Origin of the sequence: Ensifer sp. Root278 (genome assembly GCF_001429285.1) — a bacterium.
In the GTDB taxonomy this organism is placed as follows: Bacteria; Pseudomonadota; Alphaproteobacteria; order Rhizobiales; family Rhizobiaceae; genus Ensifer.
In genome coordinates, this window is the sequence record NZ_LMJJ01000012.1 from 1 (window position 1) to 55,600 (window position 55,600).

Consider the following 55,600-nt stretch of genomic DNA (forward strand, 5'->3'; position numbering starts at 1 on the left):
CTTCAGGCCGATGCCGAATTTCTGGACGTCGCGATCCCTGGAGAGATCGAATTTCGCAATCAGCTGCTTGGCGAGCGAACCGCGCACGCCCTCGCCGATCAGCGTATATTTGCCCAAGAGCGCCATGCCACGGGCGAAGTTCGGTCCCGGTTCGCCGTTGCGCTCGACGCCCATGTCGCCGGTGGCAACGCCGATGACGGCACCTTCGTCGTTATAGAGCACTTCGGTCGCGGCAAAGCCCGGATAGATCTCGACACCCAGGGCTTCCGCATGGCTTGCCAGCCAGCGACAGACRWKSCCRAGCGAGACGATATAGTTGCCGTGATTGTTCATCAGCGGCGGCATCATGAAATTCGGCAAGCGGATTGAGCCGGCCGGGCCCAAGAACAGGAAGTGGTCGTCCGTGACCTCGGTCTTGAACGGATGATCCGCCTCGTCGCGCCAGCCCGGCAGCAACCGGTCGATGCCGATCGGATCGACGACGGCGCCCGAGAGGATATGCGCGCCGACTTCGGCGCCCTTYTCMARSACGACGACCGAAAGCTCCGGATTGACCTGCTTCAGCCGGATCGCCGCCGCAAGACCGGCAGGCCCCGCCCCGACGATGACAACGTCGAACTCCATGCTCTCGCGTTCGGGCAGATCGACGACGACCGAAAGCTCCGGATTGACCTGCTTCAGCCGGATCGCCGCCGCAAGACCGGCAGGCCCCGCCCCGACGATGACAACGTCGAACTCCATGCTCTCGCGTTCGGGCAGATCTTGCTCGGTCATACCGTCTCTCCAGTCTCACCGGTCTTCTGCCGGTTCAGTTCCCAGGACATATCATTCCGTCATGGCAAATGCAGTTTGGCTTGTCGAGCCGGGATGCGACAGACGATGCCCGCTTTTGCGCATGAGGTCATGAGTTTAGGGCAAATGTTATATGACGTGTACGTAAACGTAAATACATCATTTTGTCGCGTGCCGACGCTATGAGCCATTCGGCCTTGCTTTTGCCGAAGAGCCATGCCACGAGGCCGCCGCACTCTTCCGGCGGTCCGCGCCGGCATATCCCATTCGCAAACGGCACTCGACTCGGCGCCCCTCTGGCGCCCGGACGACGTGTCTTTTGCCGACTTCGGGGCCGGCCGCCCGAACATGCGGAGACGGCCCGACAAAATTACATGTTGCGTTGCGCGCCGCCGGCTTGCTCCGGGCGGCGGAGCGACGCCAGACGCAAGGAGACCACCATATGGCCAAGGCACTGGGCTTCGACTTCGGCACCACCAATTCCGTGCTTGCCGTTGCCGCCGGCGATACCACCCACTCGATGCAGTTCGACAGTCTCGCCGGCACGACCGACGCCATGCGCACCGCGCTTTCCTTCATGAAGGACGCCAACCTTGGCGCCCAGGCACTGAAGGTCGAAGCCGGCCAGGCGGCGATCCGCGCCTTCATCGACAATCCGGGCGACTGTCGTTTCCTGCAATCGATCAAAACCTTTGCCGCAAGCCCCCTCTTCCAGGGCACGCAGGTCTTTGCCAAGCGCCACAGCTTCGAGGATCTGATGCGGGTGTTCCTGAACAAGCTGCGCGACTATGCAGGCGACAGCTGGACGGATCAGTATAGCCGCATCGTCGTCGGCCGACCGGTGCATTTCGCCGGCTCCAGCCCTGATCCGGCGCTCGCGCTTGAACGCTATGGCGCAGCCCTCTCGGAATTCGGCTTCCCGGAGGTGCACTACGTCTACGAGCCGGTGGCGGCGGCCTTCTACTTCGCGCAGAACCTGAAGCAGGATGCAACGGTCCTGGTCGCCGATTTCGGCGGCGGCACCACCGACTATTCGCTGATCCGCTTTGAGACCAAGGCAGGGCGGCTGACCGCAACCCCGATCGGTCATTCGGGTGTGGGCATTGCCGGCGACCATTTCGACTTCCGCATCATCGACAACGTCGTCTCGCCGCTGATTGGAAAGGGGAGTCTCTTCAAGAGCTTCGACAAGCTGCTTGAAGTGCCGTCGAATTACTATGCGAATTTCGGCCGCTGGAATCAGCTGTCCATCTTCAAGACGTTGAAAGATTTCACGGATCTGAAAAAGCTCGTGCGCCAGAGCCTCGAGCCGGAAAAGCTCGAAGCCTTCGTCGACCTGATCGAACATGACGAGGGCTATCCGCTCTACAACGCGATTTCGGCGACGAAGATGCGGCTGTCGCAGGAAGACGAGACCGAATTCTATTTCGCCCCGCTCGGCGAAATGTCGCGCCGCACCGTTCGCCGCAGCGACTTCGAAGGCTGGATCGCGCCGGAACTGGCCCGCATCGAGGGCGCACTCGACGACGTGCTGCAGTCGACCGCAACGGCGCCCGGGTCGATCGACAAGGTGTTCTTGACCGGCGGCACGTCTTTCGTTCCAGCGGTGCGCGGCATCTTCGAGCGGCGCTTCGAGGCCGACCGTATCGAAAGCGGCGGCGAACTGCTGTCGATCGCCCACGGCCTGGCGTTGATCGGCGAGCACGAGGACATTGCCCATTGGACGGCCAATGCGGCGTAAGCCGGACGTCATCGATGACCTTGGATAGGCATGCCGTGGGCCGGAAAAGCGGTTCCGGTCCGACGGCTTATGGGTTAGGTTGGCGGCCATGATTTCCGCCCACGATCTCTCTCCGGCGCAGCTTGCCGCCCTCCTCGCCTTCCATGCGGATGCGGGCGTCGAATGGCTGCTGGAAGAGGAGCCGGTCGACCGCTTCGCCGAGTTCGAGGCAATGAAGGCGGCGCGCGGCAACGCGCGCGCGCCGGCGGCCAACAGCCGTGCGGAGACGGCCGCTTCGCAAGCGCCGGCGCGCCAGACAGCGGCAGCGGCGGCCCCCGCCTCCGCTCCATCCCGCGAAAGCCGTGCACCGGCTCCAGCCGCGAGCGCCCCTGCTGTTGCCATTCCCGATGCGCAGGCGATCGAAGAGGCGCGCTTTGCCGCCGAATCAGCCCGATCGCTCGTCGAGCTCAGGGTTGCGATGGAGGGTTTTGCCGGCTGCAATCTCCGGAACAGCGCCCGCAACCTCGTCTTTGCCGAGGGCGACCCGGCAAGCGGCATCATGATCGTCGGCCCGATGCCCTATGCCGACTGCGATCGCGACGGCCAGCCGTTCGCAGGCCGGCTCGGCGAGATGCTGACCCGCATGCTCGCCGGCATCGGCTTGGCGCGCGAAAGCGTACTGCTCAGCAACGTCGTGCCCTGGCGCCCGCCGGGCAACCGCGTGCCGACGGCGCGCGAAGCCGACATCTGCCGTCCCTTCATCGAACGGCAAATCGCCCTTGCCGAGCCCAAACATCTGCTTTTGCTCGGCAATTTCACCGCCCGCTTCTTCTTCGGCGGCAACGACACGATCCACCAGCTTCGTGGCGAATGGCGGGAGCTTTCGATCGGCGGCATCACGGTGCCGACGCTCGCAACGTTGCACCCGCAGGATCTGATGACGGCGCCCGTCAACAAGCGCTTCGCCTGGCAGGACCTGCTTGCCTTCAAGGCCCGGGTCCAAGGCTGATTCTCGCCGAATTACGGTGCGCCCATGCGGCGCCAACCTGCCTGCCCGCTTTATGAACAAAGAATGAAGAAAGCCATGCGGTTTGCGCATATCAGCGGCGCATTATGACGCATTGCAAAATGAGATGTTGCAGCGCAATATACTGGCACGGGAGGAATGGAATAAGGAATTGAGCCATGACTGCCCGCTTTCGTCCGATCCACAGCAGCTTTGAGACGCTCCGCCACACCGGCGCTGCTTACCGGACGCCGTTCAACCGCTTCGGCACGGCAGCCAACGAGCAGATGACCGCGATCGGCCTTGCCCGGACCACCCGTCCAGCGCAGATTTTCGCCGATTTCATTCAGCGCTGATCCCCACGCGATACGCTTGAGCGCGTATCGCGTGCACAAGTCGCCATGATTGGCCGACGACGAAGAAAGGAACGCAACCATGACCAAGCCCATCGTTAGCCTCAAGGTCCTGTTCGATTCGATCTCCGACATCGGTACTGCCGTGCGTGCCTCGCGCGAATACACCATTCTCAGCACCAAGAAGGATGCACGCCGCGCCCATCGCGTGGCCGTGAGCCCGCTGCTGCCGAACTGATCGCTGCCGGCAAAGAGGCCTAACGCCTTTTTGCCATCGCCTGTCGCAATCGACAGCGCCTGAAAAACTGGATAGAGCCACACTCGCTTTGACCTTGGAGTGTCGGGCTCGTCCGGTATCCGCCAGACCGTCCTCGCTCCACCTGCGCTTGCCTGCCGTCGCCGTCGATGGAGGGGCGCCTTGTTTTCAGGAGCGCCGATGCTGGCCAGCCTCGCTTCCGTCCTCAGCCTGATGGTGTCGACCCTGCTCATGATGGTCGCCTTCGGCCTTCAGAGCTATGTCATCCCGGTGCGCTCGGTCGCCGAGGACTGGTCGACGCTGACGGTTTCGATCATCGCCACCGGCTACACGGTCGGCTTCACGCTCTCCTGCGTCGTCACGCCCAAATTCGTGTTGCGCGTCGGCCATGTGCGCGTCTTCACGGCACTGATCACGCTGCTGTCGATCGCAATTCTGCTCTGCGGCCTCATTGTCGACTGGCGCGCCTGGATCGCGTTTCGCGCCATATCGGGCTTTGCGATTTCCGGAAGCTACCTCGTCATCGAAAGCTGGCTCAACGAGCGCGTCACCAACGAAAACCGCGGGCTGCTGTTTTCGCTCTACCTGATCACGACGATGGTCGGCACGATCGGCGGACAATATATGGTGCCGCTCGGCGACCCGACGAACACATCCCTGTTCATGCTCTGCGCCGTGCTGTTTTCCCTCGCCCTCCTGCCGACGGCCCTCTCCTCCTCGCCGATGCCCGCACCGCCCGCGCAGGCCAAGTTCGACATCCCGACGCTCTTCCGCCGCTCGCCGGTCGCCGTCGTCGGTGGCTTTCTGGCCGGTGCGCTCTCCGGCGCCTGGCTCAATCTCGGCGGCGTCTTCACCCAGAAGATCGGTCTTTCCACGGCCGAAGGTGCAACCCTGCTCGCCTCGCTTTTGACCGGCAGCGCGATCTCGCAGATCCCCATCGGCCGCCTCTCCGACAAGATCGACCGGCGTATCGTCATGATCGGCTGCGGCGTCGTCGGCGTCGTCTCCTGCCTGGCGATGTCGGCAGCAATCGGCAGTTCACCGGCTGTGCTCTACCTGGTCGCCGCTCTCGTCGGGTCGGTTCTGTTTCCGATCTATGCGCTCAACGTCGCGCATGCGAACGACCTCGCCAAACCCAAAGAATATGTCGAGACATCGTCCGGCCTAATGATCACCTATGGGCTCGGCACGATCTCCGGTCCTCTGATGGTCGGTCCGGTCATGGATCGCTTCGGCCCGGCGGCGCTGTTCCTCGTTCTCGCTGTCTATTTCGCCCTCTATGGCGGCTACGCCGCCTGGCGCATCCTGCAGCGCGAGCAGCACAAGGGCCTGGTCGCCAAGACCGATTTCCAGGCAACGAGCGTCATGCCGACACCCGGACCTGACGTGACGAGCCCCATCGCCCAGCAGATGGCGCAGGAACCGCTGATCGATGACGACACGGTTCCTGCCTGGGATAAGCCGCGCTCATAAAGGCCACCGACAGAAGCGAACTCGCGCTTCGTCCTCAGCCCTGTGGCGTCACGTGCTTGCGGGCGCCCCTGCGCTCCAGCCCGAGCCGATGTTCGCGGAAGATGATGAAGATGCCGGCCCCGACGACGATGGCGGTGCCGATCAGCATGGTGGCCGTCGGAACATCGTCGAACAGAAAATAACCGATGATCAAGCCGAGCACGATCGACGTGTATTCGAACGGCGCGATCGTCGACATGTCGGCATGACGATAGCTCTCAGTCAAAAGGATCTGCGCGACGCCGCCGCAGAAGCCGGCGACCATAAGCAGCAGGAAGGCTTCGCGCGAGATCGACGGCCAGCCGAAGGGCAGCGTCGCCAGCGAGAAGACCGAGGCCGACAGCGAGAAGTAGAGCACGATCGTATGGGTCCGCTCGTTCTTGACGAGCTTTCGCACCAGCACCATTGCCACCGCGCCGAGAGCCGCCGAAACCAGCACCGCTGCGGCGCCCAGCGCCTCCAGCGAACCGAAGCCGCCTTCGCGGAAAAGGGTCAGCCGCGGCCACGTGATGATCATCACGCCGACCAGCCCGATGACCACCGCCGACCAGCGATAAAGCCGCACCGTCTCGCCAAGGAAAAGTGCCGCGAAGGCGACGGCGATCAGCGGCATGGCGTAGCCGATGGCGATCGCTTCGGGCAGCGGCAGATGCACGAGGCCGTAGAAGCCGAAGCTCATTGCGAGAATGCCGACGAAGCCGCGGGCGATATGGCCGGTGAAATCCTCTGTCTTGAAAGCATCGCGCAACTGTCCGCGGAAGGCGAGATAGCCGAGAATGGGCACCATGGCGAAGGCCGAGCGGTAGAAGGTGATCTGGCCGGTGGCCATCTCGTTTCCGGCGGCCTTGATCAACGTCGACATGCAAACGAAAATGACGACGGAAAGGACCTTGAGCAGGATCCCCTTCATCGGGCTTTCGACTTCCGCATCCATTGAGGGCACTTTTCGAACAGCCTCCGCCGGCGATCAGCAGACACGAGGGCTGGTTTGGAGATTTTTAGGCGGAGAAACCGCCATAGGACTTCGTCACCTTAGCGACGCTCGGCAAGAAAGTCGGATCAAACTTCGTGATGAATGACGTTTTTTCTTGATCGATTGCCGTTCGGCAAAACGACGTCGAGCTTTTCTTTAGCTGCCGCGAAAAAAACCTTTCCAATTCATGTCTTGTTAGTCCCACTTCGGTACACGTCAATCCGATAAGGGAGCGGGAAGACCTTCGGGAAGCCATGCCTTTTCTGTCGAAAGTGCGGTCGCCGGCATCACAATCGTGTGGCATTATCCGACTTTTCGCCCCTTGGCCTTTTCACCATCACAGGCGCCCACTACAAATTCTCCAGTAGAACGGCGCAAGCGGGACTGACCATGCGGACAAATACTGGCCAGATTATTCATCTGGAAGACTATCGGCCGACCGACTTCGTTCTGGAGAGAGTGGATCTGACCTTCGAGCTAGACCCGAAGGAAACCAAGGTCGAAGCCCGATTGATCTTCCATCGTCGCGAAGGCGTCGACGCATCGGCGCCTCTGTTGCTCGACGGTGACGAGTTGAAGATGACCGGCCTGCTGCTGGACCAGGAAGAGCTCGCAACCGCCCTCTACGACGTTGCCGACGATACGCTGACCATCCGCGGCCTACCGGAAACCGCACCCTTCGAAATCACCATCACCACGCTGCTTTCGCCTGATACGAACACGCAACTGATGGGGCTTTACCGCACCAACGGCATCTACAGCACCCAGTGCGAGGCCGAAGGCTTCCGCCGCATCACCTATGTCCCCGATCGTCCGGATGTGCTTGCCGTCTACACGGTCAACATCATCGCCGACAAGGCGTCCGCTCCCCTCCTGCTGTCCAACGGCAACTATCTCGGCGGCGCCGACATGGGCGACGGCCGCCATTTCGCCGCCTGGTTCGACCCGCATCCGAAGCCGAGCTACCTCTTCGCGCTCGTCGCCGGCGATCTCGGCGTCGTCGAGGATACGTTCACGACGATGTCCGGCCGCGAAGTCGCGCTGAAGATCTATGTCGAGCACGGCAAGGAGCCACGCGCCTCCTACGCCATGGACGCGCTCAAGCGCTCGATGAAGTGGGACGAAGATGCCTTCGGCCGTGAATACGACCTCGACATCTTCATGATCGTCGCCGTCTCCGACTTCAACATGGGGGCGATGGAGAACAAGGGTCTCAACGTCTTCAACGACAAATACGTGCTCGCCGATCCGGAAACGGCGACCGATGCGGACTACGCCAATATCGAGGCGATCATCGCGCACGAATACTTCCACAACTGGACCGGCAACCGCATCACCTGCCGCGACTGGTTCCAGCTGTGCCTCAAGGAAGGCCTGACGGTTTACCGCGACCACGAATTTTCCGCCGACATGCGCTCGCGTGCGGTCAAGCGCATTGCCGAGGTGCGGCACCTGAAGTCGGAGCAGTTTCCCGAGGACGCCGGCCCGCTGGCCCATCCGGTGCGGCCGACGAAGTATCGCGAAATCAACAACTTCTATACGACGACCGTCTACGAAAAGGGCTCGGAAGTCACCCGCATGATCGCGACGATCCTCGGCCGCGATCTGTTCAAGAAGGGCATGGACCTCTATTTCGACCGGCACGACGGCCAGGCCGTCACGATCGAAGATTTCGTCGCCTGCTTCGAAGAGGCAAGCGGCCGAGATCTCCGCCAATTCGCGCTCTGGTACCACCAGGCCGGAACGCCGCTGGTCACCGCTTCTGGCGCCTATGACGCGGCCAAGCAGACCTTCACCTTGTCGCTCGAGCAGACCGTGCCAGCGACGCCAGGACAGGGCGCCAAGGAGGCGATGCATATTCCGCTGCGCATGGGTCTGCTGCTTGAAGGCGGCAGCGAAGTCGACCTCTCCTCGGTCTCCGGCGCCGACTTGACCGGCGACGTCCTGCACCTCACGGAGCGCAAGCAGACGGTGGTTTTCTCCGGCATCCCGTCGCGCCCGGTGCCGTCGTTCAACCGCGGCTTCTCCGCGCCGATCAATCTGCATATCGAGCAGAGCGCCGAGGACCTCGCACTAATCGCGCATCACGAAAGCGACCTCTTCGCCCGCTGGCAGGCGCTCAACGCCATTGCGCTCAGCAACCTGGTCGAGGCCACGGCGAATGTCCGCGCCGGAAAGCCGGTCGTTTGCGACACGGCGCTCATCGACGGCCTGGTCCGTGCGGCCGCGGATGACACGCTGGAGCCCGCCTTCCGCTCGCAGGCGCTGGCGCTGCCGAGCGAATCCGATATCGCCCGCGAGATCGGCACGAACAACGATCCCGACGCGATCCACGCCGCACGTCAGCAGATCCTGGTGGCCGTTGCCGCTGCCGGACGCAACACCTTCCTCAAGTTGGCCGAAGACCTCGTTTCGTCAGGCGCGTTCAGCCCGGATGCTGCGAGTGCAGGCCGGCGGGCGCTGCGCAACAGCGCCCTCACCTACCTCGTCCAGGGCGATGAAGGGCCGGAGCGCGCCGCCAAGGCCTTTGCCGCCGCCAACAACATGACCGATCTCAGCCATGCGCTGGCGCTGCTCGCGCACCGCTTTCCGGATGCCGCCGAGACCTCGGAAGCGCTTGCGACGTTCCGCAAGCGTTTTGCCGACAACGCACTCGTCATCGACAAGTGGTTCGCCGTCCAGGCGACGATCCCCGGCGCCGCAACGCTCGATCGCGTCAAGGCGCTGATGGCCGAGCCCCTGTTCAATGGCAACAATCCCAACCGCGTGCGCTCGCTGGTGGGCACCTATGCCTTCGCCAACCCGACCGGCTTCAATCGCGCCGATGGTGAGGGCTACCGCTTCCTCGCGCGCCAGATCCTCGACATCGACCCGCGCAACCCGCAGCTTGCGGCCCGTATCCTCACCTCGATGCGTTCCTGGCGCTCGCTGGAGGACAAGCGCGCCGGTCATGCCCGCAAGGCCTTGAAGGAGATTGCCGGAGCGTCGAAACTTTCGGCCGACGTCGGCGACATCGTCGAGCGGATGCTCAAGGCCTGAGTCCTAGAGCATCCGGCTTCAAGTGGAATCACTGCTCTAGAATCAAAGTGCTGGAGCGTCCTTTGTGCGTTCATCTGAACGCACTGCGCTCTGGAACTCATTGATTTTGTTTAGGGCCGGGCCGCTCACGCGACCCGGCCTACTATTTCCCAACGATAAGAAATGGTTAACAAATCTTTACCAACGCCTCTGGACAAGGCGAATCGCCCTGTGATTCATTGAGTCAGATTCGGGCGAGCGGCGCGCCGAATCATCAGAGGGTTTTCAGATTGGGAAAGATGGCGGACGCGCGACAGGCGAGCGCAGCCGACGGGCGGTTGCGACTCAAGTTTCCGGGGCTTGCCGGCCGCCTGGAGCAGGAGTTTATCTCGCAGGCGAAGATCTTTGCCGGACCGACCTCGCGGCGTCTGGCGAGCGCGGAGCCCGTTCTCAAGCGTTCCATCCCGATCCTCATCATCGCATTCCTGATCATCGTCGCGGTCTCGCGCATGTCCAGCATCATGGACGAGCACGCCCGCATGGAAGAGAGTTCGCGCCAGACGGTCGGGCTCGCGGCCGCCATCGCGGTTGCGGCTTTCCAGACGGACGGTGCAGCCCTTTTTGACGAGGGCCGCCGCGCGGACGCGGAACAACGTTTCAGCCAGTATCTGCCAACCGGCATGCTCGATCCCGGCACATTTATCCTTGCGGTCCGGAAGGATGGCCGGATCTTCGCAAGCACCCAGGAAGGCGGACCGCTCATCGGCCGGACGCTGGCGGCGGTCGCGCCGGATATCGCGACGCTGCAGTATTTCGGCGAGCATTCCAGCGTCATGAAGACACCGATCGTCGGTGTCGACCATATCGTGGCACTGGCGCAATTGCCCGATGCGGCCGGGGTGGTGCTGGCCGCGACGCCGATCACCCAGCTAGAAACGACCTGGCGCGACGAGGTGTCACTCAACGTTACGCTCTTTGCGGGCATTTCGGCGATTCTGCTGATGGTGCTTTACGCCTACTACATTCAGGCCAAGCGGGCCCGCGACGCGGATTCGGTCTTTGTCGAATCCAACCTGCGTGTCGAGACGGCGCTGTCACGTGGCCGTTGCGGCCTCTGGGATTTCGACCTTGCCAACCGTCGGCTGTTCTGGTCGCGGTCGATGTACGAGATGCTCGGCATGCCCGGCGAGAGCAGCGTGCTCTCCTTCGGCGACGCCGCGCGGCTGATGCATCCCGATGATCGCGGCATCTACGGCGTGGCACGCACCATCGCGCGCGGCGACGCGCGCCAGATCGACCAGGTTTTCCGCATGCGACATGCGGATGGCCACTATGTGTGGCTACGCGCCCGCGCGGAAATCATCCGTACCGTTTCCGGGCGGGCGCATCTGATCGGCATCGCCATGGACGTCACCGAGCAGCACCGGCTTGCCCAGCGCTATGCCGAAGCGGACCAGAGGCTCGCCGACGCGATCGAATGTACGTCTGAGGCCTTCGTCCTTTGGGACAAGCATGACCGCCTGGTCATGTGCAACACCCACTTCCAGGAAGCCTACAAGCTGCCGGATCACGTGCTTGTTCCGGGCACCGAACGCATTGCCGTGCAAACCGCGGCAGCACGCCCCGTGGTCGAACGGCGCATCGCCGATCCTGACCGTAGCAACCAGTCGCAGACGAGCGAGGTTCAACTTGCCGACGAACGCTGGCTGCAGATCAACGAGCGGCGCACGCGCGACGGCGGCCTCGTTTCCGTCGGCACCGACATCACGCTTCTGAAACGCCACCAGGTGCGCCTGCGCGAATCCGAGCGGCGTCTGATGGCGACGATCGGCGACCTTTCGGCGTCACGCATGACGCTGGAGCGGCAGAAGACCGAGCTTTCGGTCGCCAACTCCAATTACCAGGCGGAAAAGGAACGCGCCGAAGCGGCGAACCGCGCCAAGTCGGAATTCCTGGCGAACATGTCGCATGAACTGCGCACGCCGCTCAACGCCATCCTCGGCTTCTCGGAGATCCTGCAGAACCAGATGTTCGGGCCGCTCGGCTCGGAGAAATACAACGAATACTCGCGTGACATCCACGAGAGCGGCAAGCACCTCTTGAACGTCATCAACGACATCCTGGACATGTCGAAGATCGAGGCCGGGCACATGCGCATCAGCCGCGAGAGGATCGATCTGGCGCCGTTGATTGAAGAGACGCTGCGCTTCACGACAATCCCGGCGGAGCAGAAGAACATCCGTGTGGTGCAACAGATCTCGTCGGGCCTCACCATGGTCGCCGATCGACGCGCCATGAAGCAGGTGCTGCTCAACCTGCTTTCGAACGCCGTCAAGTTCACCAACAATGGCGGGCGCATTTCGCTTCGAGCGCGCAAGGTGACCGGCGCCGTGACACTGACGATCGCCGATTCCGGCATCGGCATTCCGCGCGACGCCCTTCAGAAGATCGGCCAGCCTTTCGAACAGGTGCAGAGCCAATACGCCAAGAGCAAGGGCGGATCGGGCCTCGGGCTCGCGATCTCGCGCTCACTCACCCGCCTGCACGGCGGCAGCATGAAAATACACTCGACGGAAAACGTCGGCACCATCATCTCGGTTAGAATCCCCGACCGCGCCTGAAGCGGGATCAGGAGAAGTGCGAACGGTTTCCGCTCGCATCCCGCTCAGCATATTGATCGCGATGATTTAACGCGTCAGTGAACGACGCTCAGCCTGAAACCACCGATTGGAAAACGCGCCGCACCGCCTTCGACAGGCGGCGGATGTCTGCCTCCAAGGTTTTCAGGTCCGGATAGTCCCCTGCCCGGCAGACGAGATCGATCAGCCCGGCCGGCGCCTCCTTCGGCTCGAACTCTCCCTCAATGCACAGCCGCACGATCTGCGACAACTCGGTAAAGAGATGCAGCGCCTCCAGGGCGACATCGAGATCGTTTGGGTTCATCAAGGCGTCGCCGAGCAGCTTCAGCGCATCGCCGGTATTGGTGCCGGCAGTCAGCGGCTGAACGCCATTCGCCGGCGCGACGAGCGCCAGGTACTGGCTGATAAATTCGATATCGACGAGACCGCCCGGGATCAGCTTGAAATCCCAAATGTCGCTCGGCGGCTTCTCACTATCGATCATCTCGCGCATGGAGATCACGTCGGCACTCACCTTGGCAACATCGCGCTTGCGGCCGAGGATTTCGGCGAAGATCGCATTGGCCTCGGCAATCAGCTTGTCGTCGCCACAGATGCAGCGCGCCCGGGTCAGAGCCAGATGCTCCCAAGTCCAGGCCTCTTCGCGCTGGTATTTGGCGAAGGCGTTGATCCTGGTCGCGACCGGCCCCTTGTTGCCGGACGGACGAAGCCGCATGTCGACCTCGTAGAGAATGCCTTCGGCGGTCGGCGCGGAAAGTGCCGCGATCAGGCGCTGCGTCACCCTCGTGAAATAGCGCGTCGGGTCGAGCGGCTTGGTGCCGTCGGACTCGGTTGCCGCCTCATCGTAGTCATAGAGCAGGATCAGGTCGACGTCCGAGCCCGCGGTCAGCTCGTGGCTGCCGAGCTTTCCCATACCGACAACGGCGATGCGGCCGCCGGGGAAATCGCCGTGCACGGAGCGGACTTCGTCCTGCACCGCCTTCACCGCCGCGGCGATGATCAGGTCGGCGAGATCGGTAAAGGCGCGGCCCGCCTGGGCACCCGATATGGCGCCGGTCAAAAGCCGGATGCCGATCAGGAAGCGCTGCTCGGCAGCGATGATGCGCAGGCGGTCGAGCACCTCCTCATAGTGCCGCGCGCCGCCGACGAAATTGGCGATGCGCGGCGCGAGGTAGTCCCGGGTCGGCAGTTCGGCGAGCAGGCCCGGATCGAGCATGCCGTCGAAAACATGGGGACGCGCGGCGATGATTTCGGCAAGCCGCGGCGCCGACGACATGACGTTGACGATCAGTGACAGTAGGCCCGGATTGTTGCCGAGCAGCGAAAAGAGCTGGATGCCCGCCGGCAGGCCGGAAATGAAATTATCGAACCGCAGCAACGCTTCGTCGGCCCGGCGGCTTTCGCCGAAGACGCGCAGAAGCTCCGGCGTCAGCTCGGTCAGCCGTTCGCGCGCTTCCACCGATTGCGTCGCACGGTAGCGGCCGTAATGCCAGGTGCGGATCGTATGGGAGATGTCCGACGGCCGCTGGAAGCCGAGCTTTCGCAATGTCTCCAGCGTATCGGGGTCGTCGCGCTGGCCAGTGAAGACGAGGTTGCCGGTCTCGGTCGAGAGCTTGGCCTCCTGCTCGAAAAGCTGGGCATAGCGGCGCTCGACGGTTTTCAGCACGCGCGACAGCGCCTTGGAGAAAGCGGCCGTGTCCTCGAAGCCGAGCATATAGGCGATACGCTTCAGCTCTGCCTCGGTCTCGGGCAGGACATGGGTCTGCTCGTCGCGCACCATCTGGATCCGGTGCTCCACATCACGCAGGAACCAATAGGCCTCGACAAGTTCGTCGGCTGTCTCCTCGTCGATCCAGCCGGCCTTGACGAGGACCCGCAGCATCGGCTCGGTCGCCCGCTGGCGCAGCTCCGGCATGCGGCCGCCGGCGATCAACTGCTGCGTCTGCACGAAGAACTCGATCTCGCGGATGCCGCCACGGCCAAGCTTGATGTTGTGCCCCTTGACCGCGATCTCGCCATGCCCCTTGTGCGCATGGATCTGCCGCTTGATCGAATGAATGTCGGCGATCGCCGCATAGTCGAGATACTTGCGGAAGACGAAGGGGACCAGCTCGCGCAGGAAGCGCTCGCCGCCCTCGATATCACCGGCCACCGGCCGCGCCTTGATGAAGGCGGCCCGTTCCCAGTTCTGCCCCCTGCTCTCGTAATAGAGCATCGCCGCTTCGACCGGGATCGCGAGCGGCGTCGAGCCCGGGTCCGGCCGCAGGCGCAGGTCGGTTCGGAAAACATAGCCGTCGCCGCTGCGCTCCTGCAGGATGCGGATCAGGCGGCGCAGCAGGCGGCCGAAGGTTTCCGAGGCATCATCGCGATCGACGATGATGCCGGATTGCGGATCGTAGAAGACGACGAGGTCGATGTCGGAGGAGTAGTTGAGCTCGAAGGCGCCGAGCTTGCCCATGCCGAGCACGACGACGCCGGAACCGACACTCGGGTAGGCGACGTCCTTGACGATCAGCTTGCCGCTCTCGTGCGCGCTCAGCAGCAGGTGATCTATCGTCGCCGACACGGCAGCACCGGCAAATTCGCTTAGCCAGCGCGTGGTTTCGCGGCCGTCGAAATGCCGGGAGAGGTCAGCAAGCGCCACGGCGAAGGCAAGCTCGCGTTTGGCTCTCCGCAGCCGCGCCATGATCTCCGTGTCGGGCAAAGCAGCGCCACCCTCGTTCGGCTTCCAGGCGTCGCGGGCGCGCCGCACCCGTTCTGTCAGGAAGGTCGTAAGATCAGTGGACAGAAGTTCTTCGAGAATGGCCGGGCGGCTGGCACCGGTGTCGCGCAGGAAGTGCGACAGCGCAAAGGCCGAGACGACGAATGTCTTGAACGGGCTCTCCGAAGCGAGCAGGCTTGCGATCTGGTCATGACCCTTGGCCATGTCCTTCAGCACCGAGAGCGCCGCCTTGGCGTCGGCCTGGGTTGCAGGACGGATCGGCGCCGTCTCGATCTCCCAGCACTGCTGCACCTGTTCCTGCATGCCCTCTCCCTTCCGCTGCAGCCGGTGTGGCGGAACAACCGCGCACACATTCCTCATACCGCCTCTTCTCCGGGAACCGGTCTATCAGGTTGCAGCCATCGGGAAAACCATTTGCACGGTCAGACCCTTGCCACCGTCGCCGGCCGCGGGCTCGGTATCGGCAAGACGCAGCGAGCCGTGATGCGTCTCCATGACCGCCTCCACCAGCGACAGGCCGAGGCCCGTGCCCGGCTTGGACCGGCTCTCATCCAGGCGAACGAAGCGCTTCACCACCTCGTCATGCATTGCTGCAGGTATGCCAGGGCCATGATCGGCGACAGACAGCAGCACATACCCATCGCGCTTTTCCAGAGAGACCTTGATCAGCGGATTGTCCGCACCGTCAGCATATTTGATGGCGTTGTCGATGAGGTTGCCGAGGGCCTGTCCGATCAGTTCGCGGTTGCCCGATATCCCGACGTTCTTGATAACCTCGGCTTCGAGTTTCAAGCCGACATCCTCTGCAACGGGCTCGTACAATTCGACGCAATCGGAAACGATCTCAGAAAGGTCGACCTCGCTCATCTCGGCCGCGGACGAGCCGGCCTCGACCCGCGAAATCATCAAGAGCGCATTAAAGGTCCGGATCAGTTGATCGGACTCGCCAATGATCTCCTCGAGCGCGCCGCGCTGGCTGGTTCCCTTGCGGGCAAGTGCGGCTTCCGCCTTGTTGCGCAGGCGCGTCAGCGGTGTCTTCAAGTCATGGGCGATGTTATCGGAGACCTGGCGCAGACCTTCGTTCAACTTCTCGATGCGGCCGAGCATGGCATTCAGCGATTCCGACAGCCGGTCGAATTCGTCGCCGGAGCCGCTCATCGGCAGGCGCTGCGAGAGATCGCCGGCCATGATCTTGGTGCTCGCCTCCGACATGCGGTCGATCCGCTTCAGGGCATTGCGACCGATGCCGAACCAGATGACGAGCGCGCCGAGCCCCATGACGCCGAGCGCCACCATCAGCGCCTGACGCACCAGCGCGCGAAACTTCTGCGGCTCCTGCAGATCGCGACCGACGAGAATGCGCAGACCATTGTCGAGCACCAGCACGTGGGCGAGCGCCACATGGCTGTCCTTCTTCGTCTCGTCCGTATAGCGCTGATAGGCGAAGGGACGTTCGGTCCAGCCTTCGCTATCAAGCAGTCCCGGTTCGAGGCTTGCGACGTTGCCGGCAAGAATCTCGCCGCTCGGCCCGGCAATGACATAGAGATTTGCGCCCGGCTGACGCGCGCGGCGTTCAAGCGAGCGCAGAAGACCGTTCATGCCGGCGCGATTGTAGACCTGCTCGATCTGCGCCACTTCCGCGGTCACGGCATCGCGGGTCTGCTGCTGCAGCAACCGCTCCGACATGCCGGTGACATAGAAGACGAGGAAGGCCGCACAGAGCGAAAAGAGGATGAGGTAGAGGGCGGAAAGCCGAACCGCGGTCGTTCTGAAGAGAACGCGAAGCTTGCTCATGCGGGGGCCCGGTCATCCTTGATCATGTAGCCGGCGCCGCGCACGGTGCGCAGCAGAGGTACATCGAAGTCCTTCTCGATCTTCGAGCGCAGCCGCGACACATGCACGTCGATGACGTTGGTCTGCGGGTCGAAATGATAGTCCCAGACGTTTTCCAGCAGCATGGTGCGGGTGACGACCTGGCCGGCGTTCTTCATGAGATATTCGAGCAAGCGAAACTCGCGCGGCTGCAGCGGGATCTCCTTGCCCTGGCGGCGCACGGAATGCGACAGGCGGTCGAGTTCGAGATCGCCGACGCGGTAGACCATGTCCTGCTCGGGCGTACCCTTGCGGCGGCCGAGCACCTCGACACGCGCCAGCAGCTCGTTGAAGGCATAGGGCTTTGGGAGATAATCGTCGCCGCCGGCGCGCAGGCCCGTGACACGGTCGTCGACCTGCCCGAGCGCCGAGAGGATCAGCACCGGCGTGTGGATATCCTTGCGCCTGAGTTCGGTGATCACAGACAGGCCATCGCGGCGCGGCAGCATGCGATCGACCACGAGAACATCGTAGCTGTTCTCGCTGGCCATGAAGAGGCCGCTCTCGCCGTCGCTGGCGTGATCGGAAACGATGCCTGCTTCACGGAAGGCTTTCGCCAGATAGGCTGCCGCCTCGAGATCGTCTTCAATGATGAGAATCTTCATACGCGCGACCATAGTCCCGGACCCCTATCTGTCTCAACCGGTTTCGGCTTTCCGACAACCGGCCAGACAACCGGATTGGCGAATGCCCTCGATCGCGGAAGCATCGGTCGGATGGACCCAAAATCATCGTGATCGATTTTCGTAAGTGAGAGCGAGATGCGGGTGGAAAACCGCACACACCTTCTTCATCCCGCTCCAAACGACGAGCGCCGCGAAATCACTTGGAAATCGCGGCGCTCCGGTCAATCATTTGACTGCCGCGATCAGCCCTGATCGATCGGAAGGGCCACGAAGCGGCTACCGTTCTCGGCCTCTATCTGGAAGAGCGCCTTGCTGCGGCCGTCCTTCTTGGCAGCGTTGATGACCTTGAGGATATCGTCGGCAGACTTCACCTCCTGATTGTTCACGGAGACGATCTTCTCGCCCGTCTTCAGGCCACGGTCGCTGGCATCAGAGTCCTCATCGACCGAGGCGATGGTGACGCCCTTGCCGTCGTCGGACGGCACGACGGTGACACCGAGGTCAGCCAGCGCCTGTTCGCTCGAAGGCTGTGTTTCTTCGGACTGGTCGTCCTGGCTCTTGGCTGCTTCCTTGTCATCCTTCGGCAAGGTACCGATTTCCAGCTTCACGCTTTCGGACTTGCCGTTGCGCCACAGCGCGAGGTCGACGGTCGTGCCCGGGCGGATTGCGGCCACCTTGCGGGCAAGATCACGCGGATCCTTGACCGTGTCGCCATTCAGAGCGGTGACAACATCGCCCTTCTTGATGCCAGCCTTTTCACCGGGAGAGCCGGCCTGCGGCTCGACGACGAGCGCGCCGCTTGCCTCAGCCAGGCCGAGCGATTCGGCGATGTCCTTGGTCACCGGCTGGATCTGCACGCCCAGCCAGCCGCGGGAAACCGAACCATCCTTGATCAGGTCGGCGACGACGTCCTTGGCGGTAGCTGCGGGGATAGCAAAGGCGATACCGACGTTGCCGCCCGACGGCGAGAAGATTGCGGTGTTGATGCCGACCACTTCACCGGAGAGATTGAAGGTCGGGCCGCCCGAGTTGCCGCGGTTCACGGCCGCGTCGACCTGCAGGTAGTCGTCATAGGGGCCGGAGCCGATGTCGCGGCCACGGGCCGAGATGATGCCCGAGGTCACGGTGCCGCCGAGGCCGAACGGATTGCCGACAGCGACGACCCAATCGCCGACGCGGACCTTGCTGTCGTCAGCCCAGCTGACATAGGTGAACTTGCGCTTGTCGTCGACCTTGAGCACGGCGAGGTCGGTACGGCTGTCCTTGCCGATCAGCTTGGCATCAAGTTCGGTGCCGTCATTGAGGATGACGGTGAAGGCCGCGCCGTCGGAAACGACGTGGTTGTTGGTGACCAGGTAGCCGTCTTCGGAGATGAAGAAGCCCGAACCCTGGGACGTCGGACGCAGGCGACCTTCGCCATGCGGGCCACGGCGACCCGGGCCACCGCGCTCGGCACGGTCATCGCCGCGCGGGCCGAATTCCTTGAAGAAGCGCTTCAGCGGGTGATCATCCGGCAGGTCGTCGAAGCCGCGACCGTTGAAATCGAAGGTGAAGTTGTTGCCCTCTTCGGAAACCGGATTGACGCGCGACTGGACGCGGACCGAAACGACGGCCGGCGAAACCGCCTCGACGACATTGGCAAAGCTCGGCACCGACGGTGCTTCCACCTTCACCGCTTCCGCAAAGGACTGGGAGACGCGCGCCGGCAGGCCGGAGGTCAGCATGACGGCGGCAAGGCCGGCAACCGTCGAGGCCTTCAGAACGGTCTTGAGGGAGGGACGCAGGGATTTGGTCGTAATCATCCGTTTTGCCTTTTCTCTTCCTGATGCGGCCTCAGCGGCTGCATCGAAACCTGGTTGCGATGTCCGCCTTCAGGGAGAGGCGGGCTCGTTTGGCTGACTGGAAGTCTAGCCGATGACGAAAGATGTAACGGATGGGACCTTACTGAGTTCTGTCCGGAAAATGAATTTTTGGTAATGTTCGGCGACAGCGAAGAGGGACACTGCTCAAGCCCGTTCCAAAGCGTGGGCCATCACAAATGGCTCCGCTCTCCAACCGGAGAGATCCCCAACGGTTTCAACATGTTGGCCTGGAGACGAGGAGCGCGAAGCGGCAAATTGCGCCACGTCGCTTTTGACAGACGTCAGGGCTGAAGCAGCTTCTTCAGCTTTTCCTTTTCATCCTCGGAAAGCGGCGTTCCCTTTGCCTGGGCGCCGCGCCGGCGGGCCGCAATGACAAGGGTGATCGCCCCGACGAGCAGCAGGGTCGCGGGCATGCCCCACAGGATCAGCGTCTTTGTCTCGAAGCGCGGCTTCAGCAGCACGAATTCGCCGTAACGGGACACGACATAATCGATCACCGCTTCATCGCTGTCGCCATTGGCCAGGCGCTCGCGCACAAGCACCCGCAGGTCCTTGGCAAGCTCCGCATTGGAATCGTCGATCGACTGGTTCTGGCAGACCATGCAGCGGAGCTCGGCCGAGATCGCCCGCGCCCGCGCTTCCAGCGCGGGATCGGCGAGCACTTCGTCCGGATTGACCGCGAGGGCCGAGCCAACAGGCGAGAGGAGCAGCAGAAGCGCCAGCAGCAGACGGGTCATTCGGCAGCTCCCACTGGTACTGTCTTCGGCCGCTTCGCCCGGGCCGGCGCGCCGACGCGCAGGCGACGGTCGCTCAAGGACACGAAACCACCGGCTATCATGAACAGGGTCCCGCCCCAGATGCAGAGGATCATCGGCTTCCACCAGATGCGCACGACGATACCGCCTTCGCTGATCTGGTCACCGAGCGAAACATAGAGCTGGCTGAGGCCGAAGGTGCGGATGCCGGCCTCCGTCGTCGGCATGCGGCGCGCCTGATAAAGACGCTTCGACGACCAGACTTCGGACACGGCAGCGCCGCCGCGGCTGATGGTAAAGTGACCGGATTCTTCGGTGTAGTTCGGGCCGCTGCCGTTGCGCATGCCATCGAAGCGCATGGTGTAGTCACCGGCATCGACCGTCATGCCGGGCTTCATCTCGACCACGGTCTCGGTTTCGAACGCCGTGACGGCGACGATGCCGATCAGGGTGACGCCGAGACCGATATGGGCAAGCGCCGTGCCGAAGGCGGAGCGCGGCAGGCCGGTGAAGCGCCGCCAGGCAACGTTGCCCGCGACCTTGCCGAGACCGGAGCGCAACGCGAGATCCGTCAGGGAACCGGCGATCAGATAGACGCCAAGAGCGATGCCGAAGACCGCCAGGACCGGGCCGCCATTCATTGCGTAATAGTAGCCAGTACCGAAGACGAGACCGATCGCAACCGCAGCGAAGAGCCGCTGGGCGACGCCGACGAGGTCACCGCGCTTCCAGGCGAGCAATGGTCCGAACGGCACGGCGAAGAGCAGCGGCAGCATCAAGAGACCGAAGGTCATGTTGAAGAACGGCGGACCGACGGAGATCTTGTCGCCGGTGAGCGCCTCCAGCACCAGCGGATAAAGCGTGCCGGTCAAAACCGTTGCGGTCGCCGTCGTCAGGATCAGGTTGTTGAAGACCAGCGCGCCCTCGCGCGAAATCGGCGCGAAGATGCCGCCGGCTTTCAGGTGCGAGGCGCGCAAGGCGAAGAGTGTGAAGGCGCCGCCGATGAAGAAGACGAGGATGGCGAGAATGAAGATGCCGCGGGTCGGATCCGTGGCGAAGGCATGAACCGAGGTCAGCACGCCTGAACGCACGAGGAAGGTGCCGAGCAGCGACAGCGAGAAGGTCATGATCGCGAGCAGCACGGTCCAGATCTTCAGCGCTTCGCGCTTCTCCATGACCAGGGCCGAATGCAGCAGCGCCGTGCCCGCGAGCCAGGGCATGAAGGACGCGTTTTCCACCGGGTCCCAGAACCACCAGCCGCCCCAGCCAAGCTCGTAGTAGGCCCAGTAGGAGCCCATGGAAATGCCGGCAGTAAGGAACGTCCAAGCGGCAAGCGTCCACGGGCGCACCCAGCGCGCCCAGGCGGCATCGATGCGGCCCTCGATCAATGCCGCGATCGCGAAGGAGAAGCAGACGGAGAAGCCGACATAACCGAGGTAGAGCAGCGGCGGATGAATGGCGAGGCCGACATCCTGGAGGATCGGGTTCAGGTCCTTGCCTTCACCCGGCGCCGGGATCAACCGCGCAAACGGATTGGACGTCAGCAAAATGAAGAGCGCAAAGGCCATCGCGATCCAGGCCTGGACCGCAAGCACATTCGCCTTCAGCGTTTCCGGCAGGTTGCGCCCGAAGGCTGCGACCAGTGCCGAGAAGAACGTCAGGATCAGCAGCCACAGCAGCATCGATCCCTCGTGGTTCCCCCACACACCCGAGATCTTGTAGATCAGCGGCTTCAGGGAATGGGAGTTTTCCCAGACGTTGCGAACCGAGAAGTCCGAGGTCACATAGGCGAAGGTGAGCACAACGAAAGCGAAAGCGACCAGCAGAAAACAGGCGACCGCTGCGCTTGACGCCAGTTCCATCAAGCCGCGATCGTTCAGCCGTGCTCCGAGGATCGGCAAAGCGGCCTGGATGACCGCGGTCGCCAATGCCAGGACCAGCGCGTAGTGTCCGAGCTCGATGATCATTTAATGGTTTCCTTCCCGCTGAGCTCAACGCCCTGGGCCTTCAAGCGGTCGGCGACGTCCTTCGGCATATAGGTCTCGTCATGCTTGGCGAGAACCGTATCCGCCACGAAGACGGAACTCCCTTGAACGAAGGCTCCCTCCGTCACCACGCCCTGCCCTTCGCGGAACAGGTCGGGCAGGATGCCCGTGTAGGTTACCGGCACGCCGGCAAGCGTATCGGTGACGGTAAAGGTGACCGTCTTGCTGTCGCCGCGTTTCACCGACCCCCCTTCAACCACACCGCCGAGGCGGATGCGCGTACCCGGAGAGACGTTCGCCTTGGCGAGATCGCTCGGCACGTAGAAATAGGCGATCGCCTGGCTGAAGGCGAACATGACAAGAAAGGCTGCGAGAACCAGGAAGCCGACGCCGCCGCCGATGATCGCCAGTCTTTTTTGTTTGCGCGTCATTGCGTCACTCCATCGGTCGCAATCCCGAGTTCACGAGCAAGCGTCAGGAGCTGTTTGCCCCCGTCGCCATCGGCCGGGAAGGTCTTCAGGCCCTCCTTTAGCGCTGCCGCGGCCTTGTCTCGTTGATCAAGGACAACATGGGAGCGGATCAGTCGCGCCCAGCCTTCGAGGTTATCTGGATTTTCCTTGAGGCGGCTTTCGAGGCTTTCGACCATGCCGCGGATCATTTCCTGACGATCGCCGGAGCTCATGCTCTCGGCGGCAGCGACATCCTCGGCGTTCGGATTGCCAGGTGCGGCAGCGCTGCTGGTGCCGGCGCCCGTCAGCTCTGCCACATGCTGCTTGACCAGCGGCAGCCATGGCGCGTCCGCAGGCGACGTCGCGACCAGCCTGTTGAAGGCAGTCAGCGCCTCCTCCTTCTTGCCTTCCTGCTTGAGACCGAGGGCAAGGTAGAATTCCGAGCGCGGATCATTGGGGTCGAGCGTCAGTGCCTGCCGGAGCGCCTCCTGCGCCTTCGTCGTCACGAGGCCGTCGGATTGCACAACGAGCGCCTCCGCGTATCCGCCGAGACGCGCCGGCGTCGGCCCCAGCAAGCGGATCGCCCGGTCATAGGCGTCAACCGCTTCCTCAATGCGGCCGTTGCGCATGTAGATCGGTGCGAGCAGATCCCAACCGGCGCCGTCGTTCGGGTTCACCGCAAGGTGGTTTTCTGCCTTGGCGATCAGGACATTGATGTCGCCGTTGGGATCGGCAAGACGAGCGGCAAGCGGCTGCGCCGGCACGCCCGGGCTGCCGGTCAGCAAATAAAGACAGAGCCCAACCGCGGGAAGACAGAGGAGCACGAATACCTGGGCCAGACGATTGGCCCCGCGCCGCGGCGAAACGGCCGTCGCCACAGCGCGATCGCTGTCGCCGGCTGCCAGCAGTCGGCGCGCCACTTCGGCGCGCGCAAGCTCGGCATCGTCGCTGCCGATCAGACCGCTGTCCTGATCGCGCTTCAGTTCGTCGAGCTGGTCGCGATAGACCTCGATGTCATGGCTGTGGGGAGACGATGGGGCTTCCCCTGCCCGCATCAGCGGGAGGATCAGCACGGCGGCGACGGCCGCCGTCAAAGTGGCGACGAGGATCCAGAACAACATGGACGCTCAATACTATGAGGCCCATGCCATTCCAACTCGAAAACCCGTCATGACGGAGATTTGAGGCGTTTCGCCGCAACGGCCGGCCAAGCCCGTCCCTGACAACGCTCGGACGCCTCAGAGAAGCTGCGCTCAGGTCAGCGGCGTCCAGCTGCCGTCGGGATTGCGGCACGCGGCACCCCGGGCCGTCTTCGCCTGGGTCTTGACCGTGACGGTATGGCTGTACTGGCGGCAATTCTGCGATCCGACCTGATAGGGAGCGGCCGCAACGACGGAGCCGCTGACGCCGCGTCCGTTCCAGGTCACAGGCTGGCCACCCGGTGCCGCCTCGAGTGCGCGATACTCCGCCTCAAGCGCCCGCTGGCGGTCGGACGTACCGATATCGAGATCGGCAAGGCGACCGATCACGCCGCCCTGAAGCGCAGCGATGTAGGTTGTCGAGGAGACAGCGCGGGTCGCGGTCGAACCGAGGCCAGCGACAGCACCCTTGCCGCCCGAGGTGGAGCCGCAACCGGCAAGAGCCACGGCCGACGCGATCACCACGATCCTACCGCCAACGACAAAAGTCCGTGTCATTTCTGCCTGGTTCCTCATGATCCGCGACACTCAATCATCCCTATCCGAAGCCGCATTCAAGAACCCCACGCATTCGGGTCAAATGACGACTTGTCCTTGATTTTCTTTTGGCATTCCCCGCCTGCCGAGGCAACGGCGCGCCCTGCCGATGTGACATTTTCGAGCACGGGTGTGACACCTAGATCACGAAACCGCGCACGCCCTTCCTCATCTTGCACTAGGCCGCGGCCGGCAACAGGAGCTGCGCGCGCAAGCCCCCTTCGTCCCGTCGCGACAGCGTAATGGTGCCTTGATACTCCCGCACGATCTCGCTGACGATCGAAAGCCCGAGCCCGGTTCCAGGCTTGCTTTCGTCAAGCCGCTTGCCGCGCTTCATCGCCAGCGCAATCTGGTCGGGATTGAGCCCCGGGCCGTCATCATCGATGTCGAGCACGATCCACTGCCTCCCGGGTTCCTTCGCATGCAGCTCGACCGGCGCCGGCCGGACGTTCAGCCACACCTCGCCACGGGCGTGGCGGGCGGCATTTTCAAGCAGGTTGCCAACGGTTTCCTCGACGTCCTGCAACTCCATCGCGAGCACCAATCCCGGCGGGTTGATTGACAGATGGACCTGCTTTTCCGGGTTGAGCTTGCGCATCACCCGAACCAGGCGTTCGAGCGCCGGCTGCGCCTCGGTCCTCGCCAGGACGGATTCCCGCTGCGCCGCGATCCGCGCGCGGCTGAGATAGGACTGAACCTGCATCTGCATCGCATCGACTTGGCTGCGCACCAGTTCGCCGTGCGACGCATCCAGCACGCGGGCCTCGTTGAGGAGCACGGCGATCGGGGTCTTCAAGGAATGCGCGAGGTTGCCGACTTGCATGCGCGCACGCTCGACGATGCGGCGGTTGCTGTCGATCAAGGCGTTGACTTCGTTGGCAAGCGGCTGGATTTCGCGCGGGAAGGCTCCATCGAGCCTCTCGCTTTCGCCGGTGCGGATCTTCTCCAGCGAGCGACGGACTTGATCGAGCGGACGCAGGCCGAAGAGGATGGTCAGCGCGTTCACCCCGAGACCGCCGAGACCGAAGATGGAGAGCGCGATGGTCAGGTTGCGGGTGAAGCGATTGATGTCGGCTTCAAGCACGTCGCGGTTTCCGGCCACGCGAAAACGCGCGGTGTGGCCTTGAATGTCGAGCACGACCTCTGTCTCGGAAACCTCGACCTCGTTGCCGAACGGATCCTTGGTGGTGTAGAACCGGACGTAGCCGGTGTCGAACGGAACCTCATCGACGCTGGCGATCGGCAGCTTGCCGTTGCCGAGTGACGTCGAGATCAAGGGCGGTGTGTCGAATTCGCCGATCGGATCGACGATCCAGTACCAGCCGGTCTGCGGCTGCGAAAAGCGGAGATCGCCGAGCTGCGGGCTTCCAGAGAGGACCGTCTTCTCGTTGACCGAAATCGAATTGACGACATTGAAAAGCTGCGCGCGCAAGAGGTCCTTGAAGCCGCGCTCGGAGCCCTGCCGATAGAGTTCGGAAATGACCACGCCGATCACGACCAGGGCGACGACCGCCCAGACGGTGGAAACCGCCAATACGCGGGCTGTGAGCGATCTAATTGCCATTGCCCGGCGCTTGCATTCGGTATCCGAGACCGCGCACCGTTTCGATCAGGTCGTTACCGATCTTCTTGCGCAGCCGGCCGATGAACACTTCGATCGTATTGGAATCGCGGTCAAAATCCTGGTCGTACATATGCTCGACCAGTTCCGTGCGCGAAACGACCTGGCCCATGTGGTGCATGAGATAGGAAAGCAGCCGGAACTCGTGCGACGTCAGCTTGAGGGCCACGCCATCGACGGTTGCCTTGGAACCCTTGGTATCGAGGCGCACCGGGCCGCAGACGATCTCCGAGCTTGCATGGCCGGCAGCACGACGGATCAGGGCGCGGATGCGAGCGAGAACCTCTTCGACATGAAAGGGCTTGGCAACATAGTCGTCGGCGCCGGCATCGATGCCCGCGACCTTGTCGCTCCAGCGATCGCGCGCCGTCAGGATCAGCACCGGCATGGTCTTGCCATCGCCGCGCCACTTCTCCAGAACCGTGATGCCATCCATCTCCGGCAGGCCGATATCGAGGATCACGGCATCGTAGGGCTCGGCGTCGCCGAGATAGTGCCCCTCCTCGCCGTCATAGGCCTGATCGACGACATAGCCGGCCTCCTTCAGCACTTCGGCGAGCTGCCGGTTCAGGTTGGCGTCGTCCTCGACAATCAGAATGCGCATTCGCCTCTACTTCCTCTCGCGGCCATCCCCGCTGCTTGTTTCGCTAAATCCTAGCCGATTTAAGGACAGAAACATGCAGGCATTCAAAGCACTGCAGCGACCTTTTCGCATCGGACAAGACGCACGGTACTGCAGGGATCGCTTACATCGGCACCTTGACGGTCACCTTTTTCGGTCGCCCACCGTTACCGGGAACGAGCACCGTGATCACGCACTGGCCATCGGACGTCGGTTGTGCCGACAACAACTCGCCGCCGGTGTCGGCGACCACCTGTGCAGCGGCCGCGCTGCAATCGCCGGCCACACGGACGACATTATCCGACGGCACGTTGATCGCAGGCGGGCTGAAGCCCGCGAGGCCTGCAGCAAGCGCGGCTATGATCACTGGTGAAGACATGAACGCACTTTCGACTTGGGAAGCATCATGGCAGAAGCAATAACCGAATGAGGCTGAATGGCAAATGAATGTCGGCCTTCCGAGCCACCAGGAACCCATTGGAAAACCCACAGACTCAGCTGGAATTCCGACCCTAGATTGCAGCGATTCCATCCCTGACGGAACCCGGGCCAAGGCCCTCGTTCGGCAAGCGATAGCCACTTCATGCGACAGTTTCATCTGCGCGGCTGCTGGGAGAACAGAGCTTGAAGCTCACCGGCCTTGGTCGTGGCAGCCTTTTGTTAAGTATGTTTCGCTAGACTTCAGACGTCGTCATAGGCTCGCGCGTCGCGATGGCCAGGGCATCCGCCATAGCCCGAACACTGAGACAGCACATCAAGCAGGAAGCGATTCCCGATTCCTTTGAATCCCTTGGCGGCGATCGTTCGAAAACTGAGTCAACACCCTGCGAGGTTGAGTCAAGTCGATCGCAGCCCGATTCCGGCAGCCAGGCTAAGCCACTGACACCCTTCGATTTCATAGCGATGGTTTTCGCCCCCTAGCGCGCAAGCGTGCCGACGTTCGGCACATCCTATTCGTGCCTGAATACGTGAAGCTTGGCGTTCGCGTACAAAGAATAGACGTTCGCAAAATTACTTCAAAAGAACAGCCAATTTAGTCGCATCTGAACTACCACATCTGTGAATTGACGGACGGCTGTGGATCAACGAAAAATTAATCGATTTAAATATTTTTCAATCGTTTAAATGATTTAAGCCACTGATTTACAAAGTCTTTACGATATGAAATTGTCCGCCGCATCAAACGTCATGAAACCGTCATAGGCCCGGGAGGATCGGATGCAGACGCTCGCCAACAACCAGCCCGCATCTCAGCAGTCCAAAGTACCGCAATCGCTGCTCGACCGTTTCGAAAACGAATGGCGCGCCATGCGCGCTGCCGGCGAAAGCACCCCGAAGCCGATCCAACCGGCTGAGTAACGCCTGTCAACGGCGCATCGATTGTCGCGCGCCATGACCCTCCCAACATAGAGAAGACGCAACACGGAGTTGAACCTTCGGGTCGGGATGAAACACGTCCTGCAATGCCGCGTGTTCCGTCGCCGCGCGAACGGATAGGCGCCGTGGCAAATGCTGCGGCCCTTCGATTTTTGTGGCGATTTTCAGCCTTTTGGCCATTCGGAAAAACCATGTTACTCTTCCCGAATGCTAACCGAAGAGATCGAAAAACTCGCGCTAAGCTTGCCGGGAACGGAAGAAAACGCGCATTTCGGCACACGGGACTTCCGGGTGGGAAAGCGCATTTTTATGAGCTTGCCGGAAGCGGGTCGCGCGGTCTTCAAATTCACGCCTGACCAGCAGCGCATGCTTCTGGAAATGGAGCCCGGGGTCTGCGCTGCCGTGCCCGGCGGCTGGGGAGACCGCGGCTGGACCTCATTCTACTTCGTCGAAGCGGACGAAGGTCTCGTCCGCCAGTCGATGGAAACCGCCTGGCGTAACGTCGCGCCGAAAAACCTCGTCAAGAAGAACGGTGGCAGCCATTAAAGCCTGTCACGCAAAAGTGGGCAGCGGTTTTGCGATAACGACATGCGAAATATCAAAAACTTAAAGCGCAAGGCGCGAATCTGAAAGATCGCGACGCGCATTACGCTGGCTCGAAAAGCGGATAGCCGCCTCGCCGGAATGCAAAGCGCTCCGCTCTCAGGGCGATTGCGAAGCGCCGGCCGGTCCCCTCTCAATCCACGCTTTCCTGTCCCACTTCCAGCGGCCAGGTGACGAGATAATCTTCATAGTCTTCGATATCGATGCCATCCTCGGCGACGGTGCGGCCACGCACCGAAATGCCTGCAGCATGAACCGTGTCCGGGTCGCCTGAAACCAGCGGGTGCCACCAATAGAGATCGCGCCCCTCGGCAACGAGGCGGTAACCGCACGTCGGCGGCAGCCAGGTAATCTCGCGCACGGCCTTGGGTGTCAGTTGGATGCAATCGGGCACCGTCGCCTGCCGGTTTTCATAGTCCTTGCAACGACAGCTCTCGCCATCGAGCAAGGTGCAACGGATCGAGGTCCAGGCGATCTCGCCGGTATCCCAATCCTCCAGCTTGTTCAGACAACAGAGCCCGCAGCCGTCGCAAAGGCTTTCCCACTCCGTATTGGTCATGTCCTCAAGGCTTTTCGCCTTCCAGAAAGGCATTTCGCCCATCGTCATCACACTTTCGTCAAATAGCCCGCGATACAGAAATTTCGCAGAAAATTGCCGGTTTTTTAAGGCCGGCGGCGCGATATGCAAGTAGATTGGAATTTGACGTCGTGCAAATATTGCCCGGCGCCGGCGTGATGCCACAAAGCCTTCAGGACGTTGAGACGTGCGGGAACCGAGGAAAGACGATAACCGGCCGAAAAAACGGCACATCTTTCTCAGGGTCGACTCCTGGATCGATTCCACGGTCTGGAATGCCGGCTTCAAGCTGTCGCAATGGTGGGAAGATACCACCATCTTCTTCCGCCGTTTCCGCGTCACAGGCTGGAAAAAGGTCGTCTTCGAGGTGCTCGGCGAAGGCATGAACTGGGGCACCGTCGGCTCCGTGCTGATGCTGGCGCTCGCGCTTCCCGCCTTCGAGGAAACCAAGGGAAACTGGCGCGCCCAGAGCGATTTCGCCGTCACCTTCCTCGACCGCTACGGCAATGAAATCGGCCACCGCGGCATCATTCACGAAGATTCCGTGCCGATCGACGAACTGCCTGACCATCTGATCAAGGCGGTGCTGGCGACCGAAGATCGCCGCTTCTTCGACCATTGGGGCATCGACTTCCTCGGCCTTGCCCGGGCGATGACCGAGAATGCCCGCGCCGGCGGTGTCGTCCAGGGCGGCTCGACACTGACCCAGCAGCTCGCCAAGAACCTGTTCCTCACCAACGAACGCACGATCGAGCGCAAGATCAAGGAAGCCTTCCTTGCCGTCTGGCTCGAATGCAACCTTTCGAAGAAGGAAATCCTAAGGCTCTATCTCGACCGCGCCTATATGGGCGGCGGCACCTTCGGCGCGGCAGCGGCAGCGCAGTTCTATTTCGGCAAGTCGATCACCGATGTCAGCCTGGCGGAATCGGCCATGCTGGCCGGCCTCTTCAAGGCGCCGGCCCGTTACGCGCCGCACGTCAACCTGCCGGCCGCGCGCGGACGCGCCAACGAGGTTCTGAGCAACCTCGTCCAGGGCGGGCTGATGACGGAAGGCCAGGTGATTGCGGCGCGGCTCACTCCCGCAACCGTGATCGATCGCGCCCAGGTGAAGGCACCCGACTTCTTCCTCGATTGGGCCTTTGACGAAGTCCAGCGCATCGCCCGTCCCTTCGCGCAGCACTCGCTGATCGTGCGCACCACGATCGACATGGGCCTGCAGAACGCTGCCGAGGACTCGGTCGAATCGAGCCTGCGCCAATATGGAGAGAGCTTCCATGTGAAGCAGGGCGCGCTCGTGATGATCGAAAATGGCGGCGCGTTGCGGGCCATGGTCGGCGGCCGCGACTATGGCGAGAGCCAGTTCAACCGGGCGACCCGCGCGTTGCGCCAGCCAGGCTCTTCCTTCAAGGTCTACACCTACGCAGCGGCGATGGAAAAAGGCATGACGCCGGAAACGGTCGTCGTCGACGCACCGATCACTTGGCGCGGCTGGTCACCACAGAACTACGGCCGCAGCTATGCCGGGCGTATCACCATCCTGACGGCGATCGCCAAGTCGATCAACACCATCCCCGTGCGCCTCGCCAAGGACAAGCTCGGCACCGATCTGATCGCTCAGACCGCCAAGGCAATGGGCATCGAAACACCGCTGCGCACCGACAAGACGATGCCGCTCGGTACCTCCGAAGTGACAGTGCTCGATCAGGCGACCGCCTATGCCGTGTTTCCGGCCGGCGGCATGCAGTCGCGCCGCCACGGGATCAGCCAGATTCTCAACTATGACGGCGACATTCTTTACGACTTCGGGCGTGACGAACCGCCGGCGCGGCGCGTGCTTTCGGAAACCGCAAATACATCGATGAATTCGATGCTGACGCAGATTCCGATCATCGGCACGGCGCGCAAGGCTGCGCTCGACAACGGCATTGTCGTCGGCGGCAAGACAGGCACGACGCAGGCCTATCGCGACGCCTGGTTCGCCGGCTTCACCGGCGACTATACGACCGCCGTCTGGTTCGGCAACGACGACTACACGTCCACCAACAACATGACCGGCGGCTCCCTGCCGGCGATGACCTTCAAGCGGCTAATGGACTATGCCGAGCAAGGCATCGAGCACCGCGCTATCCCCGGCGTCACCGCCCCGACGGCGCCGGCGAAGCAGCCAGAGGTCGCGACGGCCAAGCCGGACGAGAACGCCCTGCCGCCACTCGTCCGCCCGCGCTCGTTGTCGGCCGAGGTCACCCGCCTGCTGCGCACGATCGGCGAGACCTTCGAAAAGGCCCCAGCACTGAAAGCGCCAGAAAAGGCCGGCGGCAGGCTCGCCGCCCTCGGCGCTGCCGAAGAAAAACGCTCCGGACAGACGGACCCCAATGCCGCCAGCAACTAAAGTCTCCCGGCCAGGCCCGCGGCATCCATCTCATCGTGAGGCCGCGCGCGCCCCGTCAGTCGCCGTTGCGCCGGGCGCCAATTTCGGCGAGATATGGAGGCAACCCCATGTTGCCCCGCCGCCGAACGATTTCCGATAGAGCCGCCCTTGTTTCGAATCCCCTTCCTCGTCGCCCTCGCTCTTGCCATCGCCTTCGGCGGCGGCATTGCCTCGGCCGTATGGGCGCTGAAGGCGACCGTCGGTTTCGGCTCGATCGCGATCGGCCCGTGGGTTGCTTTTCCGGAAGCGCAGACGATCAATGCCGATCCCTATGCCAAGGCGCACCGGGCGCGCGCGGGCGAACTTCTGTACGGTGGCGCCGAAGGATTGATGTTCAGCGCCCAGACCGACGACAAGGGCCAGAAGCTCCAGGCGACCTGCTCCTATGACGTCACGGGGCTGACGCCGCAGGCTCGCTTCTGGACGCTTTATGCCGCGAATGCCGACGGCCTGCCGTTGCGTCCCGGCTCCGACCTGCCCTCGGCCCTCAATTCCTGGATGGTGCTGCGTAGCGAAAACAGCAATTTCACTATCCATGTGTCGCCGAACGCCCAGCCGGACAATTGGCTGGCCGTGCGCCATGCGGGGACCTTCCGGCTGGTCCTGACGCTGCTCGACACGCCGACTGCAGGTTCCTCGGGCCTGATCGACCTCGCCATGCCTGTTATCACCAAGACCGGGTGCGGCGATGCGTAAGGTTCTCTTCGCCACGGTCCTCGGCCTCGTAGGCGCCGCCCTGCTGCACATCATCATCATCCTGTCGCTGCCGCAATTTACCGGCCGCGACGCCTATACCCGCGTGCTGGGGCTGCTCGAGATGGACAGTTTCTTCGCGCTGACGAGCACGCCGGGGTCGACCGGCCTTGCCAATGACGATCCCTATCTCAGGGCGGCCGTTTGCAGCTTCTCGATCTCGGACGGGCCGGCGCGCTTCCTCGCCAGCGGCAGCGTGCCGTTCTGGTCGCTCGCGGTCTTCGACAGCAATTCGAACGAAGTCTTCAGCATGAACGACCACACGGCGGTCAACGGCAAGCTCGATCTTGTCGTCGCGACGCCGATTCAGCTGGTAGAACTGCGCAAGTCTCCGCCGGAGGCACTGGCACAATCGATCATGGTGGAGATGAAGGAACAGGACGGCTACGCCGTTTTGAGAGCGATGGCGCCAGTCGACAGTTTCGAGGAGCAGGTCCGCAATTTCCTTGCGGAATCAAGCTGCGAGCCATTTCGGCGCTAGAGTATCCCGCTTTCAAGTGGAATCACTTGAAGCGGAAAGATGCTCTAGAAACAAAGTGCTAGAGCGACCTTAGTGCGTTCATTTGAACGCACGGCGCTTTAGATGCTTCGGACGTGAAGGCATCTGACCGCGCTGTCGCGGTTGCGCGCGGCAGACAGCCAACGCAAAGACTACGTTCAGTGCAGGAATTATGGTGAAGGACCCTGAGGTTTCGGGCCAAGGACGCGCGCCCGGTCGTAACCGGCCGCCGATGCGGGAAATCGAACGTTACTGCTTCTTGATCCGGCGTCCATCGGGTGCCGTCGGCTGCGGGTCGCGGTCGAGGCGTTCGTAGCGGATACCGGTAAACAGAAGCACTTTGGCCCCGCCCGATATGGCCGGCGGTCTACGCGGCGGTACGCGAACCTTTCGGTCCTGAATTCTGATCACGTCTGCCATGCTCGTCTCCACAAAGTCTTGAGACGGATGAACTACCGTACAGATTTCACCCTGCCCTCTCGGGCCAGCGCATTTTTCCAGGCCTTGCCTGGACAGGCGCGCTTTTCTCGTTTGCTCCTTCTTCCGGTCGCCCGGATGTTGCTCTTCTGGTTCACACGACGCAGCCCGATGATAACGGGTCCGCCCCGATTGAGCCATAGGCTGGTTAACAGATTGCTAATACACCGCTGCAACACCAACCTAGATTCATTATCTCGCCAGACGAGCCCCCGAGATGTATCCGAGGTAACAACCCGGAGCGGCGGTTCGCAAACCGCGGCTTTTCGCTAGCGTCGCGAGATCAGGCCAAACAGAAACGACACCCCGGCAACCGCCACCAGCGTCGACAGCGGCTCCTCGCGCACGCGCTCGCGAACGCGTTCCACCATCAACTCCGCCTCGCCCTGCACGACTGCCCTCGTGCCGCTGCCAATCGCAGAGACTGCTTCGGTCAGCCGGGCGATTTCCGCCCGCAGTTCGGCAATCTGCACATCAACCTCAGCACGCGCTTGCGCCTGCGAAACGTTTTCGCTGACTGTCTGCACGGCCTCCAGTTTCTTTTCCACCATTACAATGCTCCCTTGTCTGCGCCGTCTCAACGCTCCGGATGGCGTTTGGTTCCGCCAGAAGCTGCAGAAAACCGGAGCGCCGAAAAGCAAACGGGCGGCCAGAGCCGCCCGTTTTCCAGTCCAACGCAAGAACGCCGTTTCAGGCGCTCCACGTCAGTTTTCGCAGTTCGGATCGTCGAACTGGCACCGAACAAACGGTGCCGGGCGGGCGCCTTCGTAGATGCCGTCATCGTTCTGGCGAACGCGCACGCCGTCGCTGCGACGTTCCCATTCGCGGCGCTCTTCACGCACGGTCTGCTCGCGGTTCCATTCGCTCTCGCGGCGCCGCCACTCGTCTTCACGTTCACCGGTTTCCCAGTCCCGGCGCTCGCGGCGGCGGTCACTTTCCCAGTCGCGGCGGTCGCGCTCGCGCTGGCGCTCCCAGTCGCGACGATTCCGGCGGTCGTCGACCCAATCCGGTCCGTGGCGCCAACGATCGCGCTCGCGATAGAAGTCACGACCGCGGTAGTTGCGGTCCCAATAGTTGTCGAACTGGAAGACGACCGTTGGAATTCCGAGCGGGCGATAATAGCGGGGCTCGACGTAAACGCGATTGCGGCGATAGTCGGCCTGGACATAACGCCCGGCGACCCAGCCGCGCCCACCGTAGAACGAGACATCGCACCACGGCAGATCTGCAAGGCATCCGTGGATTTCCACCGATTCGCCGACCGGGATCATCGATACCGCCGGATAGCGGGTGCTCGGACCGGAGCGCATGTTCACATTGGCAGTGGCAAAGCCTTCGGCAGCCTCGGCGACAACCGGGGCCGCGAGGAGCGCACAGACCGCCGCTGCGCGCAGGATAAATTTCTTCACAGTTCCATATCTCCCATGGAGAGGCCCCTCTTCATTTGGCCTCCAAACGTCGGCGGGCGTCCGGAGCCCTTGACCGTCGCCGCGATAACTCCTGACCGCATGTGGATTTTTTATGGCTGATGCCGCGGATGTCCCCGAGAAATGCGGGGCCAGCGGGGCGAATGGGCGGCCCTGTCGCGCGCCACGCATGTGCCGTAAGCCTGAATAAAGCTCCAACATCCATAGTTAACAGTGCGCTAACGCTTTTCTTCTAATTTTTGCGACGTGTGCCTTTCCGGATCACCGGAAACGGCGATCATGTTTTGCGTGCAGGGAATTACCGTGACGGATCGCTTTCGTGAGTTGGAAAGGCCACAGACCGGCCGCTTGAAGGACGTTGTCCTGATGGCGACGGTTACCGGTTTCGAAAGCCTGCGCATCCCCCGCAAATCCGATATGAAGCAGTTTGCCGAACTGTTCGAACCGCTCTTCCTCGGCTCCAGCAACGAAGCGCGCCGTCAGGCGGCGGCAGCCCTTTCCCAGTGCTCGCAGATCCCCGAAACAGTCGCCGCATTGATCGGCGGCATGCCGATTTCGATTGCCGCGATTTTCCTGACGCGTTCGAAGGCGATAGCCGACCGCACTCTCATTGCGGTCATCCGCGAGCGCGGGCCGGAACATGCCGCAGCAATCGCGCGGCGTCCCAACCTCTCCCCTCTTGTCGTCGATGCCCTGGTCGAGCACCACAATCCACTCGGGCTTGCCGCGCGCAGCAGCGCGGCAAAGCAGGCGGTGGCGGAACAGACACACCCGGAGGCTGCAGCCGCTTCCTTGCGCACCGCCCGCGAAGAAGCGCTCAGGCACGAGATCAAGACCCTGGCGCGAGCGGGGTCACGCAACCCCACGCCGGCCGCCTCATCCGAGGCAATCAATGACGTGCATGCTGCATTGCTTGTTCGCTTTGCCCGCAGCGGCGAGATCATCCTGTTCTCGCGCGTCCTCGGCCAGGCGCTCGGCACCAAGGACGCCCACGTCGAGCGCATCCTGCTCGATATTTCCGGACAGCGGCTTGCGACGAGCCTCGTCGCGCTCGATGTCCAGGCGACCGATGCCGGTTTCGTGCTTCAGGCCCTGTATCCGCATCTTCGTGAGCCCTTCGGCGAGACGAGCCATGCGGAAGCGTTGATCGGCGCCATGAACCGTACCGCCTGCCGCGAACAGCTCGATGGCTGGTTCGAGGCAGAGGCCGAAGAAAGCGCTCCAGCGGCAAGGCACGAAGCCTACTTTGCCGAAAATCCCGCCAACGATGCGCGGCAGATCGGCGCCCGCAAGATTGCAGCGGCCGCCGGCAATGTGCAGCCCCAGCGGCTTTTCGGCCGGCGACGCGGCTAGGCGCAGAAAATACTCATCCTGCTCCTCGCCTTGACGCGGTCTGCTTCCCGTTTCGGGAACATGCCTGGGCGTACCGGTGAGTCCTCGCCCGCCCTAGAAAAGCTGCTTCATCGCTTCGATGGTCCAACTCCACTCGCGACCCGTCGGAGCCTGCGGTCCTGCGATGCGGCCATTGCGATCGGCAAGACGGTGTCAGGGCCGGCTTGCCCCTTCCTCCGGAACCACCTCGAACAGATCGCCATGGTCGTCCAGCTCGATCTCCACGATCCAGCAATCCGGATCGAAGCGGATTTCGCCTGCGAGCGCCGCATCGACCCGCTCAGTATCGCTGTCGCGCAGCCTCACTTCGAACTTGCGGCCGAGCGCGACTTCGTCGTCGAAGAAATTCTGCGGCGCCGGGGCAAAGAGCGTCTCCGTGCCGAGCCGCGTCCGCTGGCGGATGAAGATCGCACCGGCCTCCTCCGCTCCCTTGCGCAGCACGGCCGCATAGCCGCCGAGCGAAAACGCGCGGCGCAAGAGGGACGAGACGAAGATGTGAGACTTCAGGCGCATGAAAGGCTGATACACGCGCTGGACGGCGCAGGCAAATCGGCGGCGCGGTCAAACCCCACTGGCAATCAGAGTGCGCCGATTTCCTTGAGCTTTTTCAAGACCTGGGCACTCGGTTCACCGGTCTGCGGCAGGCGGTAATGTTTCTCGAAATGGCGGATCGCCGCCCGCGTCTGCGCTCCGGCGACGCCATCGACCGTCACATCCGCATAGGCGAGGTTGCTCAGCCCCTTCTGGATGTTCAGCACCAAGGCGCTCGAAACCGGGATTTCGGCACGCGGAACGAAATTGCTCTCCTTCTCGGAGGAACGAATGGCGGCAGCGACCGGATCGATCTCAACGCCACTGCCCTTGGCCTCGGCGAGAGGTCTTCCCGCCGGCATGACCTGAGCAGCCTGATCGCCAGGTGCCGCCCGAAGTGCCTGCAGCAACTCTGTACTGGCCGAACCCGTCTCGGCGCGGCCGGCCTGCGCTTCGAAGCGCAGGATCGCGGCCGCCGTCCGTGGGCCGCTGCGCCCGTCCGGCGCGCCGTCATAAAGGCCGACGCGGTTCAGTTCCTTCTGGATGTCGGCAACGAGCTTCGAGGTCGCGCCACCGGGCACGCTTGCCACGCGCTCAGGCGACGGTTTTTCTGTCGGCAGATCCGCGGAAGCCGCAGCTATCACGTCCTCGACATTGTCCGCCTTGGCCTCGCCCTCGCGCTCGATGACGAAGGTGGTCACGTTGCGCGGCTCGATCTCTTCGCCCTTGGCGATGGCGATCCGCTGCGCGGTTTCGGCGCTGACGAGCGGCACGCGGGTGCGCATCAGCGGTGACGGGTGCACACCGTGCTGGTACCACATGGCATTGGCGGCAACGAAGGAAAACACGACCAGGAAGGCGGCCGAGCCGCCAGAGACCAGGGGATGGCGCGCCATCAGCCGGCCGGCAAGCCCAACACCCTGTCCGGCAAGAGCCAGCCCGCGCACGGCCAGGCCAGGCGCACGCCGCGCGGCCTTCTTCCGTTCAGGCTGTTTTCGCTTGCGCGGCGCCATATCCCCGTTCCTCGTTCAAACCAACGTCTTCGGACCGCCCTCCTTCGGCGGCCGGCCTCGCCTCTCCGTCGCGTAGGCGCGGCGGAAATTCCACCGTCACCGACGAACGCTGCTCTTCTTGCTCGGCAACGGCGATGCCGGAGCCGTCGCGCGGTATCGTCACGACGATGACGGTCCCCTCACCCTCGCGGCTGCGAATCGTGAGGTCGCCACCATGAAGGGCAACGAGGCCCTTGACCAGCGAAAGGCCAAGACCCGTGCCTTCGTAGCGGCGTGTATAGTCGTTCTGGATCTGGACAAAAGGTTGACCGAGCAGCTCCAGCTTGTCGGCGGCAATACCGATTCCGGTGTCGCTGACCGAGAGCTTCAGCATCGCACCGTCCACTTCAGCGTCGATCGTCACGACGCCGCCATGGTCGGTGAACTTCACGGCGTTGCCGACCAGGTTGATGAGAACCTGCTGGAAGGCGCGCTGGTCGGCATTGACTTCGCCAATGCCGCGGGTGACGCGGCTGACGAGCTTGACGCCCTTTTCCGCGGCCTGGTGCGACAGCATCGCCTCGCAGGCGGCAACCGCCTCGGCGACGCGGAACGGCTCGGGCATGAGCTCGTAGCGTCCCGCCTCGATCTTGCTCATATCGAGCATGGTATTGACGACGGAGAGCAGATGTTCGCCCGACTTGTGGATGAGGCTCACATACTCGCGCTGGCGATCGTTCTCGAGCTTGCCGAAATACTCGCCGCCCAGCACGTCGGAAAAGCCGAGGATCGCATTGAGCGGCGTGCGCAGCTCGTGGCTGACGGCGGCGAGGAAACGGGTCTTGGCATCGTTCGCAGACTCCGCTTCGGCGGTCCGGGCCGCCGCCTCGGCGCGCAGGCCTGCCTCCTGAGAGACATCGCGCGACTGCGCAAGGATCGCCGTCAAGTTGCCATCGCGATCGCGCAAGGGCGCCAAGTCGCAGGACATGTAGACGAACTGTTCGCCTTCGATCGGCAAGGTCCGCCGTTCGATACGGATATCGACCGTCGCCCGATCGCCGCCCTGGCGAAGGATGTCGATCGCGCTCAGGAACGTAATGCGGTCGGAGACGTGAATCTGCTCGATGAAGCCGCGGCCCGCCGGGTCGCGCATCAGCGTCAGGTGCTCGGCGGCATCGCGCCCATGCACGGAAAGGACATTGCCGCGCAGGTCATGCACGGTCACGAGGCCCGCAAACAGGTCATAGGCTGCCGAGAGGTCCCGGAGAACGGGATCGGACGGAGCCGGCGCAGCAGTTTCCGGCGCTCGGCCGCGAGCGATCGCCACGGCTGCCGCCAGTAGCGAAGCGGAAGCCCAAAGAGCGGTTCCGAGCGGCAGGGCCGAGGACACGGGTATGGCGAGCGACAGGGCGAGCGGCGCCACCGGCAGTGTCGTCAAAGACACGGCCGCAACAGTGCGCAAACGTTTCGTGTCGCGGCGCCCGGCGGGCGAAGAAGCCTCACGACGGGGCAGCCACAGGGCCGCGATCTCGTCCACGCGGGACGCCCATCTGCCAGCCATGTTACGCAATACGCTCACGCTTTACCCTGCTACATTTGTTGTTCTTGCGAGGCTGGCGCGACCGATTTCCCCTATTTGGAAACCGCGGTTCAGACCGCCTCGTGACATGTCGGAATCTCGCATCCCCGGCTTAATGAAAGAATAAACGCGCCCGTGCCGGAACGGTGCGAAACGGCCGAAAAATCCCGTTTTGGAGCAAATTGAGCGACCTTCATTTCTTGTGGTTAACGGGGCGTAAGCAACGGATTTCTGTGCATTTTCTGCACAGCGTTAACGATTGTGGCGAGCCCGCCGGCACGCCATTGCCGACGCTTCCGGGCTTCGCACACAGGGTCCCGCCACGAACCTTAACGGCGAAAGCTAAAATGCGACACAAATGCGCGGCAAAGCACTCGGCGGCGGCATTTCATTAAAATTTGAAGCAAATGCCGCGCGATTTTGAAAAGCCGTCTTGTGATTCCCGTCCTAATGTCGGTGTCAACAAAGGGACGGACGCTGCCTCGAAGGCAGCAGCTCCCCGAGGAAACGACGGCAGCGTGAACGGGTATCAGGGGATACGACGGCGCTGCGGGATGCCGAAGGCACAAAAGCCGGCTAGAAGACTGGCGAGCTCAGGCAGCTGAACGAAGGATGGGCAGAACATGTGGTTTCTCATCAAGGCGACATTTTGGTTTTCGCTGGTGCTGGTGCTGCTGCCATTCCTCGATCCGTCGAGCTCGCAGAAGCTGGAGCACGCTCCCAAGGTCGAGCTTGGCGACACCTTCGCCGCCGCCAATGAGGCCTTCCAATACATCAGCGCCATCTGCATCCAGAAGCCTGAGATTTGCGAGAAAGGGGCAGAGACCTTCGTCGCCCTCGGCCACAGGGCCCGCGAAGGCGCTCGTATCGCCTATGAGTTCCTGGATACCCAGTTTGCCGAAACCGATGCGGCCCAACCCGATGCCAAGGTGATGACCGGAACGGTCACACCGGTCATGACCGGCACGGTCAAGCCCGCTGCCGATGTGGCAGCACCCGCCACCGAGGTCAGCACCATCGATGCAGAGCCTGTCTTCAAGCGCACGCCGGTTCCGGAAAAGCGCCTCGATCCCAAGGCCGCGATCATCCAGTAGTCATGCCAAGCCCTCGGTCGAGACCGGCGGGCCACCCATTCGCAACTTAACTGCCTGACTTGCCGCCCTGTCGTGGCCGCCGCGAGGATCCCATCCCCTCGCGGCGTTTTCTTTTCAGGCGCAACCTTTGATCGCCAAGAGCCAGCCACGCACAAGCCGTGGCTGCTTAGGTCCGCCGCACGGCAAGCGGAGGCACCCAATGCAGATCTACGGGCTTTTTTCGAATGCGGGCGTGACGCGGCCAGCGACAGCCGGCACATCGACCGCCGTCGAAGGCAAGAGCCCGGCATCGGCCGCATTGCTCCTCGGCACCGATGACGACACTGGTGACCGCGCCGCCGCAGCAAAGAAGAAGCTCGACGACATCAAGGAACAGCTTCGGATGCTCCGGTTCTTCGCATCGGATCCGGAAACGCTCGCGAGGCTCGCCAAGCAACTCGCTCAGCAACTCGGCACGGCAGCCCAGCAGTTGGCCGGCGCAGACGGTGCCGGAGCGATAAACGGCGTTGCCTCCGCTGCGGCCGTGGCCGCCTTGGCAGATACCGGCAGTGCGCAAGTGGAAGGTGCTATCGCCGGAAACGATGCAGCCACGTCCGCAGAGCCGACAAGCTTTGCGGAGCGCGCCTATCGTGAATTCAGCGACGATGACGGTGAGTCCGGCGCCACCACGAAACTGGCCGCCGAACTCAAATCGCTTGCCGAGCAGATAAAGCAGCTGTTGCAAAAGGCCGAGCAGGAATTGCACACCGAGGGATCTGCCCGTGACGCTGACGATGCGCGCGCGGCCGGCCATGCCTTGTCGGCGGCCGTCGGCAAACTCGGCGGGATCGATGCAGGCGCCGGAAATGCCTTCATCTTCCCGTCAAGCGTTTCGATCTGACCGCGCCGGCGAAATGCCGCCGACACCCAAGGTAACTGTTATTGGCGGTTCTCAATGGGCTTGCCATCCCCTATATGAGGACTGAAAGCCCGCATGCCTGATGGCAAAGGGGCATGAACAGGGACAAAGCTCGTTCGCGGCAAGGACCGGCGGGCGTATAATCCCCTGATAACTGGACCCGGACCATGACGACGCTTGACCAGATCATCGACGATTTCGCCTTCCTCGACGAGTGGGAGGATCGCTATCGCTATGTGATCGAACTCGGCAAAGCTCTGCCGGACATGCCGGAAGCCAAGCGGACCCAGGAAAACAAGGTTCAGGGTTGCGCCAGCCAGGTCTGGCTCGTCACCCAGACGGCCGGCAATCCGGAGGACCCTGTCCTGACTTTCGAAGGTGAATCGGATGCGCATATCGTGCGCGGCCTGGTCGCAATCGTGCTCGCCATCTATTCCGGCAAACATGCCTCGGAGATCGCCAAGACCGATGCGATCGATACCTTCGGCAAGATCGGCCTGATCGAGCACCTGTCGACGCAGCGCGCCAATGGCCTGCGCTCGATGATCCGCCGCATCAAGAACGAAGCCGAGCTTCGGCTGGCCGCCTAAAGCGCGTCGCGATCTCTCAGGTTCGCGCCTTGCGCTTTAAGTTTTATGATATTTCGCATGTCGTTATCGCAAAACCGCTGCGCACGTTTGCGCGAAAGGCTTCAAGGCGCCGTCAGGACCTGCCGCAGCGACCGCGCTGTGACAGTACAAAACACAAGAGCCGGACGCTCAGGCCCGGCCCTTGTGTTCAAACCAAATGCCGTCAGGCAAATTGCAGCAACCAGCCGCAAGGCTTCACCAGACGGTTGAAGTCTTATTTGCCACGGCGTTTGCGGCGCTGGCCGAGGCCCATTTCCTTGGCGAGACGCGAGCGTGCTTCCGCATAGGCGGGCGCGACCATCGGGTAGTCGGTCGGCAGGTCCCATTTCTCGCGATATTCTTCCGGCGACAGATTGTGGTGAGTCATCAAGTGGCGCTTCAGCGACTTGAAGGTGCCGCCACATTCGAGGCAGGTGATCTGGTCGTCCTGGACGGACTTGCGAACCGACACGGCCGGCTTCGGCTTTTCAACGGGGATGACGACCGGTGCCGGCGCCGCGGTGTTGTTGAGCGCCGAGTGCACATCTGCGATCAGCGTGGAAAGCTCGGCGACGGGAACCACGTGATTGCTGACGTAGGCGGCAACGATTTCCGCCGTCAGCTCAACCAGAAGTTCATGGCTCGCGCCAAGCGCTGTTTCAGTCATTTCTTTCTCCTATCGGACTTCAGCACAACCCGAAACGGCGTCTCGGGGGGAGGAACGCTTGCAAGAGCCGCCAGGAAGCCTTCGCTGCCTTGGGATGGACCATCAAACGCGGCAAGGACAAACGCCGGCCACGATATCAAGAGTAGGAATTTTGATTACGAAACCTGCTGCCGAGTCACCGGGACGACCGAACTCTCAAAGCAACAACCAACATTCACAACTCAAGCTGGAATTTCAGATCAAAGTATTTCCACGACGACACTTTACATTTACTCGATTAACATCGATGCGTGAAATGTCCAAACATAAATTTGCCGACAGTTAGCAACTTTATCTCCGAATTGCTAAAATGGCCACACTGCATCGCAAAGTTCTGAAATACAGATTCAGAAATGTCATCGATCAGCGATGACGTGGCTCTACTTTTGTGGAAGCTGATCTACAACTGACAGCTTCGTAAGTTTGTAACCGGCCTGATGTGCGGCTTTTGCCAAGAGATGAGCCGAGATTGGTGCAGTCAGAACGAAGAAGAAGAAGCCTGCAAGCGCCCGAATCAGTATCGCCGCATCCAGAGAATGAACGCCCGCAGCCAGCAGCAACAGGCCTGAACCTACGGTGCCGGCCTTAGACGCTGCATGCATACGGGTGTAGAGATCGGGAAAACGCAAGATGCCAATTGCCGCAAGCAGCGAAAAGATCGCGCCGACGATCAACAGAGCGGCAACCAATACAGCAACGGCCATGTCCAGGACGGGGTTCATCGGCGCCCTCCCTTATACTTGCGACGGACCGCATTGGATCTCGGTGCGGACGCGCGCTTTGATTCCGGCGAGCTACGCTCAACGTTGGCCGTCTCTGGCGAAAGCCCGCGAGCCAGGATGAAGCGGGCAAAGGCGACGGTCGCGAGGAAGCCGACCAAGCCAAGGGCAATGGCAATATCGATGTAGAGGTTGAAACCGGTGCGGATCGCGACGACGGCAATCAGGCCAATGGCGATCGCCACCAACATGTCGAGGCCGAGCACGCGGTCCGGTAAGGTCGGGCCGCGGATGATGCGCCAGACAGTAATCAGAAGGGCAACAGACAGCGCGATAAGTGCGAAGCCCGTAGCGAGGGCTTCGATCTGGTCTGGCAGGCTCATTCGAAAGCCTCCTTTATCCGCCGTTCAAAGCCGTTGGCGATATCGCGCCTGAGGCCGCCGGGATCGGCGCAATCGAGCGCATGGACGTAGAGCGTCCGGCGGTCGTCGGAAACGTCGACCGACAAGGTCCCAGGCGTCAGCGTGATGAGATTGGCGAGCAACGCGATTTCGAAATCGCTCCTGACCGTCAAGGGATAGGCAAAGATGCCGGGCTTCAGCTTCATCTTCGGCTGGATGACCATGAGCGCGACCTTTGTGGCCGAGATTGCGAGTTCCTTGAAAAAGAGAGCGGTCAACAACAACAGTCTGAGCGGACGCACCGGATAGGTGATGGGCTGGAGCTCGCGGCGGATCAGCCATAGAGACAGCGCTCCAACGGCGAAGCCGAGGATCAGGTTGGCCAGCGAGAAGCTGGCGCTGATCGCGCCCCAGATCGCCGTGAACAGCAGGTTGATGGTGAGGAACTTGGTCACGGGGCACCTCCCGGGAAAACCGAGTTCAGATAGGCCGAGGGCTCAGCGAGCGAGGCAGCCGCACTTTGAATGGTCGAAAGCAGTGGCTCCGGGTAGAGACCAATCGCCAAAGCCAGGATGACCAAGACGGTGAGCGGCAGCAGCGCCGCCGGCGAGATCGTCGCGGAAACCGTCGTGCCCTCCCCGGCTGCCGCATCGCGCCAATAGGCCAGCAGGAAAAAACGCCCGGTGACAACAGTCGTCAGGAAGCCGGTGAAAAGCAGGGCCGCGGCCAGCCACCAGGCGCCGATATCGAGCGCCGCCTTGACCAGCATGACCTTCGGCCAGAAGCCGGAGAATGGCGGCAGACCGGAAACGGCGAAGGCCAGCATGAGCGTCAGCGCCGCGAAACCGGCATGGCGACGGTAAAGGCCTGCCAGCGACGAAAGCGAGAAGCTGCCGCCGAGCTTGGCCGCAACGCCGGATGCGAAATAAAGCGCAGTCATGACGAGCATCGAGTGCAACGCATAGAAGATCGCACCGCCAATGCCGCCCGGCCCGCCGACCGCAATCCCGGCGAGGATCGAGCCGATGCCGGAGACCACGAGATAGCCGAGCATGCGGCGGAAATCCGATTGCGCCAGCGCCCCGAAGGCACCGACGAGCATGGTGAGCGCGCCGGCAAGGGCAATGACGAAGCTCAGTTCCTCGCGCTGGAGCGGCAGCAGCATGACGGTGACGCGGATCAGGGCGTAAATGCCGACCTTGGTGAGCAGGCCGGCGAAGAGCGCCGACACCACGACGCGCGGCGTATGGTAGGAGGCCGGCAGCCAGAAATTGACCGGGAACGCCGCCGCCTTCATGCCGAAGGCCAGCACGAAGAGCGCCGTCAGCGTCATCAGCGGCGCCGTGCCGGCAAGGCCTTCTGCCTTGCGGGCGATATCGGCCATATTGAGCGTGCCAAAGCTCGCATAGAGATAGCCTGTCGTGATCAGAAACAGGGTGGTCGCGACCAGATTGAGGAAACCATACTTCACCGCTCCGTCGATCTGCTCGCGCTCGGAGCCGAGCACGATGAGGCCGAACGACGAGATCAGCAGCACCTCGAACCAGACGTAAAGGTTGAAGATGTCCCCCGTCAGAAATGCACCCGAAACGCCGGCCATCAGCAGCATCAGGAACGGGTAGAAGCCGTAGCGCCGACCGCTGTCGTTGATATCCGCGAGCGAATAGATCCCGCCGGCGAGTGCCACCACCGAGGCGGTCAACGCAAACAGAGCGCCCGTCAGATCAACGGTGAAGGCAATGCCGAAGGGCGGCAGCCAGCGTCCCATGACCATTGTCACCGGACCGCTCGCAAGCACATGCCGAAGCAGGAGAATGTCTATCAACACGAGACCGGCCAGTCCGAGGACAGCGATGTAAGGGTGCCAATCGATCTTTCGGCGCAGCATGACAAGCAGTGCGCCGATCGCCAGGCACCAGGCGACCGGCAGGATCACCAGCCAATCGGCAGAAGCGGCCGGCTCGAGAACGAGTGCGGCGGAAAGATCTGCGTGGGGAGAAGTTGAAGCGGCCATGGGTCGGTCAGTATCCAAGCGGCGGAGCCGGCTCGTCCTTCGGCTCGGCGACGCGCATCTCGTCGGTATTGTCGGTCTGCAGCACCTCGTAGGCGCGCCACGCGAGAACCAGCAAGAAAGCGAAGAAGGAGAAGGAGATCACGATCGCTGTCAAGATCAGTGCCTGCGGCAGAGCGTTTGCCGCCGGTCCCGTGAGCGCGTCCTGGTGGCCGGGGACGACCGGCGGCACGCCGCGCGTCAGCCGCCCTCCGGTGAAGATCAGCAGATTGACGGCATTGCCGAGAATGGCAACACCAAGCAACACCCGGATGATGGATTTCGACAGCAGCAGGTAGACGGCGACCGTGAAGAAGATACTGACGAGCAGCGCGAACCAGGCTTCCATCATTCGCCTCCCCGCTCTTCGAGCGAAAGCGCAATCGAGCTGATCGCCCCGACGACGACGAGATAGACGCCGCAATCAAACAGCATCACCGTCGAGAGCGGGACTTCCAGGCCGAGAACCGAAGGATAGATCCAGAGACCGGTCATGAAGGGGACGCGTGCCGCAATCGAGATCAGGCCGGCGACCGTCGCTGCGAACAGCCCCGCGCCGGCAATCGCCATCGGGTGAAAATAGATCGCACGGCGCACCGTCTCGACGCCGCAGGCGATGCCGTAGATCGCCAGCGCCGAAACCGCGATCAACCCGCCAATGAAGCCGCCGCCGGGCTCGTTGTGGCCGCGCAGCAGCACGAAGATCGAAAACAGCACCATCAGGCTGGTGAGAAAAGGGGCGACGGCCCGGAAGATCACCGACTTCATGCGCGTTCCTCCGCATCCGGATCATTGTCGGCGATGCGGCGGAGAGAACCAGCCCTCAAGCGGACCAGCGACAGGATGGCAAGACCGGTGACCATCACCACGGCGATCTCACCCAGCGTGTCCGTACCGCGGAAATCGACGATGATGACGTTCACCACATTGGCGCCGTGCGCGATCGATTTCGAATAGAGATTGAAGAATTCCGTCAGCGTGGAGTCAAAGGGAACGCCCGTCGTCTTCAGTAGCATCAGGCCGAAACCCAAGCCGCAGGCGAGTGCAATGGCAAAATCCGGGACCTTCTGGGCAAGCGGCCGATGGTCGGACGGCGAGAGCCTGAGGCGCGTCATCACCAGTGCCAGGACGACGACCGACAGCGTCTCGATCATGAACTGGGTGAAGGCAAGATCCGGCGCACCATAGAGCAGGAAGATGACGGCAACGGCAAAGCCCTGGATGCCGAGCGAGACGATCGCTGTCAGCCGATCCGGAGCGAGCACGACGGCAACGAGACCGATGACCGCGATGGCCATGATCGCAAGCTCGTGCAGTGGCACGTCGGGTGCAAAGAACGGCGCGCGCGGCAGTTCGCCGTAGGTGAGCGGAACGACCAGCAGCACGCAGGCAACCAGGATGAAGGTCGCCGTCATGTAGACGTCGAGGCGGCCGGATTGCAGCCGGCGCGTCAGCCCGACGGAAAAACGAACGAGCCCGCGGATGAGCTGGTCGAAACCACGGTCCGGCCCCCAGCCGATATCGGCAAGGATTGCGGCGATGAAACCACGCAAACGATCGAGCTTCAGGTAGAAAACGATCCCGATCAACGCGGTCGCGGTCGACATGGCCAGCGGCACCCCGACATGCGGAACGACGGACATCGTGACCGCACGCGGTTCGCCTGATATCGCCGATGCCATCGGCGTCGACACGAGTTCGTGGGTCAACCCCGAGAGCAAGGCGGCGGAAAGCCCCTTGGCGGCAAGCAGCGCCGGCCCGAGCCAGAGCAGCACCGGCGCCTCGTGCGCCGCCTTCGGCGTCTCCGCCTTCGCACCGATGAAAGGCTTGAGGGCGACGGCAAAGGCCACCGCGAACATCAGAGCATTGCCAAGGATCGCGATTGCCGCAAAGACCACGGAGCGCCGGTCGAAGCCGGAGAGCGCGTAGTAGATTTCCTCCTTGGCGATGAAGCCGAAGAAGGGGAACAGGCCGCCCATCGAAAATGCGGCTGCAAGCGCAATGACGAACGTAAGCGGCATGGCGGAGCCCAAGCCCCCGAGCCTGGTCACGTCACGCGCGCCGGTCTCATGATCGATGATGCCAGCAACCATGAACAGGGCACCCTTGAACAGGGAGTGTGCGACAAGATAGAGCGCCGCCGCCTCGATCGCGTGCGGGAAGCCGAGACCGGTCAGCATGACCAGCAGCCCGAGCGAGGCCATGGTCGTATAGGCGAGCATCAGCTTCAGATCGGTCTGGCGGCAAGCAAGAGCTGCGCCGATGACGAGCGTGGCGCCGCCGAAGAGCGGCAGCAGGATCTGCCATTCGGGCGTGCCGCCGAGCACGGGATTGAGCCGCATCAACAGATAGACGCCGGCCTTCACCATTGTCGCGGAATGCAGGTAGGCCGAAACGGGAGTCGGTGCTTCCATCGCGTTCGGCAGCCAGAAATGGAACGGAAACTGCGCCGACTTGGTGAAGGCGCCACCGAGGACGAGAATGAGCGCGGCCAGATAGAACGGGCTTTCGCGCATCTCCGTGCCAAAGGCCATGAGCAGCGAAAGCTGGGTGACGCCGCTGACGTTCCAGATGATCAGGAGCCCCGCGAGCAGAAACAGGCCCCCTCCTCCGGTCACGACCAGCGCCTGAAGGGCTGCGCGCCTTGCGGCTTCGCGCGAATGGTCGAAGCCGATCAGCAGGAATGACGTGATCGAGGTCAGTTCCCAGAAAACGAAGAGCATCAGGAAGCTGTCGGACACGACGAGCCCGAGCATTGATCCCATGAACATCAGGATGAACGAGAAGAACCGTCCCTGCTGCGGATGGCCCTTCAGGTAACCGCCGGAATAGAGCACGATCAGCATGCCGATGCCGGCGATCAGCAGGACGAAAGTTAGCGACAGACCATCGATCAACCAGGAAAAGCTGACATTGAACGACGGGATCCAGGCATAGCCACCGGTGACCACCTCGCTTTTGGCCACGTCCGGCCAGAAGCGGGCGAAATGCAGGACAATGGCCGCTGGGAAGAGTGCCAGAACCCAGGCCGCATTGTGCCCGAGGAGGCGCGTGAGCAGCGGGGCGACCAAAGCCCCCACGAAGGGGAGTGCGAGAGCCAGAAATGTCAGGGCCGCAACATCCATCGTCCTGGCCTGCTCCTTTATGTTTTCACGATACAATCAATCGAAGACCCGACATAAAAGAAGGGTTGTGGCGGCTCAAGCCTTATCCAGATAAAATCGACGTTATGTGCCGTTAAGTCGCTTCGGAGATCGGACGCAGCAGTCCAAGCACTATCAGATTCGTTCGTTTCATGCGGCGGCGGCCGACAACAATTAAAATGCTGTTAGCATAATATTCAGTTGTCGTCGCAGCAGGATCGAACGTCCTAGAATCGGGACAATAAGACGTGGTAGTTGTACGTAAAGGCTTCTTCAATTCAAAATAATACGAAGCCTGGATCCGCCTGCCGGCGGAAACCAACGGCTGCTCGGAACGTCTGCCTTCGACGATATCTGTGAACCGCAAGGCGCCGGCTCATCGACCGTCTTTCTGCCGCAAGCAGCATGAAACGGAACAACACAACGATCACGGGCGAGGCCTGCTTGGAACGATCTCGCATAGTCGTCATCGCCAGTATCCTGGCTGCACTCGGCGCGATCCTGCCGATGATGGCGGCCTATTATCTTTCCTGGTCGATCGCGGTGCGCAGCGAGCAGACACGGCTTTCCCATCTTGCCGACTACGCCATCATGCGCGCCGATGCGGCGCTCGAGGAAGCCTCCCGGGCGCTGAAAGCCGCCGACCGGTTTGACATGCCGCCCTGTATGGCAACACATATCGCAGCGCTGCGCTCCCTCGTCGTCAATACGACCTCCATCGAAGACATCGGCTATTTCGAAAACGGGCTGCTCAGGTGCACGTCGTGGGGCTATCCGCCGCGCCGTCTCACCCGCTCTCCGCCCGCCGATTTCTTCGCGAGCAACGGCGTCGAAGTCATCCCGCGGATGTACCCGACGATCAGTACCGGCGCCCCCATGACGGCGTTTCGCTATCGTTCCTACACCGTACTGACCAACTCGGCTCGATTTGTCGACGTGATTGCGGAGCCCGGCACCCGGCTTGCAGTCGCCACGAAAAACGGCGTCCTGATCGGCACTCTGAACAATCCTGACGCGTCGCTTACGGCCCGGCTCGCCGAACTTCCCGAAACCGGCAGCAACGCCGACGATCTGTTCGCAACCTCCCATGGAGCAAACTGGATCGCCGTCGCGAGCGCCCCCAACATCGCCATTTTTAAGGACATGGACCGGGAGCGCCTGCTGCTTCTGCCGGTCGGCGCCCTGGTCGCAGCGCTTATGGTCGGCCTCGTCGTCTGGCTGTCGCGGCGCCGCCTTTCGCCGCTCGGAGAGCTCTCCATCGCCGTTCAGCGGCGCGAATTCATCGTCCACTATCAACCGCTCATCGAACTGAAGACCGGCATCTGCGTCGGTGCCGAAGCGCTCGTACGCTGGCGGCGGCCCGACGGGCAAATGGTCCGCCCCGATCTCTTCATACCGCTGGCGGAAGAGAACGGCCTGATCGAAGAAATCACCGACCAGGTCATCTATGCCACCATTGCCGAGCTGAAAACGGTCCTCCTTGCGGATCGCTCGCTGCACATTGCCGTCAATCTTGCCGCCGACGACATCAAATCGGGGCGCATCCTGCCGGTGATCCAGGCGGTGCTGGAAAACACCGGCATACTGACCCAGCAGATCTGGCTGGAAGCGACCGAACGGGGCTTCATGGATGTGAAATCGGCCCGCGCAACGATCGAGGAGGCCCGCCGGCGCGGCCACTCGGTGGCGATCGACGACTTCGGCACCGGCTACTCAAGCCTGCAATACCTGCAGGAGCTTCCGCTCGACGCACTGAAGATCGACAAATCCTTCATCGACACGATCGGAACGGACTCTGCCACCAGTTCGATTACGCCGCATATCATCGACATTGCCAAGTCGCTCGATCTCTACATCGTCGCCGAGGGCATCGAGCGGCAGGAGCAGGCCGACTATCTCATCGAACGCGGTGTCCAGTATGGCCAGGGCTGGCTGTTCTCCAAGGCGTTGCCCGCAGCGGAATTCATCGCCTTCTACAACAACAGCAAGCGCCGGCGCGGCGCCGGCCCGACCGTAATCCGCCGCGAGATCGCCTGACGCCACGCCGTCGACCGCAATGCCGGGCCGCGACGTGAATTGCGCGCTTCCGGCGGCATTCCTATATAGTCGCCGCAACGACAGGAGATCTTTCATGACGACCGTTAAGACGCCCAAGGTGGTGAAGACCGATGCGGAATGGCGGGCCATACTCTCGTCGGAACAATACCGCATCACCCGTCAGCAGGGTACCGAGCGTCCGTTCACCGGCCCTTTCGTCAACAACAAGCAGACCGGCACCTATGAATGCGTCTGTTGCGGCCGAGCCCTCTTCCGCTCGGACACCAAGTTCGATTCCGGTTGCGGCTGGCCGAGCTATTTCGCTGCGATCGACGACCAGGCGATCCGCGAGATCGAGGACCGCTCGCACTTCATGGTGCGCACGGAAATCCGCTGTGCCGACTGTGACGCCCATCTCGGTCACGTGTTCCCGGACGGCCCGCCGCCGACGGGGCTTCGCTATTGCCTCAACGGCCATGCGATGACGTTTACCGAGGATTGACACCGGCGCGCGGAAGGAGTGGCATGGGGGCTGCTGTTCCATTAGGAACAGGCCCTGCACCGAAGCCGCGCTATCTAGACTTTGGGTCGAGCAAGCGAGAGGAGGTCCGCATGCTGCGCATCCTGACAGCACTCACGCTCCTGCTTTCGTCTGCCCTGGCAGCGGCGGCCGCCGACGATTGGCTACCCTATGCCAATGCGCGTTTCGGCTACGTGCTCGACATTCCGCCTGGCTTCGAACTGCAGAGCCAGGGCGACAATGGCGACGGCGCCAGCTTTCATGCCAACGACAATGGTGCGACCCTTTCGGTCTTTGGCAGCACATTGCTGGATGGCGACTTCGAGACTGACGTCAACGACCGCATCGGGATCGAGCGCGAGGGCGACTGGCGGATCGCCTATGCGCGGGTGACGGCAGCCTGGGCAAGCTTTTCGGGCGTCCGTGGGGAAGAAGTGTTTTATACCCGTGCCATCGCGCTCTGCGACGGCAGCGCCGCCTATTTCCGCCTTCAGTACCGCAAGAGCCGGCTCACCAGTTTCGACGGCGTGATCTCGCGGATGGCGGAGGCCCTCAGGCCATCGGAAGGCTGTCAGCACCCGCCTGTCGCTGCGGTTGCGGGCGAAGCGCCGAACTGACCGCCGCTCAGGCTGCGGCGCTGAAGCAGCTCACCACGGCCGAATAGTGAACGGCCGCACCGGTCACAACGAAACCGTGCCAGATCGCGTTCTGGAAGCGCAGCCTTTCCCAGACATGGAAAATCACGCCGGCGGAATAGATGATGCCGCCGATCAGGATCAGCACCAGCGTCGTTGCCGTCAGCGCCGACAAGAGCGGCCCGACAGCGAGCACGCCGCTCCAGCCCATGGCGAGATAGAGCAGGATCGCCAGCCGGTCGAACCGGCCGGGGAAAAGACATTTGATCGCAACGCCAAGGGCCGCAATCGCCCAGATGCCGATCAGCATCACGAACAGGAACGGGTCTTCCAACCCGCGCTGCAGGAACGGTGTATAGGTCGCGGCGATCAGGATGAAGATCGAGGAATGGTCGAAGCGGCGCAGGAACCATTTGGTCCGCGAGATCGGATAGAGATTGTAGAGAAACGAGATCGACAGCGTCGCGAGCAGCCCTGCCCCGTAGACGGCGGCGGCAGCGAGTTGGCCGCTGGTGCTCCAAAGCGTCGCATAGAAGATCAGTGCGGTGACACCGACGAGCGCGGCGGCAAGACCGATGCCGTGCACGATGCCGTCGGCAATCAATTCCGAGCGGTCATAGTTCCATTTGACGCCAGCGAATTCCACGCGATCCCTCTCCCGGGTCTCTGTCTTTTTCTCGGGCACGCTCGTAGCTGTCGCGCCATCATCGCCATCCTGCCACAGCCCTGGGCCGCCGCAAAGATATGGTGGCGTGGCGAAAGCATCAACTTTTGCAACGCATTACAACAATCGCATGACATATCTGCTGAGTGCGCGGGACCTTGTTCGCAGGCGCGGCGATGACCACATGCGCTGACAAGATTACGCCGATCGGGAGGAGAACCATGTCGAAGTTGCGCACCCCTCAGCCGGAACTGGCGGCCGCGCTCAGCGAGCTTTGCCTGCGATCGAAAGCGGTATGGGGATACGACGCCGCCTTCCTGGAGGCTTGCCGTCCGGCGCTGACGCTGACGGCCGAGGACTGGAAGGATTCGGACCTGCAGATCGCCGTCGATGGCGAGCGGATCCTCGGTCTGGCGCAGGTTCGCTCCGATGGCCAGATCGCCGAACTCGACAAGCTCTTCATCGATCCGGACGCGCGCGCCACTGGCATTGGCCGCAGCCTTTTCGCCTGGTGTGTCAAAGCAGCGCTCAACCGCGGCGCCACGGTCATGACGATCGATGCCGATCCGGGCGCTGCCGATTTCTATCGCCGCATGGGCGCGGTCGATGACGGCGTCATGGCATCGACCGTAATCCCGGGGCGCTTTCTGCCGAACTAAGATAACCATCCGAAGATCGCCGCTGCGGGCACGGCGGCGATCGCTCGATGGTTCATCTTCCGCCCCGGGCAACCTCCGCCGCACATTCCTGACAGAGCGGCGCATGGGGAACAGCTTGCAGGCGCGCTGACGAAATCGGCAGGCCGCAGCGGACGCAGGTGCCGAAGGTGCCGGCGGCGATCCGGTCGAGTGCCGCGTCGATCGCGCGGATCTCTTCCTGCCCGGCAAGCCCGAGGCCTTCCAGAACCTCGTCGCCTTCCCGCTCGGTCACGCGATCCGGCACATCGGCGTTCATGGGCTCATCGAGATCGTGCTCGATCTTGACCAGCCGCCCCTGCAGCTCCTCCTTGCGGTGGGTGAGGCGGCTGCGAAAATCGTCAAGCGCAAACTTGTCCATCTGAAGACTCCTCGGCGGTGGCGGCGCAGGATCGCGCCGCAGCCGCTCTTATTGTTGGTGGGTTACCGGTCGACGAGTACGGCGCAGGGGCAATGGCTGACCACGCGGCTCGCGGTCGATCCGATGAAGTAATCGATCAGGCCCGGCCGGTGGGAGGCGATGATCACCAGATCGGCATTCTCTTCGCTCGCGCAGGCGTTGATGGTGCCGGCAGCACCGCCGGTGCGAATTTCAACACGGCCGTTGATCCCGTGCTTGGTCTTCATGTCCTCGAGCGTCTTTTTTGCCTGCTTGCGGGATTCCTCGACCATCTCCAACGGGAAATCGACGATCATGTAGCCCTGCGCATAGGCATTCAGATCTTCGACAACGTTGAGCAGGACAATCTCGCCCCCTTCGTCGATCAGCTTCTCGGCGATGCCCAGCACAGATTCGCCGTGCTCGAGCTGATCCATGGCAATCGGGACGATGATCTTCTTGTACATGCTGTACTCCTTCTGTTGCCCTCATGGATCGCCGCGCCAGATGTGGCGGGCCAATCCCTCGTCTGGAGATTGCGCCTCGACCGCTTTCCCGGCTTTGATTGAAATCAAATCGAAAGCGCCGCGCTCGCGTGACCCTACTCAAATGGAGGTAGGGCGACGGCAACCACTGTCAACGCTCATCGAACACAACATCAAGCGACTGACGGGCTTCCGTGAACGGACGAGCCGGCCCATATTCCTGACAACAGTTTCAACGAAACTGGGCCGGCAGAGCGGCTACGGTTTCGACGCCCAAGGAGGCAGACATGACGGATACCCCGACCGAACACGCCCTTGCCATGCCTGCGCATGTCGACCACGCACATCTGGTCGTCCGGGATCTGCCCGTTGTTTCGGCCTGGTACCAGAAAATCATGGGCTTGAAGCCGATCGAAACGAGCAAAAGCGGCGAAACGCTCGGCGTTGCCGGCCACCCGCTCCTCAGCCTGACAACCGAGGGCAACGCTGCCAGGGCACCCCGCAATGCGCCGGGTCTCTTCCACAACGCCTTTCTCGTGCCGAATCGTGGGGAGCTCGGCCGTTGGCTGGCCCACGCCGCCCACAACAACACCAGGCTACAGGGCGCTTCCGACCATCTGGTCAGCGAAGCGATCTACCTCGCCGACCCCGAAGGCAACGGTATTGAGGTCTATCGTGACCGGCCGCGCTCCGAATGGAGCTTCAACCCCGACGGCACCGTCGGCATGGACACGCTGCCGCTCAATCTCCAGGCGCTCTATGACGAAGCACCCAAGGACAATTGGGACGGCATGGCTGATGGAACCGCCATCGGCCATATCCATCTGCAGGTCTCCAACATCCCCGAAGCCGACGCGTTCTTCCGCGACGTGCTGGGGCTCGGGCTGATGGCACGCTATCCGGGCGCGAGCTTCTTCGGTTCGGGCAAGTACCACCACCATGTCGCCGCCAACATCTGGAATTCGCGTGGCGCACCGAAGCGCGAAGGCCATATGACCGGGCTTTCGGACTATACGATCCAGTACAAGGACCCGGCCGAACGCGCCGCGGCGCTTGCCAAGCTCGATGCGCTGGAAATTCCGGTCAACCGCGCCGGCGATGGCTACAGCCTCATCGACCCCTGGGGCATCGGCCTCAAGCTGGTCGCCTGACCCCTCTCTCCCGGGCTGCAGACGAATGATGTCTGCGGCAACTCGTCGGCCGCAGCCGCCTCAGGCGCTGCGGTCGTATTTTTGCTGCGCCTCCAGCACCGCCTCGATGTTGTCTTCGGCCCAGCGCGTCAGGGCGGCGACCGTCGACGTCAGCGTGCGGCCAAGCGGCGTGATCGCATATTCAACGGTCACTGGCACGGTAGCATAGACGCTGCGGCTGACGAGACCGTCGCGCTCCAGCTTCTTTAGAACCTGCGACAG

General features: G+C 62.4%; 54 protein-coding genes (1 of these 54 cut by a window edge). 21 read left to right on the forward strand and 33 right to left on the reverse strand.

Features of this window, described 5'->3' with window-relative positions; translation table 11 throughout:
- Positions 1 to 624: NAD(P)/FAD-dependent oxidoreductase (locus ASE60_RS11515; RefSeq protein ID WP_348272227.1), on the reverse strand; the 624-nt coding region annotated here is incomplete at its 3' end.
- Positions 625 to 1,234: 610 nt separating this feature from the next.
- On the opposite strand from ASE60_RS11515, the gene ASE60_RS11520 reads away from it, so the two are divergent.
- The 5 genes from ASE60_RS11520 (at position 1,235) to ASE60_RS11530 (ending at position 5,600) form a co-directional block, all read left to right on the forward strand.
- On the forward strand, positions 1,235 to 2,533 hold the full coding sequence (locus ASE60_RS11520) for an Hsp70 family protein (protein ID WP_057250363.1): 1,299 nt from the start codon (positions 1,235 to 1,237) through the stop codon (positions 2,531 to 2,533).
- Between the two features lie 88 nt (positions 2,534 to 2,621).
- Entirely contained in the window at positions 2,622 to 3,521 is a 900-nt protein-coding gene (locus tag ASE60_RS11525; protein WP_057251075.1) for a uracil-DNA glycosylase, read from the forward strand.
- A gap of 176 nt (positions 3,522 to 3,697) precedes the next feature.
- On the forward strand, positions 3,698 to 3,874 hold the full coding sequence (locus ASE60_RS35150; RefSeq protein WP_089043882.1) for a hypothetical protein: 177 nt from the start codon (positions 3,698 to 3,700) through the stop codon (positions 3,872 to 3,874).
- A gap of 79 nt (positions 3,875 to 3,953) precedes the next feature.
- A complete protein-coding gene (locus ASE60_RS35155) occupies positions 3,954 to 4,109 on the forward strand; it encodes a hypothetical protein (RefSeq protein ID WP_093232127.1) in 156 nt (51 codons plus the stop codon).
- Positions 4,110 to 4,307: 198 nt separating this feature from the next.
- The gene (locus ASE60_RS11530) at positions 4,308 to 5,600 is read left to right on the forward strand and encodes an MFS transporter (protein WP_057250365.1); all 1,293 of its coding nucleotides are present in this window, start codon (positions 4,308 to 4,310) and stop codon (positions 5,598 to 5,600) included.
- A 34-nt stretch (positions 5,601 to 5,634) separates the two neighbouring features.
- Here ASE60_RS11530 and ASE60_RS11535 read toward each other — a convergent pair whose 3' ends face one another.
- Positions 5,635 to 6,573, reverse strand: a complete 939-nt coding sequence (locus tag ASE60_RS11535; protein ID WP_057250367.1) for a DMT family transporter — start codon at positions 6,571 to 6,573, stop codon at positions 5,635 to 5,637.
- Positions 6,574 to 7,002: 429 nt separating this feature from the next.
- On the opposite strand from ASE60_RS11535, the gene pepN reads away from it, so the two are divergent.
- Positions 7,003 to 9,651, forward strand: coding sequence for an aminopeptidase N (pepN, locus tag ASE60_RS11540; RefSeq protein ID WP_057250368.1), 2,649 nt, complete (start codon positions 7,003 to 7,005; stop codon positions 9,649 to 9,651).
- A 269-nt stretch (positions 9,652 to 9,920) separates the two neighbouring features.
- Positions 9,921 to 12,251, forward strand: coding sequence for an ATP-binding protein (locus ASE60_RS11545; protein WP_057250371.1), 2,331 nt, complete (start codon positions 9,921 to 9,923; stop codon positions 12,249 to 12,251).
- 88 nt (positions 12,252 to 12,339) lie between these two features.
- Here the strand turns inward: ASE60_RS11545 and ASE60_RS11550 are convergent, their stop codons facing one another.
- From ASE60_RS11550 to feuN, 12 genes are all read right to left on the reverse strand, one after another.
- Entirely contained in the window at positions 12,340 to 15,294 is a 2,955-nt protein-coding gene (locus ASE60_RS11550) for a bifunctional [glutamine synthetase] adenylyltransferase/[glutamine synthetase]-adenylyl-L-tyrosine phosphorylase (RefSeq protein WP_057250373.1), read from the reverse strand.
- Positions 15,295 to 15,378: 84 nt separating this feature from the next.
- A complete protein-coding gene (locus ASE60_RS11555) occupies positions 15,379 to 16,785 on the reverse strand; it encodes an ATP-binding protein (protein ID WP_057250375.1) in 1,407 nt (468 codons plus the stop codon).
- A complete protein-coding gene (locus ASE60_RS11560; protein WP_057250377.1) occupies positions 16,782 to 17,480 on the reverse strand; it encodes a response regulator transcription factor in 699 nt (232 codons plus the stop codon). Before ASE60_RS11560 ends, ASE60_RS11555 begins: the two co-directional genes overlap by 4 nt.
- Positions 17,481 to 17,731: 251 nt before the next feature.
- A complete protein-coding gene (locus ASE60_RS11565) occupies positions 17,732 to 19,291 on the reverse strand; it encodes a Do family serine endopeptidase (RefSeq protein ID WP_057250379.1) in 1,560 nt (519 codons plus the stop codon).
- A gap of 341 nt (positions 19,292 to 19,632) precedes the next feature.
- A complete protein-coding gene (locus ASE60_RS11570; RefSeq protein WP_057250381.1) occupies positions 19,633 to 20,088 on the reverse strand; it encodes a cytochrome c-type biogenesis protein in 456 nt (151 codons plus the stop codon).
- Positions 20,085 to 22,073, reverse strand: a complete 1,989-nt coding sequence (locus ASE60_RS11575) for a heme lyase CcmF/NrfE family subunit (RefSeq protein ID WP_057250383.1) — start codon at positions 22,071 to 22,073, stop codon at positions 20,085 to 20,087. The genes ASE60_RS11570 and ASE60_RS11575 overlap by 4 nt, the downstream gene beginning before the upstream one ends.
- On the reverse strand, positions 22,070 to 22,522 hold the full coding sequence (gene ccmE / locus ASE60_RS11580; RefSeq protein WP_057250386.1) for a cytochrome c maturation protein CcmE: 453 nt from the start codon (positions 22,520 to 22,522) through the stop codon (positions 22,070 to 22,072). The genes ASE60_RS11575 and ccmE overlap by 4 nt, the downstream gene beginning before the upstream one ends.
- Positions 22,519 to 23,661, reverse strand: coding sequence for a c-type cytochrome biogenesis protein CcmI (gene ccmI / locus ASE60_RS11585; protein ID WP_057250388.1), 1,143 nt, complete (start codon positions 23,659 to 23,661; stop codon positions 22,519 to 22,521). Before ccmI ends, ccmE begins: the two co-directional genes overlap by 4 nt.
- A 132-nt stretch (positions 23,662 to 23,793) precedes the next feature.
- A complete protein-coding gene (locus tag ASE60_RS11590) occupies positions 23,794 to 24,237 on the reverse strand; it encodes a hypothetical protein (protein WP_057250390.1) in 444 nt (147 codons plus the stop codon).
- 217 nt (positions 24,238 to 24,454) lie between these two features.
- Entirely contained in the window at positions 24,455 to 25,840 is a 1,386-nt protein-coding gene (locus ASE60_RS11595) for a HAMP domain-containing sensor histidine kinase (protein WP_057250392.1), read from the reverse strand.
- A complete protein-coding gene (gene feuP, locus ASE60_RS11600; RefSeq protein ID WP_034789361.1) occupies positions 25,830 to 26,501 on the reverse strand; it encodes a two-component system response regulator FeuP in 672 nt (223 codons plus the stop codon). Before feuP ends, ASE60_RS11595 begins: the two co-directional genes overlap by 11 nt.
- Positions 26,502 to 26,643: 142 nt before the next feature.
- Positions 26,644 to 26,898, reverse strand: a complete 255-nt coding sequence (gene feuN, locus ASE60_RS11605) for a two-component system FeuPQ modulator FeuN (RefSeq protein ID WP_057250394.1) — start codon at positions 26,896 to 26,898, stop codon at positions 26,644 to 26,646.
- Positions 26,899 to 27,737: 839 nt separating this feature from the next.
- Between feuN and ASE60_RS35160 the strand changes: the two genes are divergently transcribed.
- On the forward strand, positions 27,738 to 27,878 hold the full coding sequence (locus tag ASE60_RS35160) for a hypothetical protein (protein WP_173515957.1): 141 nt from the start codon (positions 27,738 to 27,740) through the stop codon (positions 27,876 to 27,878).
- A 225-nt stretch (positions 27,879 to 28,103) separates the two neighbouring features.
- Positions 28,104 to 28,442 (forward strand): MmcQ/YjbR family DNA-binding protein, encoded by a 339-nt coding sequence (locus ASE60_RS11610; protein ID WP_057250396.1) that lies wholly within the window; start codon positions 28,104 to 28,106, stop codon positions 28,440 to 28,442.
- Between the two features lie 190 nt (positions 28,443 to 28,632).
- Here the strand turns inward: ASE60_RS11610 and ASE60_RS11615 are convergent, their stop codons facing one another.
- The gene (locus ASE60_RS11615; RefSeq protein WP_057251076.1) at positions 28,633 to 29,100 is read right to left on the reverse strand and encodes a YcgN family cysteine cluster protein; all 468 of its coding nucleotides are present in this window, start codon (positions 29,098 to 29,100) and stop codon (positions 28,633 to 28,635) included.
- Positions 29,101 to 29,263: 163 nt separating this feature from the next.
- Here ASE60_RS11615 and ASE60_RS11620 point away from each other — a divergent pair, with 163 nt between their 5' ends.
- The 3 genes from ASE60_RS11620 to ASE60_RS11630 all read left to right on the forward strand — a co-directional run bounded on the left by ASE60_RS11620 (position 29,264) and on the right by ASE60_RS11630 (position 32,738).
- Complete coding sequence (locus ASE60_RS11620) at positions 29,264 to 31,465, forward strand: PBP1A family penicillin-binding protein (RefSeq protein ID WP_057250398.1); 2,202 nt, start codon at positions 29,264 to 29,266, stop codon at positions 31,463 to 31,465.
- 147 nt (positions 31,466 to 31,612) lie between these two features.
- A complete protein-coding gene (locus ASE60_RS11625; protein ID WP_057250400.1) occupies positions 31,613 to 32,200 on the forward strand; it encodes a DUF1214 domain-containing protein in 588 nt (195 codons plus the stop codon).
- A complete protein-coding gene (locus ASE60_RS11630) occupies positions 32,193 to 32,738 on the forward strand; it encodes a hypothetical protein (RefSeq protein WP_057250402.1) in 546 nt (181 codons plus the stop codon). Before ASE60_RS11625 ends, ASE60_RS11630 begins: the two co-directional genes overlap by 8 nt.
- Positions 32,739 to 33,005: 267 nt before the next feature.
- On the opposite strand, the gene ASE60_RS35165 is transcribed toward ASE60_RS11630, so the two are convergent.
- From ASE60_RS35165 to ASE60_RS11640, 3 genes are all read right to left on the reverse strand, one after another.
- Complete coding sequence (locus tag ASE60_RS35165; RefSeq protein WP_176707512.1) at positions 33,006 to 33,176, reverse strand: hypothetical protein; 171 nt, start codon at positions 33,174 to 33,176, stop codon at positions 33,006 to 33,008.
- 326 nt (positions 33,177 to 33,502) lie between these two features.
- Entirely contained in the window at positions 33,503 to 33,784 is a 282-nt protein-coding gene (locus ASE60_RS11635) for a hypothetical protein (protein ID WP_057250404.1), read from the reverse strand.
- Between the two features lie 153 nt (positions 33,785 to 33,937).
- The gene (locus tag ASE60_RS11640; protein WP_082615819.1) at positions 33,938 to 34,642 is read right to left on the reverse strand and encodes an SH3 domain-containing protein; all 705 of its coding nucleotides are present in this window, start codon (positions 34,640 to 34,642) and stop codon (positions 33,938 to 33,940) included.
- 297 nt (positions 34,643 to 34,939) lie between these two features.
- Between ASE60_RS11640 and ASE60_RS11645 the strand changes: the two genes are divergently transcribed.
- The gene (locus tag ASE60_RS11645) at positions 34,940 to 36,013 is read left to right on the forward strand and encodes a DUF2336 domain-containing protein (RefSeq protein WP_057250406.1); all 1,074 of its coding nucleotides are present in this window, start codon (positions 34,940 to 34,942) and stop codon (positions 36,011 to 36,013) included.
- Between the two features lie 192 nt (positions 36,014 to 36,205).
- Here the strand turns inward: ASE60_RS11645 and ASE60_RS11650 are convergent, their stop codons facing one another.
- From ASE60_RS11650 to ASE60_RS11660, 3 genes are all read right to left on the reverse strand, one after another.
- Positions 36,206 to 36,565, reverse strand: coding sequence for a DUF1491 family protein (locus ASE60_RS11650; RefSeq protein WP_057250408.1), 360 nt, complete (start codon positions 36,563 to 36,565; stop codon positions 36,206 to 36,208).
- A 65-nt stretch (positions 36,566 to 36,630) separates the two neighbouring features.
- The gene (locus ASE60_RS11655) at positions 36,631 to 37,596 is read right to left on the reverse strand and encodes a peptidoglycan-binding domain-containing protein (RefSeq protein ID WP_057250410.1); all 966 of its coding nucleotides are present in this window, start codon (positions 37,594 to 37,596) and stop codon (positions 36,631 to 36,633) included.
- Entirely contained in the window at positions 37,568 to 39,136 is a 1,569-nt protein-coding gene (locus ASE60_RS11660; protein WP_057250412.1) for a HAMP domain-containing sensor histidine kinase, read from the reverse strand. The genes ASE60_RS11655 and ASE60_RS11660 overlap by 29 nt, the downstream gene beginning before the upstream one ends.
- Positions 39,137 to 39,777: 641 nt before the next feature.
- Here ASE60_RS11660 and ASE60_RS11665 point away from each other — a divergent pair.
- The 3 genes from ASE60_RS11665 to ASE60_RS11675 all read left to right on the forward strand — a co-directional run bounded on the left by ASE60_RS11665 (position 39,778) and on the right by ASE60_RS11675 (position 41,736).
- Positions 39,778 to 40,248 carry a DUF5330 domain-containing protein gene (locus tag ASE60_RS11665; RefSeq protein WP_057250413.1) on the forward strand — a complete coding sequence of 157 codons (471 nt, stop codon included), beginning with the start codon at positions 39,778 to 39,780 and terminating at the stop codon, positions 40,246 to 40,248.
- A 199-nt stretch (positions 40,249 to 40,447) separates the two neighbouring features.
- On the forward strand, positions 40,448 to 41,128 hold the full coding sequence (locus ASE60_RS11670) for a hypothetical protein (protein WP_057250415.1): 681 nt from the start codon (positions 40,448 to 40,450) through the stop codon (positions 41,126 to 41,128).
- A 185-nt stretch (positions 41,129 to 41,313) separates the two neighbouring features.
- Positions 41,314 to 41,736 carry a SufE family protein gene (locus ASE60_RS11675; RefSeq protein WP_057250417.1) on the forward strand — a complete coding sequence of 141 codons (423 nt, stop codon included), beginning with the start codon at positions 41,314 to 41,316 and terminating at the stop codon, positions 41,734 to 41,736.
- Between the two features lie 253 nt (positions 41,737 to 41,989).
- On the opposite strand, the gene mucR is transcribed toward ASE60_RS11675, so the two are convergent.
- The 8 genes from mucR to ASE60_RS11715 all read right to left on the reverse strand — a co-directional run bounded on the left by mucR (position 41,990) and on the right by ASE60_RS11715 (position 48,755).
- Positions 41,990 to 42,421 carry an exopolysaccharide biosynthesis transcriptional regulator MucR gene (gene mucR / locus ASE60_RS11680; protein WP_034789336.1) on the reverse strand — a complete coding sequence of 144 codons (432 nt, stop codon included), beginning with the start codon at positions 42,419 to 42,421 and terminating at the stop codon, positions 41,990 to 41,992.
- A 419-nt stretch (positions 42,422 to 42,840) separates the two neighbouring features.
- The gene (mnhG, locus tag ASE60_RS11685) at positions 42,841 to 43,164 is read right to left on the reverse strand and encodes a monovalent cation/H(+) antiporter subunit G (RefSeq protein WP_057251077.1); all 324 of its coding nucleotides are present in this window, start codon (positions 43,162 to 43,164) and stop codon (positions 42,841 to 42,843) included.
- Between the two features lie 14 nt (positions 43,165 to 43,178).
- The gene (locus ASE60_RS11690) at positions 43,179 to 43,562 is read right to left on the reverse strand and encodes a cation:proton antiporter (protein ID WP_057250419.1); all 384 of its coding nucleotides are present in this window, start codon (positions 43,560 to 43,562) and stop codon (positions 43,179 to 43,181) included.
- Positions 43,559 to 44,035 (reverse strand): Na+/H+ antiporter subunit E, encoded by a 477-nt coding sequence (locus ASE60_RS11695; protein WP_057250421.1) that lies wholly within the window; start codon positions 44,033 to 44,035, stop codon positions 43,559 to 43,561. Before ASE60_RS11695 ends, ASE60_RS11690 begins: the two co-directional genes overlap by 4 nt.
- Positions 44,032 to 45,594: a Na+/H+ antiporter subunit D gene (locus tag ASE60_RS11700; protein ID WP_057250423.1), complete on the reverse strand. Its 1,563-nt coding sequence runs from the start codon at positions 45,592 to 45,594 to the stop codon at positions 44,032 to 44,034. The genes ASE60_RS11695 and ASE60_RS11700 overlap by 4 nt, the downstream gene beginning before the upstream one ends.
- 7 nt (positions 45,595 to 45,601) lie before the next feature.
- Entirely contained in the window at positions 45,602 to 45,979 is a 378-nt protein-coding gene (locus ASE60_RS11705) for a Na+/H+ antiporter subunit C (RefSeq protein WP_057250425.1), read from the reverse strand.
- Positions 45,979 to 46,398 (reverse strand): Na(+)/H(+) antiporter subunit B, encoded by a 420-nt coding sequence (locus ASE60_RS11710; RefSeq protein WP_057250427.1) that lies wholly within the window; start codon positions 46,396 to 46,398, stop codon positions 45,979 to 45,981. Before ASE60_RS11710 ends, ASE60_RS11705 begins: the two co-directional genes overlap by 1 nt.
- Positions 46,395 to 48,755: a putative monovalent cation/H+ antiporter subunit A gene (locus ASE60_RS11715; protein ID WP_057250429.1), complete on the reverse strand. Its 2,361-nt coding sequence runs from the start codon at positions 48,753 to 48,755 to the stop codon at positions 46,395 to 46,397. The genes ASE60_RS11710 and ASE60_RS11715 overlap by 4 nt, the downstream gene beginning before the upstream one ends.
- Before the next feature lie 462 nt (positions 48,756 to 49,217).
- Here ASE60_RS11715 and ASE60_RS11720 point away from each other — a divergent pair, with 462 nt between their 5' ends.
- From ASE60_RS11720 to ASE60_RS11730, 3 genes are all read left to right on the forward strand, one after another.
- On the forward strand, positions 49,218 to 50,810 hold the full coding sequence (locus ASE60_RS11720; protein WP_082615838.1) for an EAL domain-containing protein: 1,593 nt from the start codon (positions 49,218 to 49,220) through the stop codon (positions 50,808 to 50,810).
- 94 nt (positions 50,811 to 50,904) lie between these two features.
- A complete protein-coding gene (gene msrB, locus ASE60_RS11725; RefSeq protein WP_057250433.1) occupies positions 50,905 to 51,312 on the forward strand; it encodes a peptide-methionine (R)-S-oxide reductase MsrB in 408 nt (135 codons plus the stop codon).
- A gap of 110 nt (positions 51,313 to 51,422) precedes the next feature.
- Complete coding sequence (locus ASE60_RS11730) at positions 51,423 to 51,947, forward strand: hypothetical protein (protein ID WP_057250435.1); 525 nt, start codon at positions 51,423 to 51,425, stop codon at positions 51,945 to 51,947.
- Positions 51,948 to 51,954: 7 nt separating this feature from the next.
- Here ASE60_RS11730 and ASE60_RS11735 read toward each other — a convergent pair whose 3' ends face one another.
- Entirely contained in the window at positions 51,955 to 52,611 is a 657-nt protein-coding gene (locus ASE60_RS11735) for a hemolysin III family protein (RefSeq protein ID WP_057250437.1), read from the reverse strand.
- 239 nt (positions 52,612 to 52,850) lie between these two features.
- Between ASE60_RS11735 and ASE60_RS11740 the strand changes: the two genes are divergently transcribed.
- The gene (locus ASE60_RS11740) at positions 52,851 to 53,288 is read left to right on the forward strand and encodes a GNAT family N-acetyltransferase (RefSeq protein WP_057250439.1); all 438 of its coding nucleotides are present in this window, start codon (positions 52,851 to 52,853) and stop codon (positions 53,286 to 53,288) included.
- Positions 53,289 to 53,340: 52 nt separating this feature from the next.
- Here the strand turns inward: ASE60_RS11740 and ASE60_RS11745 are convergent, their stop codons facing one another.
- Positions 53,341 to 53,685 carry a TraR/DksA C4-type zinc finger protein gene (locus tag ASE60_RS11745; protein ID WP_057250441.1) on the reverse strand — a complete coding sequence of 115 codons (345 nt, stop codon included), beginning with the start codon at positions 53,683 to 53,685 and terminating at the stop codon, positions 53,341 to 53,343.
- A 62-nt stretch (positions 53,686 to 53,747) separates the two neighbouring features.
- A complete protein-coding gene (locus ASE60_RS11750) occupies positions 53,748 to 54,170 on the reverse strand; it encodes a universal stress protein (RefSeq protein ID WP_057250443.1) in 423 nt (140 codons plus the stop codon).
- 305 nt (positions 54,171 to 54,475) lie between these two features.
- On the opposite strand from ASE60_RS11750, the gene ASE60_RS11755 reads away from it, so the two are divergent.
- The gene (locus ASE60_RS11755; protein ID WP_057250445.1) at positions 54,476 to 55,339 is read left to right on the forward strand and encodes a VOC family protein; all 864 of its coding nucleotides are present in this window, start codon (positions 54,476 to 54,478) and stop codon (positions 55,337 to 55,339) included.
- Between the two features lie 60 nt (positions 55,340 to 55,399).
- Here the strand turns inward: ASE60_RS11755 and ASE60_RS11760 are convergent, their stop codons facing one another.
- Positions 55,400 to 55,600 carry the 3' portion of a helix-turn-helix domain-containing protein gene (locus tag ASE60_RS11760; protein WP_057250447.1) on the reverse strand. Its footprint extends 156 nt past the window's final position, so 201 of the gene's 357 nt are visible here — the last part of the coding sequence; its start codon lies off the right edge, out of view — the gene reads right to left on this strand; its stop codon occupies positions 55,400 to 55,402.

Excerpts from the sequence above, each read along its gene's own strand:
- ASE60_RS11520 (WP_057250363.1), top strand. The coding sequence starts at position 1,235 with ATGGCCAAGGCACTGGGCTTCGACTTCGGCACCACCAATTCCGTGCTT.
- ASE60_RS11525 (WP_057251075.1), top strand. The coding sequence starts at position 2,622 with ATGATTTCCGCCCACGATCTCTCTCCGGCGCAGCTTGCCGCCCTCCTC.
- ASE60_RS35150 (WP_089043882.1), top strand. The coding sequence starts at position 3,698 with ATGACTGCCCGCTTTCGTCCGATCCACAGCAGCTTTGAGACGCTCCGC.
- ASE60_RS35155 (WP_093232127.1), top strand. The coding sequence starts at position 3,954 with ATGACCAAGCCCATCGTTAGCCTCAAGGTCCTGTTCGATTCGATCTCC.
- ASE60_RS11530 (WP_057250365.1), top strand. The coding sequence starts at position 4,308 with ATGCTGGCCAGCCTCGCTTCCGTCCTCAGCCTGATGGTGTCGACCCTG.
- ASE60_RS11535 (WP_057250367.1), bottom strand. The coding sequence starts at position 6,573 with ATGGATGCGGAAGTCGAAAGCCCGATGAAGGGGATCCTGCTCAAGGTC.
- pepN (WP_057250368.1), top strand. The coding sequence starts at position 7,003 with ATGCGGACAAATACTGGCCAGATTATTCATCTGGAAGACTATCGGCCG.
- ASE60_RS11550 (WP_057250373.1), bottom strand. The coding sequence starts at position 15,294 with ATGCAGGAACAGGTGCAGCAGTGCTGGGAGATCGAGACGGCGCCGATC.
- ASE60_RS11555 (WP_057250375.1), bottom strand. The coding sequence starts at position 16,785 with ATGAGCAAGCTTCGCGTTCTCTTCAGAACGACCGCGGTTCGGCTTTCC.
- ASE60_RS11560 (WP_057250377.1), bottom strand. The coding sequence starts at position 17,480 with ATGGTCGCGCGTATGAAGATTCTCATCATTGAAGACGATCTCGAGGCG.
- ASE60_RS11565 (WP_057250379.1), bottom strand. The coding sequence starts at position 19,291 with ATGATTACGACCAAATCCCTGCGTCCCTCCCTCAAGACCGTTCTGAAG.
- ASE60_RS11570 (WP_057250381.1), bottom strand. The coding sequence starts at position 20,088 with ATGACCCGTCTGCTGCTGGCGCTTCTGCTGCTCCTCTCGCCTGTTGGC.
- ASE60_RS11575 (WP_057250383.1), bottom strand. The coding sequence starts at position 22,073 with ATGATCATCGAGCTCGGACACTACGCGCTGGTCCTGGCATTGGCGACC.
- ccmE (WP_057250386.1), bottom strand. The coding sequence starts at position 22,522 with ATGACGCGCAAACAAAAAAGACTGGCGATCATCGGCGGCGGCGTCGGC.
- ccmI (WP_057250388.1), bottom strand. The coding sequence starts at position 23,661 with ATGTTGTTCTGGATCCTCGTCGCCACTTTGACGGCGGCCGTCGCCGCC.
- ASE60_RS11590 (WP_057250390.1), bottom strand. The coding sequence starts at position 24,237 with ATGACACGGACTTTTGTCGTTGGCGGTAGGATCGTGGTGATCGCGTCG.
- ASE60_RS11595 (WP_057250392.1), bottom strand. The coding sequence starts at position 25,840 with ATGGCAATTAGATCGCTCACAGCCCGCGTATTGGCGGTTTCCACCGTC.
- feuP (WP_034789361.1), bottom strand. The coding sequence starts at position 26,501 with ATGCGCATTCTGATTGTCGAGGACGACGCCAACCTGAACCGGCAGCTC.
- feuN (WP_057250394.1), bottom strand. The coding sequence starts at position 26,898 with ATGTCTTCACCAGTGATCATAGCCGCGCTTGCTGCAGGCCTCGCGGGC.
- ASE60_RS35160 (WP_173515957.1), top strand. The coding sequence starts at position 27,738 with ATGCAGACGCTCGCCAACAACCAGCCCGCATCTCAGCAGTCCAAAGTA.
- ASE60_RS11610 (WP_057250396.1), top strand. The coding sequence starts at position 28,104 with ATGCTAACCGAAGAGATCGAAAAACTCGCGCTAAGCTTGCCGGGAACG.
- ASE60_RS11615 (WP_057251076.1), bottom strand. The coding sequence starts at position 29,100 with ATGGGCGAAATGCCTTTCTGGAAGGCGAAAAGCCTTGAGGACATGACC.
- ASE60_RS11630 (WP_057250402.1), top strand. The coding sequence starts at position 32,193 with ATGCGTAAGGTTCTCTTCGCCACGGTCCTCGGCCTCGTAGGCGCCGCC.
- ASE60_RS35165 (WP_176707512.1), bottom strand. The coding sequence starts at position 33,176 with ATGGCAGACGTGATCAGAATTCAGGACCGAAAGGTTCGCGTACCGCCG.
- ASE60_RS11635 (WP_057250404.1), bottom strand. The coding sequence starts at position 33,784 with ATGGTGGAAAAGAAACTGGAGGCCGTGCAGACAGTCAGCGAAAACGTT.
- ASE60_RS11645 (WP_057250406.1), top strand. The coding sequence starts at position 34,940 with ATGTTTTGCGTGCAGGGAATTACCGTGACGGATCGCTTTCGTGAGTTG.
- ASE60_RS11650 (WP_057250408.1), bottom strand. The coding sequence starts at position 36,565 with ATGCGCCTGAAGTCTCACATCTTCGTCTCGTCCCTCTTGCGCCGCGCG.
- ASE60_RS11655 (WP_057250410.1), bottom strand. The coding sequence starts at position 37,596 with ATGGCGCCGCGCAAGCGAAAACAGCCTGAACGGAAGAAGGCCGCGCGG.
- ASE60_RS11660 (WP_057250412.1), bottom strand. The coding sequence starts at position 39,136 with ATGGCTGGCAGATGGGCGTCCCGCGTGGACGAGATCGCGGCCCTGTGG.
- ASE60_RS11665 (WP_057250413.1), top strand. The coding sequence starts at position 39,778 with ATGTGGTTTCTCATCAAGGCGACATTTTGGTTTTCGCTGGTGCTGGTG.
- ASE60_RS11670 (WP_057250415.1), top strand. The coding sequence starts at position 40,448 with ATGCAGATCTACGGGCTTTTTTCGAATGCGGGCGTGACGCGGCCAGCG.
- ASE60_RS11675 (WP_057250417.1), top strand. The coding sequence starts at position 41,314 with ATGACGACGCTTGACCAGATCATCGACGATTTCGCCTTCCTCGACGAG.
- mucR (WP_034789336.1), bottom strand. The coding sequence starts at position 42,421 with ATGACTGAAACAGCGCTTGGCGCGAGCCATGAACTTCTGGTTGAGCTG.
- mnhG (WP_057251077.1), bottom strand. The coding sequence starts at position 43,164 with ATGGCCGTTGCTGTATTGGTTGCCGCTCTGTTGATCGTCGGCGCGATC.
- ASE60_RS11690 (WP_057250419.1), bottom strand. The coding sequence starts at position 43,562 with ATGAGCCTGCCAGACCAGATCGAAGCCCTCGCTACGGGCTTCGCACTT.
- ASE60_RS11700 (WP_057250423.1), bottom strand. The coding sequence starts at position 45,594 with ATGGCCGCTTCAACTTCTCCCCACGCAGATCTTTCCGCCGCACTCGTT.
- ASE60_RS11705 (WP_057250425.1), bottom strand. The coding sequence starts at position 45,979 with ATGGAAGCCTGGTTCGCGCTGCTCGTCAGTATCTTCTTCACGGTCGCC.
- ASE60_RS11710 (WP_057250427.1), bottom strand. The coding sequence starts at position 46,398 with ATGAAGTCGGTGATCTTCCGGGCCGTCGCCCCTTTTCTCACCAGCCTG.
- ASE60_RS11715 (WP_057250429.1), bottom strand. The coding sequence starts at position 48,755 with ATGGATGTTGCGGCCCTGACATTTCTGGCTCTCGCACTCCCCTTCGTG.
- msrB (WP_057250433.1), top strand. The coding sequence starts at position 50,905 with ATGACGACCGTTAAGACGCCCAAGGTGGTGAAGACCGATGCGGAATGG.
- ASE60_RS11730 (WP_057250435.1), top strand. The coding sequence starts at position 51,423 with ATGCTGCGCATCCTGACAGCACTCACGCTCCTGCTTTCGTCTGCCCTG.
- ASE60_RS11740 (WP_057250439.1), top strand. The coding sequence starts at position 52,851 with ATGTCGAAGTTGCGCACCCCTCAGCCGGAACTGGCGGCCGCGCTCAGC.
- ASE60_RS11745 (WP_057250441.1), bottom strand. The coding sequence starts at position 53,685 with ATGGACAAGTTTGCGCTTGACGATTTTCGCAGCCGCCTCACCCACCGC.
- ASE60_RS11750 (WP_057250443.1), bottom strand. The coding sequence starts at position 54,170 with ATGTACAAGAAGATCATCGTCCCGATTGCCATGGATCAGCTCGAGCAC.
- ASE60_RS11755 (WP_057250445.1), top strand. The coding sequence starts at position 54,476 with ATGACGGATACCCCGACCGAACACGCCCTTGCCATGCCTGCGCATGTC.